This window comes from Caballeronia temeraria (genome assembly GCF_001544795.2).
GTDB classification, from domain to species: domain Bacteria; phylum Pseudomonadota; class Gammaproteobacteria; order Burkholderiales; family Burkholderiaceae; genus Caballeronia; species Caballeronia temeraria.
Window position 1 is genome coordinate 1 of record NZ_FCOI02000013.1, and the last position, 55,458, is coordinate 55,458.

Below are 55,458 nucleotides of genomic sequence, written 5' to 3' on the forward strand. Positions count from 1 at the left end.
TGCGACGTACTTCGATGTGAACGGCGTCATGCAAACCGCAGCGCCGAACGTCGCGCGGTTTGATCACGAACCGGTCAACGGGCAATTGCGCGGGCTGCTGCTGGAGGGCACGCGAAGCAACCTCGTCCCGAGCAGCACGGTCTTCTCGGCGAGTGCGCGCTGCAGTGTGACCGCATCGAGCAGAGCGGCGCCGGACGGCGTGACGATAGCGCGCAAGATTGCGGAAGACAGCACAGCGGGGGCGACGCACTATTCAGCGCAATATCTGAATGTGCCGGCGGGGCAGACCTACGCGCATTCCGTATACGCGGCACCCGATGGGCGCACGCAGTGCGGGCTGATGTTCATCGGTGCGAATGCCTATGCTGCAAATCCGTATGCTGTGTTCGATCTGACGACAGGCACCGTGCTCAACACAACGCGCAGCATCACGGCGTCGGCGCAGAAGTGCGCGAATGGCTTCTGCCGAGTGCAGGCGATTGCCACTACGGCCAATGCCGACACTGCTGCCGGATTCCTCCTCATGCCAGCGAAAGACGGCAAGGTCGCATACGACGGAGATGGTCGAAGTGGCATCGATGTCTTCGGGCGGCAGGTCGAGCAATTCGGATTCCCGTCGAGCTACGTCCCGACTTCGGGGGCATCAGCGACACGCGCGGCGGATCTCACGACGACGACCGATCTGAGCTGGCTCACTGCCAGCGAAGGGACGATCGTGGTCGATGCAGCTTTCGTGGGCGTCCTGGGCGGAGGAATGTTCGCGGTTTCGCTCGACGACGGAACGAATAACGGCATCGGTATTTATAAGGTCAACGGAAACGGGACCATCGCTGCGTTCAGCGGCGGAGCGGAAAGTTCGTCGCTCGGCTCCGTGAAAGATCGAGAACGCTTTCGTGCGGGGATCGGATGGAGCGCGCGGGGCGCGTCGGCATCGGCAAGTCTCGATGGCGCGCGCTCCATCACGATCGCCCAGACGGCAGCGGTGAACCCGGTCGCGCTGTCGCTGGGATCGGGACGCGGCGGCGCCTTCGCGTCGAGCATCTGGATCCGCTCGCTTCAGTACTGGCCGCGACGCCTGAGCGATGCCGAGCTCTCCGATGCCACAACGCTCACATGACGCCGGACACATAACACACCAGCCAGCCGCCTTCGGGCGGCTTTTTTACTTTGGAGATCGCCCGAATGACGTTGGACGAAGTTGTAAATACTGCAATCGGGCCCGCACTCGACATTCTGCCGCGCGCGATGGACTCGGCACCCGCGCGCGTGATGCTGCTTTCGATCGGGCAACAGGAGTCGGGCTTTGTCGCGCGTCGTCAGATGGGCGGCGGTCCTGCCCGGGGGCTTTGGCAGTTCGAGCAGGGCACGCAGGTGTCGCGCGGTGGCGTATGGGGCGTGTTTCTTCATGACGCTTCTCGATACTGGTTGAGCGTGTTGTGCGGCGCGCGTCGCGTCGCCTTCGATCCGGTCGTCATCTATTCTGCTCTTGAGCGCGATGACGTGCTTGCGGCTGGCGTTGCCCGCCTCATGCTGTTCACGGATCCTGGCAAACTGCCTGCCGTCGATGATGCGGCCGGCGCGTGGGCTTTGTATCTGCGCACCTGGCGACCCGGGAAGCCTCGGCCGGAGACGTGGAGCGCCTATCACTTGCGAGCCGTGGCTGTTGCGTCGAAGGCGGATGCGGGGGCAAATTGACCTTTACCGAATTTCTCGCGAGTCCGCAGTCAGTTATCGCTGCTGGCGTATCGGGTTCCATTGCACGGATGACGTTTAGACCGCCGAAAGGCACGGTACTGATTGTCACGCACGTTCTGATCGGCGCGCTTGTCGCGATCTTCGCAGTGCCGGCTGCGGTCGAATTCTGGGGCTCGGGGCGAAGCCTCGATTGGCAGCGCGGTATCGCGTTCGCCGTTGGTTTCGTCGGACCAAACATTGCCGAGATTCTCCTGCGTCTCGTCGATAGCCGCGGCGAAGAAGTCGGCGACGGCTTGATCGACCGGTTTTTCCCAACACGAAAGAAGGACACGCAATGACCATCCCTGCATCGGTGTATTGCATCTGGAATGTCGCGATTCTCGTGGCGTGTGCCTGGCTGATGAGTCGGCGCAACCAAGCGCGGGCGTGGATCGTACTACTGTCTCCGCTTCTCGCGGGCGTTATCTGGAACATCGCCGCGCTGCGCTGGCTCGGCTACGACAAAGTCGCGACGTCCGAGCAACTCGTCATGGTGGGTATTACGATCGTTCTGGGCGGCCTGATCTTTCTGCGCCGGCCGCTGGTCACGCGGTGAGGCGAACGAGGACATTCGGGCGAAGCCGCTCGACACGGTAGCGCGTTGCCTCAGGGCTTCGATGAACACGGGTGGCCGGCGGAGTGGCTGACATTCCGTGCGCCCGGACCGCCGCGCGCAGGGCGGACGCGACTTGGTCATTGTGGACGGGTACGGCGGCGCCGTGCGGGGGATTCTTTGCGGCCAACGGTGTTGGAGTCGTCCAAAACTCGCTTGTAACCTATTGATTAAACGAGTGCGTCGCTGTGCGGCAGTGTGCAGCGCCGGAGAGGGGCAAACGAGGCGCAAAGTCTTTTGGTGTAAGGCTCTCAGCGATTTCCCGCGATATTCTCCGACCAGACGTCGATATAAAAAAGCGAACGGCGCGAGTGCGCCGTTTTGACTGAACCGGGCGGACGTCGCGTTCGGGCGAAATCCGCAAAACCGGTATGTTAGCGCGTGCGGGCAGCCGGCGCGCGTCTGCCCGACACATCAGAAGCCGCCGTCGATCTCGATCTTGCTGCCGTCGAAAAAGCGCGACAGCCGGAATGCGCGCGGATCGACGAGCGGCGCGTCGTTCGCGACGAGATCCGCCATCAGTTGGCCCGCGCCCGGCCCGATGCCGAAGCCGTGCCCCGAAAAACCCGTCGCGACGAAGAGCCCGGGTTTGCCATCGACATCGGAGATGACCGGCACGGCATCCGGCGTCACGTCGATATAACCGGCCCACGCCTGTTCGATGCGCACGTGTGACAGCGCCGGAAAGAGCTTGCGAAACTCCGTGACCGCCGCCTCGTTGAACGATTCGACGGGCGCCGGATCGAGCGTGCGCGCGGTCTCGAAGACGGTCGGCCGATCGAGCGGCCAGCGGCGCGGCCGGCGCCATTCCTCGACGAAGCGCGCGTTGAGCCCGAGCTTGATCGAGCCGATCTGACTCTTGAGCGCAGGCAGAAACTTGGCAAACAGACGAAAGCTGTCGGGCGTGATGTCGTGATAGCTGTGAAACGCGTTGGCGATGGTGTAGCCGCCATCCAGACGTTTTCGATAGCCCATTTCCTGATTGCACGCGCTCACGTCCGGGCCGCCTTCGAGCGGCGCGGTGCGCATGACCGACGAGCGCACCATGAGTTGCGGCACGTCGACGCCGAGACTGCCCGCGAAATAGCGCGTCCACGCGCCGCCCGCGACGACCACGCTCGAACACCGGATGCGCCCGTATTCGGTGACCACGCCGCGGATCGCGCCGCCGCTCGTTTCGATGCCGCGCACCGCGCAGGGCGTGAGCACTTTCACGCCGCGTTCGCGCAACGCGGCGGCCATCGCGGGCACAGCGCGTTGCGGTTCGGCGCGGCCATCGCCCGGTGTGTAGATGCCGCCCGCGAAACGTCGCGACGTGCCCGACATCAACGCGCCGGTTTCCTCCGGCGAAACGATGCGCGAATCGAGCGCGTCGCGGCCCGCGAGCGAGACGGCGCGCGCGAGCCACGCTGCGTGATCGGCGAGGGCGTCGGCGTCGTCGGCGGCGTAGAGGATGCCGCATTCGCGAAAGCCCGTGTCGATGCCCAGTTCCGCATCGATGCGCCGCCAGAGCTTCAGACTTTCCAGGCTCAGTTCGAGCTCGCGCAAGTCGCGATGCGTCGCGCGGCACCAGCCCCAGTTGCGGCTCGACTGCTCGCCGGCGATATAACCCTTCTCGCACACGGCGACCGACAGCCCCTTGTCGGCGAGCGCGCGCGCCGTGCTGATGCCGATCACGCCGCCGCCCACGATGACGATATCGACGTAATCGGGAATCGCGCGGTCTTCGGTAATGCGTTCTGTAGGTGGACCCATGTGACGTGTCGTTGTGTTTTGTTATCGCGAACGGGCGATGATAGTCCAATGCGCGGCCTTCCTGCACCCGCTGGCCCGATCGGCTACGATGCAAGCGCTCAGGCTATCGAAGGGCGCCGGACCGGGCACGGCGCATGCGAATCGTCAGTTCCAATTCCATCTCTGGAGAACTCTCGTGCAAAAGACAGCATCGGCAAAATGGAGCGGCGGCATCAAGGACGGCAAGGGTTTCATCTCGACGCAAACCGGCGTGCTGAACGAAGCGCCGTACGGCTTCAAGTCGCGCTTCGAGGAAGGTCCGGGCACGAATCCGGAAGAGCTGATCGGCGCGGCGCACGCGGGCTGTTTCACGATGGCGCTCTCGCTGCAGCTCGAAATGGCCGGCATGAAGGCCGAAAGCCTCGAAACGAAATCGACGGTCACGCTCGACAAGGACGGCGACGGCTTCACGATCACCGCGTGCCAGCTCGATCTGAAGGCGAAGATTCCCGGCGCCGACAAAGCCGCATTCGACAAGGCCGCGCAGGCCGCGAAAGAGGGCTGTCCGGTGTCGAAGCTCTTCGCGGGCAATGCAAAAATCACGTTGAACGCCGAACTGGTTTCGTAAGCGGCTCAGCAGTTCAAACAGAAACGCGGACGGGCACCTCACCCGTCCGCGTTTTTTTCGCGCGTGAGTTCCTCGATGATGAGCCTTGCAGGCGCCGGCAACGCCGCGCCTTTTCGCGTCACGACGCCATACGGCTCCGTGCGCGAACGCACCGCGAGGGCGAGCCGCTTCGCGAGTCCGTGTCCGGCGAGAAACGTCGCCATGTCGAGCGGCATCATCGCGACGAGTGTCGGATCGCGTTGCAGCAGCAGGACGGTCGTGATCGTCGACGCCGTTTCGATCGGATGCAGCGGCAACGGCAGGCCCGCTTCCTTGAACTCGCGCTCGTAGAGGCTGCGGATCGGCATGATGGCCGGATAGACGATCCAGCGGCTCGACGCGAGTTCGCTCAGCTCGACGCGCGGCGCATCGACGAGCGCATGCGCGACGCCCGCGACGATCGCGAGCGGCTCGTCGCGCAATTCGACGTAGTGGTAGTGATCCGGCTGGCGCGCGACGCTCGCCCGGCAGATCGCGACATCGAGCCGGCCCTGATCGAGCAGCGAGAGAAGCCGCGCGCTCGTGTCTTCGACGACTTCGATGGTCAGCGCCGGCTGCCGCTCGCGCAGGCGCGCGAGTGCATCGACGAGCACGCCCGATACCGCGCCCGTGATCGCGCCGATCGCGAGCCGCCCGCCCGTGCCTTGCAGAATCCCCGCCATTTCCTCGCGCAAATGCGCGACGTCCATGTGAATCAGCCGCGCATAGCGGATCACGCAGCGCCCGAGCTCGTTCGGCTGGATGCCTTGCGCCGAGCGCGTGAAGAGCGTGGCGCCGAGCGTCGCTTCGATCTCGCGCAGCGCCTTGGTTGCGCCGGGCTGCGTGAGCGCCATTTCATCGGCGGCGCGATGCAGCGAGCCGTGATCGTCGAGCGCGATCAGAAGGCGCAGTTGCTTGAGCCGCAGGCGCGCGGCGATGGAATCGGCATTCGGCAGCATGGTTTCGGGCGGCATCAGGGACAACGAGAAGATAACGGAAAGTTATTGCCCCGGCAGCAGCTTTCATTATCCAAGCCGTGCAGCGTTCTCTACATTGTGGGTTCCGTTCACCCGTATAAGGAAACACCGACTCATGAAGCTGCTGCGATACGGCGCTCCCGGCCGCGAAAAGCCCGGCCTTCTCGATTCCAGCGGCGCGATCCGCGATCTGTCCGGCGTCATCGGCGACATTGCGGGCGATGCGCTGCTGCCCGAATCGTTCGCACGTCTCGCGAAGCTCGATCCGTCGACGCTGCCGGTCGTGCCTTCGGGCGAGCGCATCGGGCCGTGTGTTGGGCGCATCGGCAAGTTCATCTGCATCGGGCTGAATTATGCCGATCACGCGGCGGAATCGAATCTGCCCGTGCCGTCGGAGCCGGTCGTGTTCAACAAGTGGCTCTCGGCGGTCGTCGGCCCGAACGACGATGTGCGCATTCCGCGCGGCTCGAAGAAAACCGATTGGGAAGTGGAACTGGGCGTCGTGATCGGCAAGGGCGGCGCGTATATCGACGAAGCCGATGCGATGAGCCACGTCGCCGGTTACTGCGTCATCAACGACGTGTCCGAGCGCGAGTATCAGATCGAGCGCGGCGGCACGTGGGACAAGGGCAAGGGCTGCGATACGTTCGGCCCGATCGGCCCGTGGCTCGTCACCGCCGACGAAGTGCCCGATCCGCACAAGCTGCCGCTCTGGCTCGAAGTCGACGGCAAGCGCTATCAGAACGGCAACACCAGCACGATGATCTTCAAGGTCGGCGAGATCGTCGCGTATCTTTCGCGCTTCATGAGCCTGCAACCGGGCGATGTCATCTCGACGGGCACGCCGCCGGGCGTCGGCATGGGACAGAAGCCGGAAGCGGTCTATCTGCGTGCGGGTCAGACGATGCGACTCGGCATCGAAGGCCTGGGCGTTCAACAGCAACGCACGGTGGACGCATGAACCGATACGACTTCACGAAGCGGGGGGCGGTCGTGACCGGCGGCGCGCAGGGCATCGGCTATGCGGTGGCGGAGCGGCTCATCGAAGGCGGCGCGCGCGTCGCGCTTTGGGATCGCGATGAAGGCGCGTTGTCGGAAGCGCGTGCGCGTCTGGGCGACGTGCAAACCGTGCTCGTCGATCTGACCAATCGCGAGGCCGTGATCAAAGCGACATCGCGCACGCTGGAAAACTTCGGCCAGATCGACGTCCTCGTGCACAGCGCGGGCATCGCGGGCGCGAACGCGACGGTCGCCGACTACGCGCCGGAAGAATGGTCGCGCGTGATCGACGTCGATCTCAACGCCGCGTTCCATGTCAACCAGGCTGTCGTCAAAACGATGATCGCGCGCGGCTATGGGCGCATCGTCAATATCGCGTCGATCGCGGGCAAGGAAGGCAATCCGAACGCATCGGCGTACAGCGCGGCGAAGGCGGGCGTGATCGCGCTCACCAAGAGTCTCGGCAAGGAAACGGCGGGCCTCGATATCGCGGTGAACGCCGTGACGCCCGCCGCCGCGCGCACGAAGATCTTCGACCAGATGAAGCAGGAACACATCGACTACATGCTGTCGAAAATTCCGCGCGGACGCTTCGTCGAAGTGAACGAGATCGCGGCGATGGTCGCCTTCCTCGCTTCGTCGGAGAACTCGTTCACGACGGGCGCGGTGTTCGATCTCTCCGGAGGACGCGCGACTTACTGATACCCGCAGCACGTACATAACAAAGCACAGCAAGGAGACAAGCATCGTGGATTCCATCGCCGCCCCGCGCGCCGCCGCGCACGACGACGCACAGATTTACCGCAAGGTGTTCTGGCGCTTCGTGCCGCTGTTCGTCGCGTGCTTCGTGTTTTCGTATCTCGACCGCATCAACATCAGCTTCGCGAAGCTGCAGATGCAAAGCGAACTCGGCTTCTCCGACGCCATGTACGGCTTCGGCGCGAGCGTGTTCTTCGTCGGATACTTTTTGTTCGAAGTGCCAAGCAATATCGTGTTGCATCGTGTCGGGGCGAAGCGCTGGATCGCGCGCATCATGATCACGTGGGGCATCGCGTCGGCGTGCATGATGTTCGTGCGCACCGACACGTGGTTCTATGTGCTGCGGTTTCTGATCGGCGCGCTCGAAGCGGGCTTCGTGCCGGGCGCGCTGTACTTCTTCACGAAGTGGTTTCCATCGTCGCGGCGCGGGCGCATCAACTCGTTCTTCATGGCGTCGATCGCGCTGTGCGGGATCATCGGCAGTCCGCTGTCCGGCGCGATCATGAAATTCTGCGACGGCCTGAACGGCATGCCCGGCTGGCAATGGCTCTTTTTGCTCGAAGGCATTCCGTCGGTGCTGCTCGGCTTCGTCGTCCTCGCCTTCGTCGATGACGACGTCGACCACGCGAAATGGCTCGACGCCGACGAAAAGCGCGCGCTGAAGGCGCAGCTCGCGAGCGATCCGAAAGTGGGCGAAGTGCATTCGCTCAAGGCGGCCTTCAGCGAGCCCGTCACGCTCGTGATGGCGCTCATCTATCTGTTTCTCGCGATGGGCATCTACGGTCTCGTCTTCTGGATGCCGCAGCTCGTCAAGACGGCGGGCACGAGCGATCCGTTCATGATCGGCCTGATTTCGATGCTGCCTTACGCGGTCGCGGGCATCGGCATGATTCTGATCGGCAAGCACTCGGACCGCACCGGCGAGCGGCGCTGGCACCTCGGCGCGTGCGCGCTCGCGGGCACCGTCGGTTACGTGCTGTGCGGCTTTTTTCCGGGCAATACCGTGATGCTCGTGGTCGGACTGACCGTCGCGGCGACGGGCATCATCACGTCGCTCGGGCTGTTCTGGATCTTGCCGACGCGTTTTCTCACCGGCATCGCGGCGGCGAGCGGCATCGCGTTGATCAATTCCGTCGGGCAGTTCGGCGGCATCATCAGCCCGTACATGGTCGGCAAGGTGAAGACGATGACCGGCAGCGCGACGCCCGGCCTCTACGCGATCGCGTTCGCGTGTCTGCTCGGCGCGATGCTGATCGTGTGGGGCTTGCCGCGCCGCCTCTATTTCCGCGAGAACGGCAGCGAGTGAGGCGTTTTCGACCGCACGTCAGTGAGGCGCATTGACGACGACGTATTGCACCGACGTACCCGAGTATTGCGGCTGATACCACGTCGAGCCGCATTGCTGATACGTCACGCCGTTGACGCTCATCGCGGAGCAACTGGGCGGCAGCGTATGAACCATCGATCCGACGACGGCTGCGGTCGCGACCGCGGTTGTCGTCACGGCGGCAGCGGTCGCCACGGGATGATCGTTGTAATAGCCGCCGTTGTGATAACAGCAGCCGTGGTCATTGCTGATGTTCTGCGCGGCAGTCGTCCGGTTGCTGCTGATGTTTTGCGCGGCAGTCGTCCGATTCGAACTGACCTGCTGAGCGGTGTCCTGGCGATTGCTTTCGCGCGTGGTCCGGTTGGATTGCCGCGTCGCGACATTGGCTTCGTGCGAGCTCTGCCAGGCGCCGCTGTTCACCGAGGTCTGAGCGCCGCCACGGACCTGATACGCGCTTGCCGTCGACGCAATTCCCGCCACGATCAGCCCCGCGCCTGCCGTCGTCCGGAAGTTTTTCACATTCATCATGATTGTCTCCGCATCCGTGGATTATTGCGCGCCCTTCACTTGAACGATCTTTATTTCATGTGCATTTTCAGGAGCGGAAAAAGAGAATGTGTTTTTGCTGATGTCCGGATTGAGATTCCAGTGATATACCGCCGTGTATTGCGGGCGATCCTTGTCCGCCAATGTCACGATATTCAACTTGCACGGAAGCGGCTGATCGCCTTTTTGAATCCAGATTTGCCAGTCCACCGCGCGTTCGTGATAGGCATAATGCGAACATGTGACGCCATTGACGACTTCATCGCCGATATAGGCGGCGGAAATCACTCTTTTCATGTCGCTCGGATTCGCGCCGAGCGTGAAAATATCGCTCAGCGGCAGTTCGATTCCGTACTTATCGCTCAGATCGTTGATCAGTTCCTTGATGGTCGCCGGCGCCGCGACCGTCGCATAGTATTTACCGGGTTCTGTATATAACGTGAAGGACTTGCCGTCGAAAAAGACGTGACGGCTGCTTCCCAGCGCGCCTCCGGATATATCCGCCTTGAGATGGTCAGGGCGATTCACGGTCAACTTCGTATTGTGCGCCAACTGGATCAACTGCTCGGTTTTGCCGTCCACCATGATCTGATCGGTCGTCGAATCGACATCCAGAACGAAGTGCTTCACGGTTTCCATATAGGCGCTCATTTTCGTCAATGCATCCATCGCATTGGCGTCGGGTTTCTGCGTAGCCGCCGTTTCTTTCGCCGATGCATTTCCCGCACTAGATAACGCTCCTGCAACAACCGCGCAAAACGCCATGTTCGCGAAGATGGCCTTCATTTGCGTTCTCCTTCAATCGACGGTTGGCCGCTACCGATGTTCGAATGTCGAGAATATCGTCTATAAGATGGAAGCCGGTCGATTCAACTGAAACAGTGATTTTCAATTTTAGTTTTTATGCGTCACTTGAATGCGAGGCGCAAAGCACTTGCTTAAGGATGTAGAAATGCCCGCCAGTGTTTCGGCTTCGGCATGAATATTCATTTGATCCCGGCGCCGATCGAAATAATCGCCGCCTGCGACGCCGGGTATGTGAAACAATGCAATCTCTTTAATTCAAATGCGGAGATTGCAGCGCTCATTCGATCTTGTGAGCGCCCTGGCCAGTTTTCCGTGCGGCCTTGTGCGCGTACATCTTGTTGTCGCTGGCCGCGAGCAGGTCGATCACCGACGTATGCCGACCGGCGTCGAACTGCGTCTGTCCGACGCTGAAGCGAATCCGGTAGTCGCGCTCCAATGTCGCGTTGCTCGCGGCGAGCGCTCCGCGCAGGCGTTCGAGCGCGCGGTGCGTGTCATCTTCGCGGGCATCGGTCAGCAGCGCGACGAACTCGTCGCCACCCAGACGGCCGATGACATCGCTTTCCCGCAGCGACTCGCGCAACGCGGCCGCGAAGGTCACGAGCGCGCGATCGCCTTCCGCGTGGCCGAACGCGTCGTTGATGCGTTTGAAATCGTCGAGATCGAAGAACAGCAGCGACGCGTCGCGGCCCAGGCGCTTGCAGACGTTCAGCGCGTGCTGCGCGAGCGCCTCGAAGCCACGGCGGTTGGCGACCAGCGTCAGTTCGTCGACGGTCGCGAGTTCGATCGCCGCGATTTCCTGCTCGGCGATATGCGCGAGATCGCGCAGCAGGCCGCACTCTTCGGCGTCGAGCTCGCGCGGGCGCTGATCGATGAGACAGAGCGTGCCGAGCTTGCTGCCGTTGGGCACCGTGAGCGGCTGGCCCGCGTAGAAGCGGATGCCGGGTTCGCCCGTGACGAGCGGATTGTCGTGGAACCGCATGTCGGCGCGGGCGTCGGGAATCATGAAGACGTCATCGTGCAGGATCGCGTGTCCGCAAAAGGAAATGTCGCGCGACGTCTCCTGTACGCCGAGGCCCGCGCAGGACTTGAACCACTGCCGGTTTTCATCGATGAGCGAGACCAGCGCGATCGGCACATCGAAAAGGCGGCGCGCGAGGCGCGTCAATCGGTCGAAGCGTTCTTCGGCGGGCGTGTCGAGAATCGCTAGCGTGCGCAGGGTAGCGAGGCGGGCGGATTCGTTCTCGGGTATCGGTGCGGCGAGCATGAGTCTCCGTGCTTTGGGGTGACGATCGAAGTCACTATTTTCTGATAATTGCGCAATTAATACACCCGCCCGTGCGAAACGCACGAGTGACGCACATGACCCCGTTTTCGCTATCATGCCGATGGTCTGCGTCCCTTTGTCACGGCAATTTCCTCGCACGCGCCGCGCTTGCGCAGGTCCGACGGATTCGGCGCGTTTTTGCCTGACCTTGCGGCCACATCGCATGAGCCGACGATCCCATTCACCCGATCTGCCCGGAGCGCCGATGAAACTCAAGCTGGACTGGACCCTCATTACCCCGATTCTCGCGCTCGTCGTGCTGGCCGCGAGCGCGCTCATCCATAGCACCGCGCTGATCGTGGTCGCCGCCATCGCGCTCGCGTTCGCCGTGTTCGCGGCCGTGCATCACGCGGAAGTGGTCGCGCATCGCGTCGGCGAGCCGTTCGGCACGCTGGTGCTGGCGGTCGCCGTCACGGTGATCGAGGTTGCGCTGATCGTCTCCGTGATGCTGTCCGGCGGCCCCGACAAAGCCGGCCTGCCGCGCGACACCGTGTTCGCCGCGATCATGATCTGCGGCTGCGGCATCGTCGGGCTGTGTCTGCTCGTCGGCGGCTTGCGGCATCACGTGCAGGATTTTCAACTGCAAGGCGCGAGCGCCGCGCTCGCGATTCTGTGCGCGCTGTCCGTGCTCACGATGGTTTTGCCGAATTTCACGAGCACGGTCGTCGGCCCGGCGCTGTCGACGTCGCAACTGATTTTCGTCGGCGTGATCTCGCTCGTCTTGTATGTGACTTTCGTCTTTGTGCAGACGATCCGCCATCGCGATTATTTCCTGCCATACGCGCCGCCGGCCGCCGCCAACACGCAGGACGAAGACGAAGCGCCGCACGCGCCGCCGCCCAGCACGCGCGAGGCGTGGGTCGCGCTCATCTTTCTGATGCTCTCGCTGGTGTCGGTGGTCGGACTGGCGAAGCTGCTGTCGCCGGCGGTGGAAGCAGGCGTCGCGGCGGCGGGCGCGCCCGAGGCGGTCGTGGGCATCGTGATCGCCGCGCTCGTGCTGCTGCCCGAAGGCCTCGCCGCCTTGCGCGCGGCACGCCTGAACCGCCTGCAAACGAGCCTGAATCTCGCGCTCGGCTCGGCGCTCGCGAGCATCGGGCTGACGATTCCGACCGTCGCCGTCGTGTCGATCTTCATGGGCCAGCCGATTTCGCTCGGGCTCGCGCCCAAGGAAATCGTGATGCTGGCGCTGACGCTGATCGTGTCCGTCATCACGCTCGGCACCGGCCGCTCGACGGTGCTGCAAGGCGTCGTGCATCTCGTGATCTTCGCGGCGTTTCTGTTTCTTTCGGTCGTGCCTTGATACCTGTCGACTGACCAATCGTGCGGTTTTGTTACCATTCACGGTTTTCGCGCGTCCGCGCGCGAGGTTTTTCGGTCTCATCGCAAGTCCTGAAGGAAAAGCATGTCATTCAAGAAGTCCGCATCGTTCGCGATGCTCGCTGCACTCGCCGCCGTGTCGTTCTCGGCGCAAGCCAAGGAAATCACGCAGATCCGTTTCGCCGTCGACCCGTCCTATCCGCCGTTCGAATCCAAGCAGGCCGACGGCAAGCTCGCCGGTTTCGATATCGATCTCGGCAATGCGCTGTGCGCGCAGATGAAGGTCAAGTGCGTGTGGGTCGAAAACAATTTCGACGGCATGATTCCCGGCCTGAAGGCCCGCAAGTTCGACGCCGTGCTGTCCGACATGGGCATCACCGACGAGCGTCTGAAACAGATCGATTTCACCGATCCGCTCTACGACACGCACGCGCAACTCGTCGCGCGCGCGGGTTCCGGCATCCTGCCGACGCCGCAGTCATTGAAGGGCAAGCGCGTGGGCGTCGAGCAGGGCACGGTGCAGGAACGTTACGCGAAGGTGAAGTGGGAGCCGCAGGGCGTGACCGTCGTGCCTTACGGCGATCAGGAGCAGGTCGAGGCCGATCTCGTCGCGGGCCGTATCGACGCGATGTTCACCGACGCCGCGCAAGCCGCCATCGGCTTTCTGAAGAAGCCGCAGGGCAAGCCGTTCGCGCTCGTCGGCACGATCGTCGAGGATAAGGCGATCATCGGTCCGGGCACGGCCATCGGTCTGCGCAAGGGCGACGCCGATCTGCGCAACGGCCTGAACAACGCGTTCGTCGAGATCAAGGAGAACGGCACGTTCAAGCGCATCATGGCGAAATACTTCGAGACGGATATTTCGATCCAGTAAGCGCCGTCTGACGTCTTCGACCGGAAAGGCATCGTTCGCGATGCCTTTTCCTTTTTCTCTTCGCTTTCGACGCGAGACACACCGAAAATGCAGGTTCATCACCATCCGCTCGCCGGGGCGTCGCTCGGCACCGGGCGCGCGATCACGAGCTATGGCTTCGGCCCGCAGGACGGCGATGCATCGTCCAAGGTCTACATCCAGGCGTCGCTGCACGCGGACGAATTGCCTGGCATGGTCGTCGCGTGGTATCTGAAGCGGCGCTTCGCCGAGCTTGAAGCGGCCGGGAAGCTGAACGCGCGTATCGTGCTCCTGCCGGTCGCGAATCCGGCGGGATTGAATCAGCACTGGTTCGGCGCGCAGATGGGCCGCTTCGACATGCGCTCGGGGCAGGACTTCAACCGGCGCTTTCCCGAGTTCGGGCCGGAACTGGCGCTCGAACTCGAGCACCATCTGACGAGCGATGCCGCGCAGAACGCGCGAATCATCCGGGCCGCGCTGCGCGAGCATCTGGCGGGGCTGAAAGCGGCAACTGAACTGGAATCGCAACGCATTGAGCTGATGAAGCTGGCGTGCGACGCGAATCTCGTCATCGATCTGCATTGCGACTGGGAAGCCGTCGCGCATCTCTACACGACGCCCGGCGCGTGGCCCGCGATCGAGCCGCTCGCGCGCTATCTCGGCAGCGAGGCGCAATTGCTCGCGGATGTGTCGGGCGGCGAGCCGTTCGACGAGGCGTGCACCGCGGCATGGCGCTATCTGCGCGGCGCGCTCGCGGACCGTTTTCCGATTCCGATGGGCACGCAATCCGTCACGCTCGAACTGCGCGGCGTGCGCGACGTGTCGCACGAGATGGCCGCGCGCGATGCGCAGGCGATCGTCGATTACCTGACGCACACCGGCGCGATCGCGGGCGACGCGCCGGAGCCGCCGCCGCTGCGCAATCCCGCTACGCCGCTCGCCGGCTGCGAATACGTGCAGGCGCCGCTATCGGGCGTGATTCTGCATCGGCGGGAAATCGGCGAGCGGATTCGCGCGGGCGATGTCATCGCCGACGTGCTCGATCCGCTCGACGACCGGCTCGTGCCGCTCGTCGCCCAGACCGATGGCGTGCTGTACGCGCGCCACTGGACGCGTTTCGCGACGGCCGGAATGCTGGTCGCGCGCATCGCGGGCGAGGATGCGGCGCGGCAGGGCGACCTGCTCGTGCCCTAGTGCGCGCGGCGGCGGGTACCATAGCCTTCGGCCGACCTTACGTCATGGAGAACAAGAAACATGCTGAAGAACATCGATCCGCTGCTCAACGCCGACATCCTGCACGCCCTCTGCGCGATGGGCCACGGCGACGAAGTCGTGATCTGCGACGCCAACTTTCCCGCTGATTCCGTCGCGCGCCAGACCGTGCTCGGCCGCGTGCTGCGCCTCGACGGCGTGAATTCGCCGCGCGCGGTGCAAGCGGTGCTGTCGGTGTTGCCGCTCGATACGTTCGTCGATCATCCTGCGCAGCGCATGGAAGTCGTCGGCGATGCGGCCGCGCTGCCCGCCGTGCAACGCGAAGCCCAGCAAGCGGTCGATGCCGCCGAAGGGCGCGCGTTGCCGTTCGCATCGGTCGAGCGTTTCGCGTTTTACGAGCGCGCGAAGACTGCATACTGCGTGATCGCGACCGGCGAATCGCGGGGATACGGCTGCTTCATTTTCAAGAAGGGCGTGCAACTGGCCCCGGACGCGCCTGCGCAAAAATGACCGACGACCTAGGGAATACCCTGTTGCTTTTTTGAAAACGTGTTGCGGTGCAGCGAGAAAGGCGTATAGTTAGGGTTATTCCCTAGCTACTTTCCCTGAGAGACGCACATGAAAACCTCCGCTCAACAATCCCTGGTCGTTTCGTTCGGTTCCTGGCTGCGTGCAGCAAAGGCTGCGGTGGGTCGTGAGTGGAACCGTGCGCTTCAACTGCATCTGCAAAACTGCGAGATTCTTGTCGAATCGTATCGCCGCAAGTAAGCAGCGCGAGACAGAATCCCGGTCAGAGCATCATCGACAACGCCCCGGAAGCGTCAGGCTTCCGGGGCGTTGTCGCTTCTGCGCGCCCAAAACATCGGCGAGCGGCTTGACATGCAACCAAATGGTTGCATAATGCGTTCATGGATGACGATTCGGTTTTTCGTGCGCTCGCCGACGCAAGCCGCAGGCAACTGCTCGACCGTCTGCGCGAAGCGAACGGCCAGACGCTCGGCGAGCTATGCGACGGCTTGCGCATGACGCGGCAGGCGGTGTCGAAGCATCTTGCGATACTCGAAGACGCGAATCTCGTGTCGACGCAGCGCCACGGCCGCGAGAAGCGTCATTTCCTCAATCCGGTGCCGATCCACGAGATCGCGCAGCGCTGGATCAGCAAGTTCGAGCGTCCGCGCCTGGACGCTTTGTCCGACCTGAAACGCACGCTTGAAGGAGACGATCATGAGTAGCGACACGTTCGTGTATGTCACGTATATCCGCACGGCGCCGGGAAAGCTGTGGGAAGCGCTGACGACGCCGGAATTCGTCAGGCAATACTGGTTCGGCATGCATCAGGAATCCGACTGGAAAGCGGGTTCCGCGTGGAAGATGCTTTTCTCCGACGGACGCGTCGCGGATGCGGGCGAAGTGCTCGAAGCCGAGCCGGGCAAGCGCCTCGTGCTGAAATGGCGCAACGAGTTTCGCGAAGACCTGAAGGACGCGGGCTGGTCGCGCTGCACTTACGAGATCGAAGCGCTCGGCGAAGCGGTCAAGCTCACCGTCACGCATGTGAGCGAGAGCAAGCCGTTCATCGAGGCCGTGTCGGGCGGATGGCCGAAGATTCTGTCGAATCTCAAGTCGTTGCTGGAGACGGGTTCGGTCGCGCTCGTCACGAAGTAACGCGACGATGAAAAACGGCGCGCTGTCCTTGGCAGGCAGCGCGCCGTTTCGTTTTACGCGATACGACCGTCGATCAGATCGCCCAGCCGCCGAGATAGAACACGGCGAGCACGACCGCGATCGCCACCGTGCCGACATTCAGCTTGCGCCATTCGCCCGCCACGATGCGGCCGATCACGAGCGTCGAGAAGCCGAGCATGATGCCCGTCACGATATTCGCCGACAGCACGATATACACCGCGCATACGAGGCCGGACATCGTGTCGACGGTATCTTCGAAATGCAGCTTGCTCACGTTGCCGAGCATCAGCAGGCCGACGTACATCAGCGCGGGCGCCGTTGCGTAGGAAGGCACGAGCGCGGCGAGCGGCGAGAGGAACATCACGACGAGGAACAGCACGCCGACGACGCTTGCCGCGAGGCCCGTCTTCGCGCCCGCCGCCACGCCCACCGACGATTCGATATACGCCGCAGCCGGCGCGCCGCCGAAGCAGGCCGAGAAGATCGAGCTGAGCGAATCGGCGGTCAGCGCGCGGCCGCCGTTGACGATGCGCCCGTTCTTGTCGATCTGGCCGGCTTGTCCGGCGACGGCGCGGATCGTGCCGGTCGCGTCGAACACGGCGGTCATCACCAGGGCGAGCACGCTAGGCAGCACGGCCATCGAGAGCGCGCCCTTGATGTCCATCGCGCCGATCAGCGAAGCATGACCCGGCGCCGACAACGCCGGCAATGCGAACACGCCGTGAAAGCGCACGGACGGATCGAAGATCAAACCGATTGCCGACAGACCGACCACGACGAGCAGGATGCCGCCCGGCACGCGCCGGCGCTCCAGGCCGAAGATCGCGGCGAGGCCCGCCACCGACATCAGCACCGGGAAAGCCGTGATATGCCCGAGCGACACCGGCATGCCAGGCGCGGGATTCTTGATGATGAGGCCGACATCGTTCGATGCGATCAGCAGCAGGAACAAGCCGATGCCGATGCCCGTGCCGTGCGCGACGCCCGTCGGCAGATTGCGCAGGATCCACGAGCGCACGCCGGTGACGGAGATCGCGGTGAACACGACGCCCATCAGGAACACGGCGCCGAGCGCGATGGCCGGCGTCAGTCCCTTGCCGAGCACGAGGCCGAAGGCGGTGAACGCCGTCAACGAAATTGCGCAGCCGATTGCGATCGGCAGGCGCGCCCACACGCCCATCAGCAGGGAGCCGAACGCGGTGGTGAGACACACGGCGACGAACACCGCGCTCGTGTCGAAGCCTGCCTTGCCGAGCATGCCCGGCACGACGAACACGGAGTAGACCATCGCGAGGAAGGTCGTGACGCCCGCCACGATTTCGCGTTTTTCCGTGCTGCCGGTTTTCGAAATGCCGAAATAGCGATCGAGAAAGCCGCCGCCGGCGGTCTGAACCGTTTCCTCTCGTTCTGTGGGGGTGATGTCGATGTCGCCAAGCTGCTGGGCGGAGGATTCCAACATGAGCTGCTCCTTTATCAGCACGCTGAAACGGAACACCGTGCGCCGCGCATCCTGCACGCCGGGCACTGCGGGTCCATCGTCAGGGTCGTCTCGTCTGTAGTTCTGGATGATTGCCGAGTGACGGGCTCTCATGGCTGCACTCGGTCAGGACAGAGACTAGGGGAACAGAACGCGGGGTCCAATCCCATGAAAAACATGCCGCTCATGCCGAGCGGCTTATATGCCGCGAATCCCGCGCGGGGCGGGGCTCTCGCATGAGCGAAAAAAGGCCGGACTAGGGGAAACGCCTAGTCCGGTTCGGGCCGCTATTTTACTCGCTCGCCGTTGTGCGGCGCATTACTCGATCACGCGCGACACGCCGCGTCCGCGCGGATCGGACATCGGTTCGGGCTTGTCGCCGTCGATGCGGATCACCTGGATGTCGCCGTTGAAGCCCTGCATCGTGAATTTGTAGCCCTTGTCCTCGAGCTGCTTCACGACATCAGGCTCGAGCTGATGAAACGGCTCCTGGAAGATCGTGTTCGGCGGCAGCAACTGATGATGGAAGCGCGTCGCGCCGACGGCCTCGGGCAGCGTCATGTTGAAGTCGTACACGTTCGTGATGACCTGGAAGATCGACGTGAAGATGCGCGAGCCGCCCGGCGTGCCGATCACCATCGCGACCTTGTCGTCCTTCGTGAGGATGGTCGGCGTCATCGACGAAAGCGGACGCTTTTTCGGCGCGATGGCGTTCGCATCGCTGCCGACGACGCCGAACATGTTCGGCACGCCCGGCTTCGACGCGAAGTCGTCCATTTCGTCGTTGAGCACGATGCCCGTGCCTTCCGCGATCACGCCCGAGCCGAAGTAGCCATTGATCGTGTACGTGTTCGACACCGCGTTGCCCCACTTGTCGACGACGGAGAAGTGCGTGGTTTCCGCCTTCTCGGGCATCGACGTGCCGAGTCCCGGCTGCACGCTCTTCGTGTCCGAAGGCGTATCCGGATTGACTTCCTGCGCGCGCTTCAGGATGTAGTCGTCGTTGGTGAGCTGCGCGACCGGCACCTTGTAGAAGTCCGGATCGCCGAGATACTGCGCGCGATCCGCGAACACGCGTTTCTCGATTTCGGACACGAGATGGATGTACTGCGCGGAATCGAGCGGCACGTCCTGGAACTTGTCCTTGAGGTCGGCCTTCATCTTCAGCAACTGCACGAGGCCGACGCCGCCCGAGCTCGGCGGCGGCGCGGTGATTACGCGATAGCCGTTCCAGCTCGCCGTGATCGGCTGACGCCATACCGCCTTGTAGTCCTTCAGATCGCGCGTGGTGATGAGGCCGTGGCCTTCCATCGATTTGGCGATGAGCTGGGCCGTTTCGCCTTCGTAGAAGCCTTTCGCGCCCTTGTCGGAGATGCGCTGAAGGGTCTTCGCGAGATCAGGCTGCTTGAACACCTGACCCGCCTTCATGCCGCCGAAGTACAGGTCGAAGTTGGTCTTGCCGGCGAAGTCCTTCGCCGCGTTGTCGCGCCGCTGGATCAGTTGATCGTCGACTTCGAAGCCGTCGTTCGCGTACTTGATGGCCGGCGCGAGCACCTGCTTCCACTTCAGCTTGCCGAAGCGCTTCTGCGCTTCCCACATGCCTTCGACCGTGCCCGGCACGCCCACCGCGCGATGCCCGTAAAGGCTCATGCCCTTGATGACTTCGCCCTTGTCGTCGAGATACATGTTGCGCGTGGCGGAAAGCGGCGCGCGCTCACGATAGTCGAGGAAGTACGGACGATGATCCACGTACAGCGTCATGAAGCCGCCGCCGCCGATATTGCCCGCTTCCGGATACGTGACCGCGAGCGTGAAGGCGATCGCGACGGCCGCATCGACGGCATTGCCGCCTTGCTTGAATATCTGTTCCGCGGTGTCGGCGGCGTATTTGTCGGCGACCGCCACGGCCGATGCGGTGAGGACCGCGGGCTGATTGTCGGCGGTTTTTGCGTAAGCCGGCGCTGTCTCGACGAATCCCGCCGTCATGAGCGCCGATGCGAGCACGGCGCCGAGTGCGACGGACCGGATGCGCGGTTCTTTTTTCAAAAGCATCTCCTGCATTCTCCTTTATTGCGTCTCACAAAATATCTACGCTTATATACCACGTCTCGCGCGACGATCACGGCATCAGCTGGCCGCCGTTCACGTCGATGATCTGGCCCGTCACGTAGCGCGACATCGCCTCCGATGCGAGATAGAGGAACGCGCCGCTGCAATCGTCGGGCTCGCCGATATAACCCATCGGAATCATTTTGCGGAACGATTCGAGCTGCTCGGGCGACGTGAAACGCTCCTGAAACGGCGTCTGGATGACGCCGGGTGCGACCGCGTTCACCCGTATGCGATCCGGCATCAGTTCCTTCGCCATGCCTTTGGTGATGGTGCTGACGAAGCCTTTCGACGCAGCGTAGAGCAGCGCGCCCGGGCCGCCGCCGTTGCGCGCCGCCACCGATGTCACGTTGATGATCGAGCCGCCGCCGCCGTCCTTCAGCGACGGCAGCGCCGCGCGCGTGAACGCGACGACCGAGCGTGCGTTGATATGCATGATCTCGTCGAAGAGCTCGTCGCTCGCGGAGGCGATCGGTTCGCGCCGCACGAGGCTGCCCGCGTTGTTGATGAGCACGTCGATCTTGCCGAAGGCTTCGACGGTCTGCGCGACGGCGGCGTCGATGGCCTTCGAATCGCGCACGTCGGCGCCGACCGTGATCGCCGTGACGCCGAGCGCGCGCACGTCCTTCGCGACTTCTTCGGCCTTGTCTTTCGAGCTGTTGTAGTGCACCGCGACGTTGGCGCCATATAGCGCGAACGCTCGCGCCGCCGCCGCGCCGATGCCAGTGCTCGCGCCGGTGATAAGGATCGATTTGCCTTTCAGATCGTGCATGAATGCTCCGTTTGGATAGGGTTTGAAGCGAGCGCAACAAACGAGAGTATGAAACGAAGCGCGAAACCGTGTACGGCGGCGATGCCGGAACGGGCACCATCCACGGCGCGCGCGTGTCGAAAGAGGCGCGGGCAGGGCGCTCGCACCCTCACCAGGAGACAGACATGGCTTCGCAAGTCGATCCGATTCCGCATGACCGTCGCGGCGTGATTCCGTACATGGCGGTGGCGGGCTGCGCCAGCGCCATCGAGTTCTATACGAAAGTGTTCGGCGCGACCGAAACGTTCAGGATCGAGCAGCCGGACGGGCGTATCGGTCACGCGGAGTTGTCGATCGGCGGAAACGTCGTCTATCTGTGCGACGAATTTCCCGATTACGGCACCATCGGCCCGCTTTCCGTGGGCGGCACGCCGGTGATGCTGCATCTCTACGTCACGGATGTCGATGCAGTCGCGCAACGCGCCGCCGACGAAGGCGCGACGATCCTGCGCCCCGTCGAAGATCAGTTCTATGGCGATCGCGGCGGGAAGCTGCGCGATCCTTTCGGACATGTGTGGTGGGTCGCGACGCACATCGAGGATGTGTCGGCCGAGCAGATGCGCGAGCGCGCGAAAAAGCTGTTCGGCGGTTGAGCCGCGCGTGCTGCGTCAGTCCGCGGTGAGCGGCGCGTCTTCGTCGGCTTCGAACGAATAATGCTCGACGACGCGCTTCACCGAACTCCGGAACGACGCGACGAGATCCGAGCGGATGCCGCTGCTCGGATACGACAGCACGTACTCGTATTCGATATCGGTCTCGAACGGCCGCACGACGACGCCGTGCGCGCGCCAGACCTTCGCCGCGAACGGCTCGACGATCGAGATGCCGAGCCCGCCTGCGACCATCGCGTAGCGGGTGTGCGCAGTATCGGTGAAGACGGTGTAGCGCGGCCGGTCTTCCGTCGATGAAATGAGCGTCTGCTCCGCCTCATACGGCTGGCGCGCATTCGGCAGCCAGCCGATGAGCCTTTCTCCGCGCAAGTCGGCCGGGCGCACGATCTTCTTTTTCGCGAGCTTGTGCGTGGCCGGCATCGCGCACGACGCGCGCGCCTTCAGCAGCGTTTCCACCTCGATGCCCGCGACAGCCGGAAACGCCAGACTCAACGCGACATCGGCCTTGTGGTTCTGGAGGTTCACCAGCACTTCGGGCACTTTCACGGAGTCGACCTTGATCGGCACGCCGGGATGACGCTCGGTGAAATCGGCGAGCACGGGCGGCAGGAGCGTCGTCGCGAGCACGGGCATGCAGGCGACCGTGAGACTGTCGGAGGCTTCCTCGCGGATCATCGCGGCGACCTGTTTCAGACGCTCCAGCCCGAGGAAGTTCTCTTCGACGGACTTGTAGAAACGCAAGCCGGCCGTCGTCGGATTCAGACGGCCGCCGATGCGGGAAAACAGGCTGAAGCCGAGATCGGCTTCGAGATCGGCGATCAGGCGGCTGATCGCGGGCTGGGTCACGTGAAGCTTTTTTGCTGCGCCGACACTGGTGCCGGTCATGATGAGGCTGCGAAATGCCTCGATCTGGCGGAAACGGATCATCTTTCGGACGGCTCTGGAGCGGCGGTTATACGGCGACGCAATCTTATAGGAAACAAGCACTTGCTGCCTTAGCCCTGTCGAGCCGCTGAAAGCCGCAAGTGCGTTTATCCAACGAATTGAACGAGTATTCGAAAAATTTAGTGACTATAAGCACATGTGAGTGGCATCCGTCTTATTGATGCGAAATACTCGCCGCCAGCCTGAAGCGAGAATGAAAGCGTCCACGTAAGCAATCCGCGCTCGGACCGAAGCGCCGACGCACAAAAGACGCAGCACGCCGACAGCATCAAGAAAGCTTTTCGTTAGATTTGCTCATTTCGGAGCCGGCTGTTTATCTCGAACGCGATAAACACGCCGATCCGTGAAGGACTACGAAGGTCTACAAGCAAAACGAAAGGCAACAACCGACAATCGAGACGAAGAGAAGGATTCCCCATGACGTTTTTTGCCGTCCACCACGCATCGATCCGACGCACGAAGCTCGCCGCCGCCGCGGCGCTGCTCGCTTTCTCCACACTGAACGCGACGGCCGCCCTCGTGCCTTCGGGCATCACGCTCGCCGCGAAGCAGGAACTCGTGCGCAATAACGGATCCGAAACCGAGACGCTGGACCCGGCGATGGTGGAATCCGTAGGTGCGTACAACCTCACGACCGATCTGTTCGAAAGCCTGACGGCCACAAACAACGATGGCGCCGTCGTGCCGGGCGTGGCCGAGAAGTGGGAGCAGAAGGACGCGACGACCTGGATTTTCCACTTGCGCAAGAACGCCCGCTGGTCCAACGGCGACGCCGTCACCGCAAACGATTTCGTCTACGGCATCCAGCGTTTCGTCGATCCGAAAACGGCGTCGTCGTATGCGAACGTTTTCGGCGTGTTCCTCGCGAACGGCAACGAAGTCGCCGCCGGCAAGAAGCCGGTCAGCACGCTCGGCGTGCGCGCGGTCGATGCGTCTACGGTCGAGATCAAGACATCCGGCCCGGTTCCGTTTCTGCCCGAACTGATGTCGAACCCGAACTTCGCGCCGGCGCATCGCGCGAGCGTCGAGAAGTTCGGGAAGGACTGGACGAAGCCCGGCAATCTCGTGAGCAACGGCCCGTTCCAGCTGAAGGACTGGCAGGTCAACAGCAAGATCGTGATGGTGAAGAACCCGAACTACTGGGACAAGGCGAACGTGCAGCTGACGCAGGTCACCTATCTGCCGGTGGAAGACGAGAACACGGACGTCAAGCTGTTTCAGTCCGGCGAAAACGACATGACGTACCAGATGCCGACCGGCACCTACGCCAAATACGTCAAGCAGTTCCCGGGCGATGCGCGCAATTCGCTGATTCTCGGCACGCGCTACTACAGCTTCAATAATCGCGATCCGCTGATGAAGGACGTGCGCGTGCGCAAGGCGCTTTCGATGGTCGTCGACCGCGATCTGCTCGCGCAGCGCGTCACCGCCGATGGTCAGGTCCCGCTTTACTCGGTGCTGCCGAAGGGCGTGGTCGGCGCGGACGTCACGACTTACGACTGGGCGTCGTGGCCGATGGCCAAGCGCGTAGAGGAAGCCAAGAAGCTGCTCGAGCAGGCGGGCGTGAAGCCCGGCACGAAGCTGCGTTTCGCGATGAACACGAGCGACTACAACAAGAAGATGGCCATTTTCGTGGCGTCGGAGTGGAAATCGAAGCTCGGCCTCGACACGCAGATCGAGTCGATGGAGTTCAAGGTGCTGCTCAAGAAGCGCCATGACGGCGACTACCAGATCGCCCGCAACGGCTGGGTCGCGGACTACAACGACGCGACCACGTTCCTGCAACTCGTCCAATGCGGCTCGAACCAGAACGACAACTTCAACTGCAATCCGAAGGCCGACGCGCTCGTCAAGGAAGCGAATCAGACCACGGATCAGGCGAAACGCGCTCAGTTGCAGACGCAGGCCGCGAAACTCGCGATGGACGACTATCCGATGCTGCCGCTGCTGCAATACGGCCTGCCGCGCCTCGTGAAGAGCTACGTCGGCGGCTATTCGCTGAAGAATCCGATGGACCGCTATCACAGCAAGGATCTCTACATCGTCAAGCACTGACATCGCAGGCTCTGCTGACCTAAGCGAAGGGGAACGCTCATGTGGTCTTATACGTTGCGGCGCGTGTTGCTCACGCTGCCGACGCTCCTGATCGTCGTGACGATCTGCTATCTGCTGTTGCACGCGACACCGGGCGGTCCGTTCGACGGCGAGCGCAAGATTCCGGCGGAAGTGCTTGCGAATCTGCAAGCGAAGTATCACCTCGACGAGCCGTTGTGGAAGCAGTATCTGCTCTATCTCGACGGCCTCCTGCACGGCGACCTCGGCGCGTCGTTCCGCTATGCCGACTGGAGCGTGAACGATCTCGTGCTGCGCGCGCTGCCGGTGTCGCTGACGATCGGCGGCGTGTCGATGCTGCTCGCCATCGTGATCGGCGTCGGGCTCGGCATCGCGGCGGCGCTGCGTCGCAACAGCATGGCGGATTACGTGCTCATGCTCGCCAGTAACGCGGGCAATGCGTTCCCGTCGTTCGTGCTCGGGCCAGTGCTGATCCTCGTGTTCGCCATCCTGCTGAAGTGGCTGCCCGCCGGCGGCTGGAACGACTTCCAGTTGCGTTACATGGCGTTGCCCATCGCGTTGCTCGTGATGATCAACGTCGCAACCGTCGGCCGCGTGACGCGCGCGAGCCTGATCGAAGTGCTGAACACGAACTACATCCGCACGGCTCGTGCAAAGGGCCTGCCGATGCGCACCATCGTGCTGCGCCATGCGCTCAAGCCGACGCTGATTCCGGTCGTATCGGTGATCGGGCCGCTCGCGATCTCGTCGATCACGGCGGCGGTCGTCACGGAATCGGTGTTCTCGCTGCCGGGCATCGGCAAGCTGATCGTGAACGGCGCGGCCAATCGCGATTACACGCTCGTGCTCGGACTCGTCGTGCTCGTCACGGTGGTGGCCGTGCTGCTCAACCTGCTGGTCGACCTCGCGTATGCGTGGCTCGATCCGAAGATCCGTTACTGAGAAGGCGCGCGATGAAATCTGCATCTCTTGCACCGATGCTCGAAAAAGCGGTCGCGGGCCGCAGCCCGTGGCAGGACGCGCGTGCGCGTTTCCTGCGCAACAAGGCGGCGGTCGTGAGTCTCGCGCTGCTCGTGCTGATCACGCTCGCGTGCATCATCGGGCCGTGGCTTCTGCCGAACGACTTCGAATCGACCGACTGGAACGCGACGAGCGTCGCGCCCACGCTCGCCAACTGGCATCTCTTCGGCACCGACGATACCGGCCGCGATCTGCTCGTACGCTGTCTGATCGGTGGCCGCGTGTCGCTGATGATCGGCGCGCTCGCCACGCTGACGTCGGTGACGCTCGGCATCGTGTGGGGCGCGATCGCGGGCTTCGTCGGCGGGCGCGTCGATAACGCGATGATGCGTATCGTCGACATGATGTACGCCATTCCGTATCTGCTCATCGCGATCCTGATGGTGACGCTGCTCGGCCGCGAGTTCTATCTCGTCGTCATCACCATCACGATCTTCTCGTGGATGGACATGGCGCGCGTCGTGCGCGGCCAGACGCTCTCGATCCGCTCGAAGGAATATGTCGAGGCGGCGCGTGCGATCGGCGTGCCGACGCGACGCATCATCGCGCGGCATGTGGTGCCGAATCTGCTCGGCATCGTCGCGATCTATACGACGGTCACCGTGCCCGGCGTGATTCTCACGGAATCGGTGCTGTCGTTCCTCGGACTCGGCGTGCAGGAACCGATGACGAGCTGGGGCGTGTTGATTCAGGACGGCGTCGGCGTGATGGAGGCGTCGCCGTGGATTCTGCTGTTCCCGGCGGCGCTGCTTTCGGTCACGCTTTACTGCATCAACTTTGTCGGCGACGGGCTGCGCGACGCGCTCGATCCGAAGGACAGGTGAGCCATGCCGCTACTCGAAGTCAACGATCTGCAAGTCGAATTCCGGACGCACGACGCCTCCGTGCGCGCCGTGAACGGCGTGAATTTCACGCTGGAAGAGGGCGAGACGCTCGGCATCGTCGGCGAGTCGGGCTCGGGCAAGAGCCAGAGCGTCCTCGCCATGATGGGGCTGCTCGCATCGAACGGGCGCGCGAGCGGTCGCGCGATGTATCGCGGCGAGAATCTCATCGGCATGCCGCACAAGACGATGAACCGCATTCGCGGCAATCGCCTGTCGATGATCTTCCAGGACCCGATGAGCTCGCTCAATCCGTATCTCACGATCGAGCGGCAAATGACGGAAGTGCTGGAACTGCACAAGAACGTCACGCGACGTGAAGCGAAGAAACGCGCGATTTCGATGCTCGAAGCCGTGCGTATTCCGGAGGCCGCGCATCGCATCGGGCAGTACCCGCACGAGCTGTCTGGCGGCATGCGCCAGCGCGTGATGATCGCAATGGCGCTCTTGTGCGAGCCCGAAGTGCTCTTCGCCGACGAGCCGACCACCGCGCTCGATGTCACCGTGCAGGCGCAGATTCTCCAACTGCTGCGCAATCTGCAACGCGACTTCGGCACGTCGATCGTCTTGATCACGCACGACCTCGGCGTGGTCGCCGGCTTGTGCGAAAAAGTGATGGTGATGTACGGCGGCCGCGTGATGGAACAGTGCGATGCGAACACGCTGTTCGCGAAGCCTTCGCATCCATACACCGTCGGTCTGTTGCGCGCGTTGCCGCGTCTGGATCATGACGGCGGCGAACTGACCGGCATTCCCGGCAATCCGCCGAACATGGCGCATCCGCCGGCGGGCTGTCCATTCCACGAACGCTGCGCCGATGCCAGCGACGAATGCGCCATCGATGCGCCCGCGCTGAAGGCCATCGGATCGGGCTGGCTGCGGGCGTGCCATCGTCCGGTTCACATGATCAAGAAGGAAGCGAGCCATGTCTGACGCGACGATTCTCTCCGTGCGCGACATGCGCGTGCATTTCCAGGTGAAGTCGAAGAACCGTCTGCCGTGGGCGGCGCGCCGCACGCTGAAGGCCGTCGACGGCGTGAGCTTCGACCTTAAAGCAGGCGAGACGCTTGGCGTCGTCGGCGAATCGGGCTGCGGCAAGTCCACGTTGTCGCGCGCGATCCTGAACCTCATTCCCGCGACGGGCGGCGATATCGTGTGGATGGGATCGCCGCTGTCGGGCGCTTCGGCGCGCGAATGGCATCGCGTGCGCGGCGACGTGCAGATGATCTTTCAGGACCCGCTCGCATCGCTCGATCCGCGCATGACGATCGGGCAGATCATCGCGGAGCCGCTCGTCGAGCATCGGCCCGGCATGAGCAAGCGGGAAATCGACGACCGCGTGCGCGCGATGATGGCGAAAGTCGGCCTGCGCGAGCAGATGATCAACCGCTATCCGCACGAGTTTTCGGGCGGGCAGTGTCAGCGTATCGGCATTGCGCGGGCGTTGATCGTCGAGCCGAAGCTGGTTATTTGCGATGAGCCGGTGTCCGCGCTTGATGTTTCGATTCAGGCGCAGATCGTCAATCTGCTGAAGTCGCTGCAAACGGAGATGAAGCTGGCGCTCATCTTCATCGCGCACGATCTGGCCGTGGTGCGTCACATTTCCGACCGCGTGATGGTGATGTATCTCGGTCGCGTGATGGAACTGGCGGACAAGCACGCGCTTTATGACACGCCGCGTCATCCGTACACGCGCGCGCTGCTGTCGGCGGTGCCGGTGCCCGATCCCGCAGTCGAACGCGCGAAGACCGTGCAGATTCTGTCGGGCGACATTCCAAGTCCGATCGATCCGCCTTCGGGCTGCGTCTTCCATACGCGCTGTCCGATGGCCGACGCCCGTTGCGCACGCGAAGTGCCTGCATTGCGCACGCTTGGCGCGGGCTCGTCGGCGGCGTGCCTGTTTGCGTGACGCAACGTTCAACGGTTTTAAGAAAACGACGATATTCGAGGTGACTGCATACCCGGCATAAAAGAGCGTTAAGGCGTTTCGCATTCTTCGGCAGCACTTTCCCGAACGAACCGTTCGTGCCGATCCCTGGTGATCGACGGCACGCTCCATTTCATGGAACCGTTCGTAATCCTATTTAGTGGTAGTCCGCAGGTCGAGTCAGTTGGAGATACTTTTCATGAAAAAACAAAAAACGTCAGCCGCATTATCCATTTTGCTTTTCGGCGCTTATATCGCCGCAGCCGCTCCGGTCCACGCGCAACAGGCGCCGGTGCAGACCGCGCAAGCACAGCAGCCATCCGCCGACGATAATCTGCTCACGCGCCAGAAAGAGATGGTGCCCGATTCGCCGCCCAACACGGAAGCCGATGCGCCCGTGAGCAGTCAGGCGAAAGCGAAGGGTTTTATCGAGGATTCGCATTTGAATCTGCTGTTCCGCTCGTTCACGGAGCATGACGAATTCAAGGGCGCGGGCAAAAAGGATGCGTGGGTGCTCGGCGCGCAGGCGGTATTCGAATCGGGCTATACGAAGGGATTGATCGGGCTGGGCGGCGACGTGTCGCTCTTCGGCGCGTTCAAGCTTAACGGCGGGCAGGGTGCGGGCAATCGCGTGCATGTGTCGTCGAGCGGCGACCCGAGTGGCGCGAATCAGCTCGCATGGGCCTATCCCGGCGTGTGGGACGTGAAGGCGCGCGTGTCGAATACGGTGCTGAAATACGGTCAGCAGCTCTTCGATAACCCGTTCCTCGTGCCGCACGACAACCGCGCATTGCCGCCGACGTATCGCGGCTTCTCGCTCGCGAGCGACGAGATCAAGAATCTGACGCTGAAGGCAGGCACGGTCGATGGTGTCATCGCCCGTGGCATGACCACCGTCACCGGCCTCACGACGGAATACGGCGGCACGCACGTGTCGCAGTTCACCTACTTCGGGGGCGACTGGACGCGCGGCGACGATACGGCCGTGACGCTCTACGGCAGCGTCGCGAACAACGTGTGGCAACAGTACTACCTGACGGCGACGCAGAGCATCGGCGATCCGAAGAGCATCCGCTGGACGGGATCGTTGAACTACTACTACACCGGCGCGATCGGCGACAAGCGTCAGGGCGCGATCAACAACAACGCGTATTCGCTCGCGCTTGCCGGCACGCACGGCGCGCACACCGTGCAGTTCGCGTTCCAGCAGATCGTCAGCGATCAGACGTTCGACTACATGGGTCAGTCGGCGGGCGACTATCTCTCGAATTCGCTCGACGTCGACTACAACCAGCCGCATGAAAAATCCGTGAGCCTGTCCTATTCGCTCAACATGAAGGAGTACGGCGTTCCTGGTCTCAAAGTCTCGTTGTGGGGCGCATACGGCTGGGGCGCCGATGGCAGCGCGATGGCGAATGGCGGCAGCGCCCAGGCAGCAAACTATCTGGTGAACGGCAAGCCGATCAGCGGCACGCACTACGAAATCGGCATCATCCCGGGCTACACGGTGCCGGACGGCAAGTTCAAGAACACGTCGGTCAAGTTCTACTACATGCACCATCACAGCAACAGCGCGTACTATCCGGACGGCACGAGCAACGTGTATCGCCTGATGGTGAACGTGCCTGTCAACGTCTTCTAAACGGCGGCAGACGCCGCAGGCGTAAACCCTACAAAGATATCCGTTTACATTACGTTGAACTTTCAATTATAAAGAGAGGGCGTGCTGCGGATTGCCATGTCTCGCCCACGCTCGTCGCCCGGCAGGTCTCCCTCTGCCGGGCTTTTTTTCGTCTGCGCAATCCGCGCGCACTGCAGCTTTCATGCGCTTACGAAGGCTGCAATTCTTAGTGAAAACCCCGTCATTTCTTTCGCTTGACTTACTTGATATATCACATACTGTGTATATGCGACGCAGCATGAAATTGCGTCGCAGGAGGCGCCGTTCGGCGTCCGCATACACAAGGCAGATTTGCCAAGGAGACAGGCATGGGAATGAGCCAGATGGACCGCGAAGACAACGCGTCGCGCCTCGCGTCGCCGTGGGTGCAGTTGGTTTTCGGCGTGATTTGCATGGCGATGATCGCGAACATGCAGTATGGCTGGACGCTCTTCGTCAATCCGATCGACGAGAAGTATCACTGGGGCCGCGCGGCTATTCAGGTGGCGTTCACGATCTTCGTCGTGACCGAGACATGGCTCGTGCCCGTCGAAGGCTATCTCGTCGACAAATACGGGCCGCGTCCCGTCGTGGTCGGCGGCGGCCTGCTATGTGCGATTGCCTGGGCGATCAACTCGGTGGCGTCGTCGCTGCCGCTGCTGTACTTCGCGGCCGCTGTCGGCGGCGTGGGCGCGGGCGCGGTCTACGGCACGTGCGTCGGCAATGCGCTCAAGTGGTTTCCGGCGCGGCGCGGACTGGCCGCGGGCATCACGGCGGCGGGCTTCGGCATGGGGTCCGCTGCGACCGTCGTGCCGATCGCCCACATGATCAAGTCGAGCGGCTACGAAGCGACGTTCCTGTGGTTCGGTCTCGGTCAGGGACTTGTCGTGTTCCTGCTCGGCATGGCGCTCTATGCGCCGCCCGCGCAATTGCTCGCGAACGTGAAGAACACGGTCAAGGCCGCCGTCTACAACGCGAGTCCGAAGCAGGTGCTGCAGTCGCCGATCTTCTGGGTCATGTACCTGATGTTCGTGATGATGGCCGCCGGCGGCCTGATGGCGACCGCGCAGCTCGGACCGATCGCCAAGGACTTCGGCCTGCACGATTCGCCCGTCTCGATACTCGGCCTGACCTTGCCCGCGCTGACCTTCGCGCTCACGATCGACCGCGTGCTCAACGGCCTGACGCGGCCGTTCTTCGGCTGGGTATCGGATCGTATCGGACGGGAGAACACGATGTTCGTCGCGTTCGCGATCGAAGCGGTGGGCATCGTCGCGTTGTCGAAATATGGGCATAACCCGGTGGCGTTCGTCGTGCTGACGGGCATCGTGTTCTTCGCGTGGGGCGAAATCTACAGTCTCTTCCCGGCCACATGCGGCGATACCTTCGGTCCGAAATTCGCCGCGACTAATGCGGGCCTGCTCTACACGGCGAAGGGCACGGCGGCGTTGCTCGTGCCGTTCTCCAGCGTCATCACGACGATGACCGGAAGCTGGCATGCCGTGTTCATGCTCGCGGCAGGGATGGCGGCGATATCGGCGCTGCTCGCGCTCTTCGTGCTCAAGCCGATGCGTAATGCGCACTCGCAGAAGCACGCGCGCGCCGCGTCGCTTGACATGTCGTACACGCCAGTGAAGGAGTGACGCAGGCAGGGCGGGCGACCCGGCGTGTCGCCCGTTTCCGGTTTTCGAACTGACGCTTTGCGGATGCGCGTTTTCCTGTGTCGCCGGTGGGTGGTCTCCTCGCTCCTTATCCCGTCATTCGTTCCCGTGGACATAGTGTCCTCGTGCACGACGCGTGGACCAACCCCGCAGGCGCGGGTAGGGCGCGATTATTCAGGAGATGGCGCAAGCGAGCCCCGCATCGGGAGGGGCCGCCACTCAGAAACGCGTGCCGACGCTGCAGCCGCCGAAACCACCGCCGTTGGTGGCAAAGCCGGCGCATCCGAAAATGCCGCAGCCGGAAAGGGCGAGGGACGCGACGATGAGCGCCGTTGCGGCGCAAAGAAAACGAAGGTGCTTCATGGTGACATCGGAATCGGGAAAGGCGGATGCGATTCTCGCTGAAGCGGCGCACGCCGATGTCAAAAAACGTCGCGGTCTCAGCCCGGCTTGCCGTCCTCGCGTGGCCTGACAAGCGGCGCCGCATAAGCCGCGACATACAGCGCGAACGCGAGCACCCAGCAGATACCCGCGGCGAGAATCCACGTCGAAAGCCAGGAAAATGCGACGAGCGGACCGAGCACGCGCAGCGCGCCCGCCGCCATGACGAGCGCGTAGCACGCGACATCGCGTTTGTCCGCGACGAGCGGCCGCCCCGTATGCCCGCGCGCGGTGCGCGTGATCATCGCGATGATCGCGCCGCCGATGGCGCCCGCCGCGAACGCATGCATCGCGAGGCTGTGCGGCACGCGCATCCATCCGGTGGACGCGAGCGCAAGCAGCGCGAAGCCGAGCGGCAACCATGCATAGGCGAGATGCAGGATTGCGAGAATGGGCCGTCCGCGCACGGAATAAGAGCGCCAGCCGATCATCCGCGCGAGATGCGCGCCGCAGGCCAGACAAGCGAGCGTCGCGACGAACGCGCGATCGAGCGCGAAGGCATCCGCGAAGAACGCGGCGAGCGTAAGCGGCGCGACGCTCAGTTCGACGAAACGCCAGCGCCGCGCGACGAAGCCGGGCATGGCGTTGGCGGTGAACATCGGAATGACGCGTCCGCCGATCACGCTGACCAGCAACACGACGATGCCCGCCGATGCGTACACGGCGCGCATCGCGAGATCGGGGCGCGCGTCGATCGCGAAGCCGTGGAAGGCTGCGTTCAGCGCGCCGAACGCGAGCAGCACGACCGCGATGAAGTAATTGCGCCGGTTGCCTGCCTTGACGAGCACGCGCAACAGCAGCGTCGCCGCGACGGGCAGGAACGCGCTATCGACGATCGCGGCCGGCAGCACGGGTCCGCTCCACACGAGCACGCGCCCGGCGAGCCACAACAGCACGAGCGACGCGAGCGCCGCGCCGTTGGCCGTGTCGCGCCCGGTCCACGCGCGCACGGCGGTCAGCAGAAAGCCGACGATGATCGCCGCCGCAAACCCGAACACCATCTCGTGCGCGTGCCAGCCGATCGGATCCGCTCGCGGCAGATAGCCGCCGGACAACGGCACGCCGGAGAGCACGAGCAGCCACACCGTCAGCGCGAGCGCGCCGAATGCCGCGCCGCACACATAAAACGGCCGGAAGCCGAGATCGAAGAGCGCAAAACGCGGCCGATGCTCCGGTGAGCGCCTTTGCGGCGTCGCGACGAAAACGGTGTCGGGCTCTGCGATCTTCATGATGTCCTCGGGATCAGTGTGGAATCGGCTGCTTGACCGGGTCGTTGTCGCCGACGATCGCGAACACGAGCAGCTTCGCCGGCTTCGTCGCGCTCGCATTCTTCGACACGATGTGATGTGCGCCCGGCGGCTCGTACCACGATTCGCCGGGGCCATACGTCTTCGCGCTCGCGCCTTCGAGTTGCGATGTCACATGGCCTTCCAGCACATAAGCGAAGATCGACCCCGGATGCATATGCGCCTCCGACGCCTGTCCCGGCTTGTACGAGACGGTCGCCATCAGCACGTTCTTGCCGGGCGCCTCGGGCACGGGCTGCTTCATCACCGGCGCGACGGCTTCCGCGCCTTGTGTGTCGTGCGCGCCGGCGTTCGCCGCGCCGAACATCAGCGCGGCAGCCAGCACGAAAATGTCGCGCTTCTTCATGTCGATGTCCTCACGCCGGCAGCTTGCGGAACGCGATCGCGAAGCGGTTCCAGCTGTTGATCGCGGACACGAGCAGCGTCAGGTCCACGATTTCCTCGTCGCTGAAATGCGGCTTCACGGCTTCCCACACGGCATCGGGCACATGGTCTTGCGACACCAGCGTCAATGCTTCGGTCCACTCGAGCGCGGCGCGTTCGCGGTCAGTGAAGAACGGCGTTTCGCGCCACACGACGACCGTCGCGAGACGCCGGTCCGTTTCGCCGCCCTTGCGCGCATCGGACGTGTGCATGTCGACGCAGAATGCACAGCCGTTGATCTGCGACGCGCGCAGCCGCACCAGCTCGGTGAGCGACTTTTCGAGCGCCGACTTGGCGATGCGCTCTTCGACGCCGACGAGCGCCTTGATTGCTGCGGGACTGGCTTTGTAGAAGTCGAGACGGGGTTCCATTGCAGTATCCTCTTTGCCTGGGTTCGGAAGGTGCGCCAGATCGGCGCGGCAAGAGTAGATTAGGCGTCGTAGTGGCTTTTTGAAATGACCGGTTTTATGGAAATTCGGGTGACCACTAAAGTGATCTTCCGGTGAGGTAAAGCGCAAAAAAACCCGCGGCAACACGCGCCGCGGGCCGAGAGGCGCAGTGTCACGCGCGCAATCAGTCGAGCGCCGCGGCCGGGCCGAAAAACTCGTAGCGGCTCTGTGCTTCGGGCACGCCGAGCGTCTTCAGATGCTTCTTCACCGCCTTCATGAACGCCTTCGGTCCGAGGAAGTAAGCGTCGACGTCGCGGTTCTTCGGCAGCCACGTGTCGAGCAGTTTTTCATCGACGAAACCGATGCCATGCGCTTCGTGATCGCCGTCGCGCTGGTGCTCGTAGCAATAGAAGCGCTCGAGCTGCGGATGGCGCGCCGCCAGTTCCTCGATTGCCGCACGGAACGCGTGCACGCCGCCGTGCCGCGCCGAATGGATGAAGTGCACCGGGCGTTTCGTTTCGAGCGCGGCTTGCAGCATCGCGAGCGTCGGCGTGATGCCGACACCGCCGCTGATCAGCACGAGCGGCTTGTCGCTGGCTTCGAGCTTGAAGTCGCCGGCGGGCGGATACAGATCGAGCACGTCGTTTTCGTGAACGGCTTCATGCAGGAAATTCGACACCTTGCCGTTCGCCTCGCGCTTCACGCTGATGCGATAGTCGCGGCCATTCGGCGCGGCGGACAGCGAGTAGTTGCGGCGCAGTTCCTCGCCGTCGATGAACACGCGCAAACCGATGTACTGCCCCGGATGAAAGTCGAGCAGCGCGCCGCCGTCTTCCGGCGCGAGATAGAAAGACGTGATCTCGTCGCTTTCCCGGACCTTGCGCGCGACGACGAAACGCCGCGTGCCGCGCCATCCGCCCGGCGCCTTTTCGCGCTCGCTGTACATGCCTTCCTCGAGTCCGATCAGCAGATCGGCCAGTTGGCCATAGGCGGCGGCCCACGCGTCGATGACGGCGTCGGTGGCGATCTCCTCGCCGAGCACTTCCCGGATCGATTGCAACAGGCACGTTCCGACGATCGGATAATGCTCAGGCTGAATGTTCAGCGCGACATGCTTGTTGATGATCTGCCCGACGAGGCCACCGAGCTTTTCCAGTTCATCGATATGCCGCGCGTACATCAGCACGCCGTTGGCGAGCGCACGCTGCTGCGCGCCGCTTGCCTGATGCGCCTGATTGAACATCGGGCGCACTTCGGGATACTCGGTGAGCATCTTGTTATAGAAGTGCGTGGTGAGCGCCTCGCCGCCGCTTTCCAGAAGCGGGACGGTTGCCTTGACGATGGCACGGTGTTCTGCTGACAGCATTCTTCGGTTCCTCGCGTGTTGAAGGCGAAAGCGGGGCGCTTTCGCGTGGAAATTCTTCGTCACTATCCAATACACGATCCGTGCCAGAGTAGAATCATCGATAAATCAATCGCTTAATACTTACTATGGTCGATTCGACTCTAGTCAAAAAGACTGCAGATGTAGTCGCAATGACTTCGCGCGTGCTGCTCGATGCGCTCGTACCGCTGATCGAAGACCTGTCGAGCGAGATGCCGGACACCGAGCGCTACCGGCGTCTGCTGCATACATCGCGCGCGCTGTTTCCGAGCGATGCCACCGCGCTCTTGCGGCTCGATGGCGAAACGCTCGTGCCGCTCGCCATCGACGGCCTGTCGGGCGATACGCTCGGCCGGCGCTTTCGCGTGAGCGAGCATCCGCGATTCGCGCGCATTCTCGCGCGCGAGGAACCGACGCGTTTCGCCGCCAGCTCCGATCTCCCCGATCCCTACGACGGGCTCGTCAAGGGCGTGAGCGGTCATCTGGAAGTGCACGATTGCCTCGGCTGCCCGCTCGTCATCAACGGGCGCGCGTGGGGCCTGCTGACGCTCGACGCGCTCGATCCCGCGCGCTTCGACGGCATCGACATGGCGTCGCTGCAGGCGTTTCTCAGTCTCGCGGCAGCGACCGTGAGCGTCGCTGAACGCATCGACAGGCTCGCGAGAACGGGCGAAGCGGAGCGCCAGCGCGCGGAGGTGTATCGGCAGGCGAGCGGGCCGCGCCGCCGCGAGATGATCGGCAGCAGCGCGCCGCATAACCGTCTGCAGGAAGAGATCGCGATCGTCGCATCGAGTGATCTGACCGTGCTCGTCACCGGCGAGACGGGCGTCGGCAAGGAACTCGTCGCGAGCGAGATTCACGCGCTGTCGCCGCGCGCCGACAAACCGCTCGTCAGCCTGAATTGCGCGGCGCTGCCCGATACGCTCGTCGAAAGCGAACTCTTCGGGCACGTGCGGGGCGCGTTTTCGGGGGCATCGTCGGACCGGCGCGGCAAGTTCGAACTCGCCGACGGCGGCACGCTCTTTCTCGACGAGGTCGGCGAACTGCCGCTGCCGGTGCAGGCGAAGCTGCTGCGCGTGTTGCAGAACGGCCAGTTGCAGCGGATCGGCTCGGACAGCGAGCACAAGGTCGACGTGCGGCTCATCGCCGCGACCAATCGCGATCTCGCCGAGGAAGTGCGCGAAGGGCGCTTTCGCGCGGACTTTTATCATCGGCTGTCGGTGTATCCGCTCGTCGTGCCGCCGCTGCGCGAGCGCGGACGCGATGTATTGCTGCTCGCGGGCTACTTTCTCGAAGAGAACCGCTCGCGTCTCGGTCTGCTGAGCCTGCGTCTTTCCGCCGATGCGCAAGCCGCGCTGCTCGCGTATCGCTGGCCCGGCAATGTGCGCGAGCTGGAGCATCTGATCGGACGCAGCGCGTTGAAGGCGCTCGCGGCACATCGGGAACGACCGCGCATCCTCACGCTCACCGCCGCCGATCTCACGCTTTCGGGCGACGGCGGATTGCCCGCTGCCAGCGCGACGCCCGTGGAAGGCTCGACGCCGCCCACGCCGGGCGCCGACTTCCGCGACGCGGTGACGGCCTACGAGCGCACGCTCATCCTCGACGCGCTCAAGCGTCACGAGCAGAACTGGGCGTCGGCGGCGCGCGAGCTCGGTCTGGATCGCGCGAATCTGAACCGGCTCGCGAAGCGCCTCGGGCTCAAGTGATCGGCGTGGTGCGTATCTCGAAATGATGGACAGGGCGGCTCAAAGCGACTATCTACATTCGATAGAGGCGCGAGTGACATCGTTGCGTATCTCAAAAAGATGCGGTTTATTGTTCAAACGCAAAAAACGCTCAGCGATGTCATGCGCATCGATGCGACAGATTGAGACAATCTCGGAGTTGGGAAAAACGGGCGATCTCTTCTAAGATCGGAAAAGCCAGGCGCAACCCATCTGCAGCAAGAACATCGCAGTGCTTTGAAGAAGCGTGCCGGACGAGCAGCATCCGTCCGGCAAATCGAACACGGCAAATCGACAACGGGGGTTACGTGCGAAACGTGGCAAAGCTCGGCACTTTCTTTTGGTCCGCGCTCTTCGCGTTTTTCAGCATCGGAGCGTTCGCGGCCGACAACGCGCCGCTCGAGCGCGCGCCCGACACGATGCAGGCCCGCGTGATGGGCTGCGCCACGTGCCACGGCTCGCAAGGCCAGGGCACCGACAACGATTACTTTCCGCGCCTGTCCGGCAAACCCGCCGGCTATCTGTACAACCAGCTTCTCGCGTTTCGCGACGGCCGGCGCAAATATCCGCCGATGAACTACCTGCTCGCGTATCTGCCCGACGCGTATCTGAAGCAGATCGCGGAGTACTTCGCGAGCGAACATCCGCCGTTCCCGCCGCCATCGCCCGTCACCGCGGATGCGAATACGCTCGATCTCGGCAAGACGCTCGTCACGAAGGGCAATGCATCGCGCAACGTGCCGGCCTGCGTGAGCTGCCACGGCGCGTCGATGACCGGCATGGAGCCGGCGATTCCCGGTCTCCTCGGCCTGCATGCCGACTACCTCAGCGCGCAGCTCGGCGCATGGCGTTACGGCACGCGCTCGACCGTCGCGCCCGATTGCATGGGGCAGGTCGCGAAGCTGCTGTCCGACCGCGACATCACCGCGATCGCGGCCTATCTCGCGTCGCTGCCCGCGCCGGCCAATCCGTCGCCGGTCGCCGCAGGTTCGCTGAAGATGCCGCTCGCGTGCGGCAGCGTCCACAACTAACCGAGGACCCGACGTGCTCCGTTTTCGACAACTCCGAGCGCTGACCGTCGCGGTCTTCATGGCGGCGTGCGCCGCGCCGATTCAACACGCGCTGGCGCAAAGCGCCGACGCCGGCACCGTCAAGCGCGGCGAATATCTCGCGCGCGCGGGCGACTGCATCGCGTGCCATACGCTGCCCGCGGGCAAGACCTTCGGCGGCGGCCGCCCGATGGACACACCCTTCGGCACGCTCTATACGCCCAACATCTCGTCGGACAAGGAGACGGGGATCGGCAAATGGAGCGCCGACGAGTTCTACGCGATGATGCACACGGGCAAGTCGCGCGACGGCTCGGTGCTCTATCCGGCGATGCCCTATACGTCCTATACAAAAGTCACGCGCGCCGACTCCGACGCAATCTACGCATTCCTGATGTCCACGCCGGCGGTGCATCAGCCGAACCGGCCGCACGAGCTGCGCTTCCCGTTCAATCGGCGCGAACTCCTGTACGGCTGGCGTTCGCTGTTCTTTCGCGAAGGCACGTATCAGCCCGATGCGACGCAATCGGTCGAATGGAACCGTGGTGCATATCTGGTCGAAGGGCTGGGGCATTGCTCGATGTGCCACACCGCAATCAACGCGCTCGGCGGCAACGTGAAGTCGAAGGCGTTCGAGGGCGGGCTGATCCCGATTCAGAACTGGTACGCACCGTCGCTCACGTCGAACAAGGAAGCGGGTCTCGGCGACTGGAGCATGGACGACATCGTCGGCCTGCTGCATGCGGGAGTGTCGAATCGCGGCGCGGTCTATGGACCGATGGCCGAAGTTGTCTACGACAGCCTGCAATATCTGAGCGAAGAGGATGTGCGCGCGATGGCCGTCTATCTGAAGGCGTTGCCTGCGCGTTCCGGCGACAAACCGGAGCCGCCGAGCCAGGCGGCGGTCGAGGCGCGCTCGGATCTCGCGCCGCTCGGCAAGAAGGTCTACGACCAGCATTGCGCCGAATGTCACGCGACGCAAGGCCAGGGCAAGCCGCCCGATTTCCCGCCGCTCGCGAACAACCAGTCGATCGTGATGAACTCGTCCGTGAATCCGATCCGCATGGTGTTGAACGGCGGCTATCCGCCCGGCACGTTCAAGAATCCGAAGCCGTACGGCATGCCGCCGTTCGCGCAGTCGCTCTCGGATGTCGAGGTCGCGGCGGTTGTCACGTATATCCGCTCCGCGTGGGGCAATCACGGCACGCCGGTCTCCGTGAAGGAAGTGAACGAGCTGCGTTCGGCGCCACTTTATTGAGCATCGACATGAACGAAGACCCGAATGAACTCGCGAAGGAAGATGCGAAGCTCGACGAGATCGTGAGGCGCGGCCCGTCCGGTGCGATCGCGCTCGCGGGCATTTCGACCGCGATCGTGATCGGCCTGTGGTTCGTCTTCTACTTCGCCGTGTTCCTGCCGCGCGGCGTGCTCCAGTGATTCGACAAGCTTAATCAAGGCATCGCATATGGCCATCAATCCAAGCTCGCACGACGTCGCCGAACGGGTCGAACGGCGCTGGGCGATCCTCGTGCTCGCGATCGTCGTCGTGCTGGTGGGCATGGTCGTCTATACCGGCTTGCATTGGGCGATGATGCCGCCCTCGCGCGTCGAGACGATCCGCCCGGAAACGCTGCACGTGTCGGGCGAATTCATCGAAAGCAATCTCGGCAGCGCGCCCGAGACCGATGGCTCCGTGACAGTGCGCATCGTCGCGCAGCAGTATTCGTTCACGCCGCAATGCCTCGTCGTGCCGGCGGGCGTGCCGGTCACGTTCCGCGCGACGAGCTCGGATGTCGTGCACGGCTTTCTGATCACCGACACCAACATCAATTCGATGCTGGAGCCGGGCTACGTCTCGACCTTCAAGACGACCTTCGACAAGCCCGGCGAGCACCTGATGCCTTGCCACGAGTACTGCGGCACCGGGCATCAGAACATGTGGGCGCATGTGAAGGTGGTGGATCGCGCCGAATTCATGCAGATGGCCGACAAGATGCCGGCCAATTCGCGGAGAGTGTCCTGTGTTCAATAGCAAGCGCCTCGTCCTCGCGCATTTCTGGCTGGCTTTCATCGCCTTCGGCGTCGCGCTTCTGCTCGGCGCGTGGCAGATGTTCGTGCGCAGCCCGCTGCATCCGTGGCTGCAGAATCCGGAGCTCTACTATCGCTCGGTGACGGAGCACGGCACGGTGATGGGTTATGCGTTCCCGACGCTCATCGCGATGGGTTTCGGCTATGCGGTCAGCGAACTGGCGCTGAAGCGTCCGCTCGTCGGTCTGCGCTTCGCGTGGCTCGGCTTCTGGCTCGTCGCGATCGGCGCGGTCACGGCGACGGTGCCTGTCGCGATGGGCCTCGCGTCGGTGCTCTACACCTTCTATCCGCCGATGATCGGCAACGTGTTCTATTACGTCGGCGTCGTGTTCGTGGTGGTCGGATCGTGGGTGTGGGTCGCGTTGATGTCGGTGAATCTCGCGTCGTGGAAGCGCGAGAACCGCGGCAAGCCGGTGCCGCTCGCGATGTTCGCGACCGTCGCGGGTGCGTATTTGTGGGGCTGGACGGCGGTCGGCGCAGCGATCGAAGTGCTGTTCATGATCCTGCCTGTCGCGATCGGCTGGAAGACGACGATCGACGCGGGCCTCGCGCGCGTGTTCTTCTCGTGGACGCTGCACGCGATCGTCTACTTCTGGCTGATGCCCGCGTATATCGCGTACTACACGATCATTCCGCGCGCGATCGGCGGCCGTCTCTACAGCGATGCGATGGCGCGCATCTCGTTCATCCTGTTCCTGGTGGTGTCGATGCCCATCGGCATTCATCACTTGTTCGCCGATCCGCAAGTCGGCTCGGGCTTCAAATTCATGCATTCGGTGTTCACCGCGCTCGTCGCCGTGCCGACGCTGCTGACGGTGTTCACGATCAGCGCATCGGTGGAGATCGCGGCGCGGCTGCGTGGCGGACGCGGCCCGCTCGGATGGATCAAGGTGTTGCCGTGGGACAACCCGATGATGCTCGCCGTCGCGTTTTCGTTCGTGATGCTGGGCTTCGGCGGCGCGGGCGGGCTCATCAACATGAGCTATCAGCTCGACTCGACGGTGCACAACACGCAGTGGGTAACGGGGCATTTTCATCTGATCTTCGGCGGCGCGATCGTCATCATGTACTTCGTGATCGCCTACGATCTGTGGCCGCATCTGACGGGCCGTGCGCTGCAAAGCGTGAAGCTGATGCGCTGGCAGTTGTGGCTGTGGTTCATCGGCATGATCGTACTGACGTTCCCGTGGCATTTCGTGGGCATTCTGGGAATGCCGCGGCGCATGGCCTTCTACGACTACAACGATCCGGCGATTGCCGCGCAGGCGTTATCCGTGGTGATTTCGGTACTGGGCGGGCTGATTCTGGTCGTGTCGGCGGTGCTGTTTTTCATCGTGCTGATCAAGGGACATCGTGCGCCGCAGGTGCAGCCGGAAGCGTTCCGGTTCAGCCGCGCGGTGCATGAGCCGCGCACGATTCCGGTGGCGTTGAACAGCTTCGCGCTGTGGATCGTGCTGATGATCGGGCTGACGCTCGTCAACTACGGCTATCCGATTGCGCAACTGCTCGCGCGATCGGACACGGCGGTGCCTGCGGTGCCGATCGGAGCGCAGCGATGAGCGACGAACGCCTCTTCACATTCCGCAATCGCTGGTTCACGGTCAGCGTGTTGGGGACGATCGTCATCGCGGTGGTATCGGCGTTGATTGGTTTCGTGTGGCTGCCATCGGTGCATCGCGATGCGCAGTTCGCGGGCATCTGGAATGCGATCTGCAGCGCGGCGGGCGTGCCGCGGGAGTGGTATGCGGGAGGCGCGACTGTTGAGCCGAAGGAGAAGCTGACGAGCGTGGAGATGACGCCGCAACTGCTCGACAAGGTGAGTGCGAATTCGATCGGGCGCGGCGCGACGCTGGCGTTGCGGTGCACGATGTGTCATGGCGAGCGCGGTATGAGCGAGGCCAATTCGCCGAATCTCGCGGGGCAATATGCGTCGGTGATCTACAAGCAGCTGATCGATTTTCAGAAGGGCGCGCGGAACAATGCGGTGATGTCGCCGATGGCGATGAACCTGAGCGATCAGGATATGCGGGATCTCGCAGCGTATTACTCGAATTTGCCGCGGCCGCCGGCGCAGCGGAAGGTGAGTGATTCACTCGCGCCGCCGATTGTGGCGCATGGTGCGCCGATGCGTAATATCGCGCCTTGCGCGGTGTGTCATGGTGGTATCGATAGCAAAGCGGGAAGTCCTTGGCTCGATGGTTTGCCGGGGGCCTATACCAAAGCGCAGTTGGTCGCGTTTGCGAATGGGTCTCGGACCAATGATATCGATGGGGTTATGCGCAATGTTGCGCGTAATATGACTTCCGAGGAGATCGATGCTGCTGCGATGTATTATGCGCGGGAGTTGAATAAGGGGCAGTGAGGGTTTTTTCTGCTCGCGCTTTTTTTTTCTATGGAATCCTGATTTCGCGGCGGTCTATTAGCACTGCCCCTGTGCGGGGCGGCAGTCACTTTCTTTGCTGCTGCAAAGAAAGTAACCAAAGAAAGCAGCTCGATACGCCCGCGGTCACACGTAGTTTGGGTAGTTTTCTCATCCACCGTGGCACTCGCCTAAAGGGTGCCCTCGAAGGACTAACCGGGCTTGGATCGCGCACGGTCTGCCGTCCGAAAACGTCAAGCACACTGGTTCAGCACAAAAGAGTTCCGGCACAGCGCTACGCGCTGCCGCAGGGTATGCGAGGGAAACCAACGTGCGGGAAGCGCGGTGAGATGGAAGCGTCAGCAAAGAAGCACGCGCGGACCCGATTGACCGGTCGGCCGCGAAGCGGGGCCGGAACCTTTTCGTGCTGAACCAGTTTGTTATGCGGCGCGGATCGACAGACCGTGCGCGAGCCAAGCCCGGTTAGTCCTTCGAGGGCACTCTTTAGGCGAGTGCCACCTCGAACGAGAGAACTACCCAAACTACGTGTGACCGCGGGCCTTAAAAGCTGCTTTCTTTGGTTACTTTCTTTGCAGCAGCAAAGAAAGTGACTGCCGCCCCGCACAGGGGCAGTGCTAATAGACCAAAAAGAAATCGGGATCCGGCGAAAAAAAAGCGCTTGAGCCAACAGGGGCATGATTGCCGTAGAAGAACCCTTTCTGTATCGTGGCCCGAAGAATGCTGAAAAATGAATCAGCAAGCCAAGGAAAGCGAACTGAAAATGGACCCTCAACAAGTAGCAATAAAAACCGATGTATTGATCATAGGCGCAGGCCCGGTAGGGCTATTCGCCGCTTTCGAAGCCGGCGTGATCGGCCTCACGTGTCAGATCGTCGACACGCTCGGCCGCATCGGCGGGCAATGCATCGAGCTGTACCCCGATAAACCCATCTACGACATCCCCGCGATCCCTTCCTGCACTGCGCGCGAGCTCGTCGATCGCCTGCTGGAGCAAATCCGCCCCTTCGATGTGCCGATCCACCTCGATCAGCGCGTGCAGTCCGTCACGCAACGCGACGACGATCATCGCTGGACGGTGACGACCGAAAACGGCATGACCTTCGACTGCGCCGCGATCCTCATCGCCGCGGGGAACGGTGCCTTCGTTCCGCAGCGTCTGCAGTTGCCCGAAGCGGCCGCGCTAGAAGACAAGGACGTGCACTACAGCGTGTCACGCGCGGCGGATTTCGTGGACAAGGAGATCATCGTCGCGGGCGGCGGCGACTCCGCGCTCGACTGGGCGCTGGCGCTGAAGGGCATCGCGAAGAAGCTCACGCTCGTGCATCGGCGAAACGGCTTTTCCGCAGCCGCGAATTCCGTCGCGACGATGAAGCGCGCAGTCGAAGCCGGCGAAATGGCGTTCATCGTCGGCATGATCGAATCGCTCGATGCGCCCGATGGCAAACTGCGCGGCGCGCGCATCAAGCAAGTGGAAGGCTCGACCGATATCGCCGCCGACAAGATCGTCGCGCTCTATGGTCTCGTCTCCGAACTCGGGCCGATCGCGACATGGAATCTCGATGTGCGCGGCGGACGTATCGAAGTGGATACGTCGAACTATGAATCGTCGCGGCCGGGCATTTTCGCGGTCGGCGATATCGCCAACTATCCAAACAAGCAGAAGCTCATCCTGTCGGGCTTTCATGAAGCCTCGCTCGCGCTGCGCAAGGCGTATTCATACGCGTATCCCGAGAAAAAACGCGTGCATGTGCATTCGAGCTACGACGCCAGGCTCGCCGAACGCGTGAACGCCGCGCATACGGCAGACAGCGCGTGATCGTGCGCATCGTCGCGTGGCTGCTGCTGGCGTCGCTGATCGGCGCGGCGATTCTCGGCTACGCGGTGTATTCGAAGCGCATCGCGATTCCCGAACAATACGATCCGTTCGCGCCGCTCGACGTGCAAGCGCCGCAAGGTCCGCTCACGCGCTTCAAGCTATGGCGCGCAATGCACGACGCGCCACTCTGCGACGCCGCGCTCGCGCGCTCCGGTCTCGTCTATCGCGAGATGGCCGATGCGACCGGACAGGGCGGTTGCGCACTCAAGGACGTTGTGCGCGTCACGCAAACCGAAGACCTGCGGTTCAGCGCGCCGTTTCTCGCGACATGTCCGCTCGCGCTCGGCCTCGCGTATTTCGAGCATCAGTATCTTCAGCAGGCCGCGCTCGATACCTACGGCGAGCGCGTCGCGCGTATCGAGCATGTCGGCAGTTATGCGTGCCGCAACGTGAATCATCAGCAGGACACGGCACTGAGCCAGCACGCGAGCGCGAACGCCATCGACCTGACGGGTTTCGTGCTCGACGACGGACGCCGCATCACGCTCGCACGATGGGACGACGCAGCGTCGCTCGACGGCCAGTTCCTGCGACGCGTCCACGAAGGCGCATGTCACGCCTTCGATACCACGTTAGGCCCCGGCTACAACGCCTTGCACAAGACGCACCTTCACGTCGACATGGGTCCGTATCGGGTCTGCCGCTGAATCATGCATGCTGATGCGCCGGATTTCGGCACGTCGCTTGATCGTGCGGCTGATCGTTCCACGCCGAGCCGAGAATGATGCTGCAGAAGTTCAGGCGCCTGTAGCTCGGGTCCTTCAGCGCGAGCACATCGGCCTTGACGTTGCCGAAAGTCGATTCGGGCTTTCTGATCGTGCCTTGGGCGAACGCATCGATAATGCCTTCCTTGAAATTCGCCTCACGCGGATGCGCCGCGACCACGAGCCGCCGTTGATCGGCGCTGAACGCGTCGTAGGCGAGGCCGAGCACATCCATTTCCACGCCCGCCGTGACGAGCGCGACAACCGGCTTCTTGTGCTGCGGAATGCCGGGCGTCGTATGCAGCGCGATCGCGTCCCACACCTGTTCGACCTCGTTTTCGCCGATGCCATGCCCGCGCAGAAAATCGCGCGCCGCATTCGCGCCATCGACTTCGAAGCGATCGTGCGGGCTGCTGTATGCCTCGACGAGGCCCATGTCATGGAACATCGCGCCGATATAAAGCAGTTCGGGATCGTACTTCAACTGCTTGCGTTCGCCCGCGAGCGCGCCGAAGAGAAACACGCGGCGCGAGTGATGGTAGAGCAGGTCAGGCTCGGTATCGCGTACGAGTTGCGTGGCTTCGCGCGCCATCCGGCTGTCGGGAATCTTGATGCCTGCGATGATTTCGCTCATGGTCATGGCTCCGTCGATATGGGTCGATGAAAGACGCGATCGCCTGCGCGTTGCTAAAATCGCGCAGCGCGTCCGATGGCTCTTAGTCTCGCCAAATCGCCTGCGCGTCTCAATCGGAACGACGCGTCGAACCCTGCCAGGCGCACGCCGTCTTCTGCCATGCGTGCTCATCACGGACCTTCTTCCCGATGCGGACAGTCGCGATCGCAATCTTCCAGGGCGTGCAGGCGCTCGATGTAGCCGGTCCCGTCGATGTCTTCGCGGAAGCGAACGGCTTTATCGACGCATCGAGCGCGTACGAGATCACGCTCGTCGGTCCGGAGGAGCGCATCGTGCGTGCATCGAACGGCACGCGGCTCGTCGCGGATCTGCCGTTCGATGAAGCGGATCGGCGCTACGGCACCGCGCTCGTCGCGGGCGGCCCGAGTCTTCCCGTCGATGATCCCGATTCCCGCCTCACTGCCTGGCTCACCGATACCGCTTCGCGCTGCGCGCGCTACGGCTCGATCTGCACGGGCGCGTTCGCGCTCGGTCACGCGGGCCTGCTCGACGGCCGCAATGTCACGACGCACTGGCAAAACGCGCCGCGCCTGGCCGAGCGTTTTCCGCGCGCACGCGTCGAGCTGGATCGCATCTATATGCGGGACGGCAATCTCGTGACGTCGGCGGGCGTGACGGCGGGCATCGATGTCGCGCTCGCGCTCGTCGCCGAGGATCACGGCGCGCAGGTCGCGCTCGCGGTCGCGAAGCGCCTCGTCGTGTTCGCGCAGCGGCGCGGCGGGCAGTCGCAATTCAGCCCGTACCTGAGCGCGCCCGCCGACGACACCTCGCCCGTCGCGAAAGTGCAGGCGTATGTGATGGAGCACATCGGCGAACGGTTGTCCGTCGCGCAACTGGCGCGCGTCGCGGGCATGAGCGAGCGCAACTTCGCGCGCGCCTTCGTGCAGCTCGCGCAGATGACGCCGCACGAGTTCGTCGAACGGGCGCGCGTCGATGCGGCCCGGAACGTGCTCGAAAGCAGTGACGCGCCGCTGAAAACCGTCGCGTACGACTGCGGCTTCCGCACGGCGGATCGCATGCGGCTCGTGTTCGCGCGGCGGCTCGGTGTGTCGCCGAACGACTATCGACTGAGCTTTCGCACGCGTTTTAGCGAGTAATCGGCGTGTTCGCGCGCCAACGTGTCACGCAGGGTTCGCTAGAATTCAAGATGAACGCGGCACGTGCGGCAGTGCGCGCGCCGCAGAATCCACCCTCGACATATCGGAACAACGAATGACGAAACAACAGACCGCCATGCAAGATCCCTACGAACGACGCGCGCTGCTGCTGCATCTCGGCGATGTGCTGGAGTCGGTGTTTTGCCTGAGCCAATGCGCCGACGACTACGCGAGCATCGGCGATGCGGTGAAGGGCAACGAAGCGCTCGCGGGCTTCACGCTGCTCGGCTTCATCGACGAGAAAATGACGCCGCGCGATTTCGTTCGCTGCGCTTCGGGCGCGTTTTTCGTCTGGCCGAAAGCGCTGCTCGACGAGACGCTGAATCGCCCGATGCTCGCCAACACGGTCAAGCACGATCTCTTCGCGGAGAACGCGAAAGGCTGGGACGCCTACGTGGACGAGCGGCGCAAGGACGTGCCGTGGTTCGGCGAGGATCTGCCGGAGGTCGCCACGAGCGCAGAACCGGCGCACGAAGCAAAGCCGGCGCCGCAGAAACAGAAGGGCAAGGCGACGTCGCGCTATTCGACGTGGCCGTGGCCCGACAAAGCCGCCGACGCCTGACTTACGGCGTCTTGCCCATGCCGCTCGCGCCCGCGTCGAAGCCGAGTCCGTTAGGCCGATCGGGCGCTGCGCCCTTGCCCGATGACGTCTTGCCCGGCCGCGTCTTCAATGCGTCGCTGGCGTTCGCGGCGGCGGCCGCCGGCGGCGTGACGTTTTTTTCCTGATACGCGGGCGTGCTGTCGTATTCGAGCTTGCTGGGTTTTTGCGGCGCCTGTTGAGCGTTCGCCACGACGGCCAGCGTGCCGCCGAGCAAAATCCCCGTCATGCGTCCGAGTGCGCCGAGTGTGGGTCTCATCTGCTGCCTCCCTTTGTTCTGCACTTTCCCTTTTTCAGCAAGGCGCGGACCCGCCCGCAAGTGGCGGCCGGTCGCATGTTCGTCGATGCGCGCAGCATGCTTGTCCGCGCGCAAGCCTTGCCGCGATGCCCCGCATGCGTCCGGCGCGCGTTGATGACCGTCAAGGGCGCGGCGCACCCTCGCTCGGACAATTCTCGTTTTAACGTGAAAGGGCGAAAAAATGAGAAAAGGTCTCGGGGCAATGGTCATGGCGTTGGCGGCGCTGTTCGCGGGCGCGGCGCAAGCGGCGGGCGATGCATCGTCGAACGATTCGATGGGCGGCATTCACGCAGGCGACATCCTGGTGCGTCTGCGCGCGATCAGCATCCAGCCCGAAGTAACCGCGGGCGGCGCGCTCGGCACGCTCGGCGTCGACGTGAACAACGCGATCGTCCCCGAGCTCGACTTCACCTACATGATTCGCGATCAGATCGGCGTGGAGCTGATCCTCGCGACGTCGCGGCATCAGGTGACGTCGAGCATCGGCGGGCTGGGCGGCGTGGGCGTGCTGCCGCCGACGGTGCTGCTGCAATACCACTTCAATCACGCGGGCCGCGTGCGTCCGTATGTCGGCGCGGGGCTGAACTACACGTACTTCTACAACGACAAGCTCAAGGCGGGCGACACGCCGGTGTCGATCAAGCACAATAGCTTCGGCCCGGCGTTGCAGGCGGGCGTCGACGTTCAGGTGGCGAAGAATCTCTTCGTCAACGCCGATGTGAAGAAGATCTGGATGCGCACGAGCGCGTCGGCGGGCGGGACGGATCTCGGCTCGCTCAAGATCGATCCGTGGGTGATCGGCCTCGGCGTCGGCATGAAGTTCTGATGTGTGTGCGCCGCGCCGCGCTTCGCCTGAAGAATGGCGGAAGATGCCAGTGCTTCTGGCGTGGACGGTGCGGCGGTCGCGGTATCCTTGGCAGCAGGCCCGGCGCAGACTCGCGCCGCTCGCGCATGGGCGAGCGGTGCAAGGCCTGCAACGACTAATAAAACCGCATCGGGGAACTGCAAGCCAATGAGACCTTCCACTTACGCGGGAATCGCGCTGCTCGCGGCGTGTGGCGCCGCCCTCGCACAACAGCCGCTCGCCGTGCCCGGACGCAGCCAGAGCGCGTGGCAGCAATCGATCGATAACGCCGCCTGCTACGGCTACGCCAATCAGACGACCAAGGTGAACATGGCGCGCGAGCCGCAGACGCAGCCGCGCGATGCGCAGGCCCAGCGCGACACGCGCACGCTCACGCCGCCGCGTCCGCTCGAGCCGCCGCTGCCGCAGGGCGCATCGGGCGCGCTCGCGGCTTCGGCGGCGGTGCCTGCATCGGGTGCATCGGCGGCGATTGCCGCGTCGGGCGCATCGGGGGCGATGGGCGTGGCCGCCTTGCCGCATCCCGCATCCGGCGCGATGCCGGGCATGCCGGCCGTGCCCGCATCGATGGCGGCGGGTGCATCGGGCGCATCCGATGCGATCTACGGCGGCGACATGAAGATGCCGCCGCTGCCGCCGCCCGAACCGCCGATGACGCGCTACTGGCGCGCGTACAGCGAATGCATGCAGAACCGCGGCTACTTCACGCGATGAATCCCTGAAGCGCATCCGTCGACATGAACGCCCAGCCGATCCACGAAGGCGGATGCGCATGCGGCGCGGTGCGCGTGCGTGTCGCGGGCGCGCCGAAGGAAGTGAATTTGTGCCATTGCATGACGTGCCGCCGCATTCACGGCGCGCCGTTCGGTGTCTACGCGATTTTTCCGCGTTCGGCGTTTCAGGTGTCGGGCGACACGGTCGCGTGGGAAAGTTCGGCTGCGGGCAAGCGGCATCATTGCCCGGTGTGCGGCTCGCCGGTCTATCTGGCGTTCGACGGCGTCGATGAAATCGAAGTGCCGGCCGGCATTTTCGATGAAACCGGTCTTTATCGGCCGCAGTATGAAATCTGGTGCGAGAGCGCCGAGCCGTGGCACGACGCGCAAGGCCGGCCGCGCTTTCCACGCGGCGCGCCCTGATTCAAACCCTCAGCATTCGACGATCGCCTTCACGACGCCTGCCTTCGGATCGAGCAGCGACGAGAACTGCTCGGGCACATCGCTCAGGTTCAGGCGATGCGTGTTGAGCGCATCGGTCGGCACTTCGCCTTGGCGCATGGCCGCGAGCACGGTTTCGAAGTCCTCGGGCGTCGCGTTGCGGCTCGCGAGCAGCGTCGCTTCGCGCTTGTGGAACTCGGGATCGGCGAACGAAATGCGATCCGGCACGATCGATACCAGCACGTACTTGCCGCCGTGCGCGATGAACTCGAAGCCGCGTTCCATCGCGCGGGAATTGCCGGTGGCGTCGAAGACCACATCGAAGAATTCGCCGTTCGTGAGCGTCGACAGTTCTTCCTTGTCGCGTTCGCCGATCTGCACGGTCGCATCCACCTTCAGTTCGCGCTTGCAGAACGCGAGGCGGTCTTCGCGGGTGTCGAGCGCGGTGACGTTCGCGCCGCGCAGCCGCGAAAACGTGATGGCCGCCATGCCGATCGGACCCGTGCCCACGACCAGCACGCGCTGTCCCGGCTGCACGTCCGCGCGACGCACGGCGTGCGCGCCGATCGCGAGAAATTCGATCATCGCGGCCTGATCGAGCGTGACGCCTTCGGCCTTATGGACGAATTGCGCGGGCAGATTCAGATATTCGGTGAACGCGCCGTCGCGATGCACGCCGAGCACCTGGATGTTCACGCAGCAGTTGGTCTTGCCCTGACGGCACGCGATGCACTTGCCGCACGACAGATACGGCATCACGTAGACGGTGTCGCCGGCTTTCAGGCCGCTCGACGCGTCCGCTTCCTCGATCACGCCCGACAGCTCATGGCCCATCACGCGCGGATACGAGAGATAAGGCTGATTGCCGGTGAAGATGTGCAGATCGGTGCCGCACACGCCGACGCGCTTCACGCGCAGCAGCACTTCGTTGTCGCCCCGTTGCGGCTTCTCGCGTTGTTCGGCTTTCAGGGTTCCGGGCGTTTCGCAGATGACGGTCAGCATGCTGGATGTCTCGATATGTCGTTGGAGTGGGGCGTTCGACAATCTAACGACGCGCGCCGATTTGGTCAAGCCAATTTCAATATCAAAAAAGTGGTAAGGCCAGAATCGCGGCCAGCGGCGCATCCGGTTTCGCCTTATATTTCCACAGAGCGCATCGCTCGGACACGCGAAAAAGGTGGCATGTGCAGCAGCTTCATGAATTCGTCGAACGGCATCCGCGGCTTTTCGTGCTGTCGGGTGCGGGCATCAGCACGGAATCGGGGATTCCGTGTTATCGCGATCGCGAGGGCCAGCGCACGGGCCGCGCGCCCATTCTGCTGAAGGATTTCCTCGGCTCCGATTACGCGCGCCGGCGCTACTGGGCGCGCAGTCTGATCGGCTGGCCGGTCGTGCAGAACGCCCAGCCGAACGCCGCGCATCACGCGTTGCGGGCGCTGGCCGCACGTTCGCGGGTGCATCGGCTCGTCACGCAAAATGTCGACGGCCTGCACACGCGCGCCGGCAATCCCGATGTGATCGAGCTGCACGGCAATATCGGGCGGGTGCGTTGCATCGAATGCGGCGAGCGGCATGCGCGCGCGGCGGTGCAGCGCATGCTGGAAGCGGCGAATCCGGATTTCGCCGGCTATACGGCGCCCGCGGTGCCGGACGGCGATGCGCACATCGAAGATCTCGATTTCGCCTCGTTCGACGTGCCCGGCTGCACGCGCTGCGGCGGCGTGCTCAAGCCCGACGTGGTGTTCTTCGGCGAGAGCGTGCCGCGCGCACTCGTCGACGACGCCGCGCGCTCGCTCGAAGCCGCCGACGCGATGCTCGTCGTCGGCTCGTCGCTGATGGTGTATTCGGGCTATCGCTTTTGCGAGTGGGCGGCGAAGAGCGGCAAGCCGATCGCGGCGATCAATATCGGCAAGACACGCGCCGATGCGCTCCTCGCGCTCAAAGTCGAAGCGCCGTGCTCGGACGCGCTCGAACGCCTGATCGAGCGTCTCGACGCGCGGCCGGTGGCGAACTAGCGCTCAAACCGCCTCGCGCGACAACGCCGCGATGCCTTCGAGCAGGCGCTCGGCATCCGACATGCGCGAAAACAGCGCGGGCGTCACGCGCACGACTTCGCCCGCGTCGGGGCCGGGCCGCGTCACCGTGAACACGCCGAAGCGATCGCGCAACGCCGCGACGATCGCATCGCAGCCTTCTTTCGTCGCGCGCCCGTTCAGGCGGAATGCGGTGATGCCGGCGGTCATCGACGGATCGTCCGGCGTCATGATCTGCACGCCGCGGAGCTCGCGCGCCGGTTTCGCCCACGCGTCGCGCAACGCACGCAAGCGCGCCTCCTTGGCCTTCGCGCCGATGCGCAGATGCACGTCCAGGGCCGAGGGCAGCGTGAACCACGCGGCGAAGTTCGGCGAGCCGGTGTGCACGCGCGCGCGGATATCGTCGGCGGGCCAGGTGCGGTCGCCGAGATACGGATCGATCGACGCGACATGCCCGCGCCGGATATAGATCGCGCCGCAGCCGAGCGGCGCGCCGATCCACTTGTGCAGATTGAGCGCGGCGAACGGCGCGTTCAGGTCGGGCACGTCGAAATCGAGTTGACCCCAGGAATGCGCGGCATCGACGATCACGTCCGCGCCGGCTTCTTTCGCCATCGCCGAAATCTCCGCGACGGGGATCACGAGTCCCGTCGCGAAGCACACGTGCGAAGTGAGCACGAGGCGGGTGCGCGGATGCGCGCGTAACGCTTCGGCATAGGTTTCCAGGACCGTCTCGCGCGTCGCCGGCTCGGGCATCACGATGCGCACCGGCGTGACGCCGCGCCGCTCGCGCAGCCATTCCATCGCGTCCTTGCCGCACGGATAGTCGAGATCGCTGTACAGCACGGTATCGCCCGGCGTGAGGCGGTTGTATCCGCTGATGAGCGCGAGCAGCGCTTCCGTTGCGTTGCGCGTCAGCTCGATTTCCTCGACCGCGCAGCCCATTTCCTTCGCGACGCGCTCGCGCAAGCCCTGATACAGCGACATCAGATGCGGGCGAATGAGGAGCGTCGTCTCGCGATTCACGCGCTCGGTCCAGTAGTGGAACATCGCCTTGACCGGCTCGGTCATCGCGCCCCAGAAGCCGTTCTCCAGATTGATCAGCGCGTCGGACTGACGCCACAGGCCGCGCACCGCGTCCCAGTAGGTTTTGTTCGTGGCGAGAGCGGTCGTGGGCGTCGGCGGAAGCGTCGAGAGTGCGGCTTCGAATTCGGGCGTGCGGTGATCGAGCATGTCGGGCATCGAGAATTGGAAGTTCGTTGAAAGAAAGTGAAATGTCGTTCTAATTTCGGCCATCTGCATGGTAACGGGATTACCGGGCGAGATAGACAAAACTCAGACTATTTGCGTCGTGCGCCCTTCAGACGAAACACGGCGGGCCGTAATCTGCAGGAAGAGCGCCGCGCACACAGTGCGATCAAACGTTAGCGCGCGCGGTGAAGTATGCCGCGCGAAGCGATCGGATGGCGCCGTATGTCCCCCGAACGGACCCTGAGAGAACCCAAAAAATGAATCTCAAAAACATCACGATCAAGAACCGGTTGATCACAGGCTTCGGCATTCTGGCGCTGCTGGTCGTGCTGGTGGCGGGCATGTCGCTGCATGCGCTGTCCGCCGCGACGGACGGCTTCGCGAACTACGTGAACGGTATTAACGCGCGGGCCGATGTGGCCAGTCAGATCCGCACCGCCGTCGACCGCCGCGCGATCGCCGCGCGCAATCTCGTGCTCGTCACGAAGCCTCAGGACATTGAACTCGAAAAAGCCGATGTCACGCGCGCGCACGAAGACGTGCAGGCGCGTCTGAAGCGACTCAACGACATGCTCGCCGCCGCGACCGACACGAGCGAGAAGGCGAAAAACCTCGCCGCCGAGATGATGCGCGTGGAGGCGCTGTACGGGCCGGTCGCGACGAACATCGTCGGGCTGGCGCTCGCGGGCAAGCACGAGGAGGCGGTGCAGGCGCTCGATGAACAGTGCCGTCCGCTGCTCGCGCAACTCGTCAAGGCCACCGACGACTACGCGACCTACACCGCGACGCGCCGCGACGCAATCGTGCGCGCCGATCAGGCGAGCTACGAGACGCAGCGCAACGTGCTGATCGCGCTGTGCGCGGCGGCGGCGCTCTTCGCGGTGATTGGCGGCGTGATGGTCACGCGTTCGATCACGACGCCGATCGGCGAGGCGGTGGGCATCGCGCAGACGGTGGCGCGCGGCGATCTGACGAGCCGCATCGTCGCAAATACGAAGGACGAAACCGGCGATCTGCTGCGCGCGCTCGCGACGATGAACGCGCGCCTCACGGAAGTCGTGAGCCGCGTGCGCGAAAGCAGCGGCGCGGTCGGCGGCGCGGCGAAGGAGCTCGCGACCGGCAACGCCGATCTGAGCCAGCGCACCGAAGAGCAGGCCGCTTCGCTGCAGGAAACGGCGGCGAGCATGGAGGAGCTGACGTCGACCGTGCGTCAGAACGCAGAGAATGCGCAGCAGGCGAGCTCGCTGGCATCGAATGCGTCGGATATCGCGAAGAAGGGCAGCGATGTCGTCGGCCGCGTGGTCGGCACGATGAACGGCATCAGCGACAGCTCGGACAAGATCGCGGAGATCACGGGGATCATCGAGGGCATCGCGTTCCAGACCAACATTCTCGCGCTCAACGCGGCGGTGGAAGCGGCGCGCGCGGGCGAGCAGGGCCGCGGCTTCGCGGTCGTCGCGAGCGAAGTGCGCAGCCTCGCGCAGCGCTCGTCGACGGCGGCGAAGGAAATCAAGGAACTGATCGCGGATTCCACCGCCAAGGTGCGCGACGGTTCGCTGCTGGCGGGCGAAGCAGGCACGACGATGGCCGAAGTGACCCAGGCCGTCGCGCGCGTGACGGACATCATGCAGGAGATCGCGGCGGCGTCGACGGAACAGGGACGCGGCATCGAGCAGGTGAATCTCGCGATCACGCAGATGGACGAAGTCACGCAACAGAACGCCGCGCTCGTGGAAGAAGCGGCGGCCGCGGCGACATCGCTCGAGGAGCAGGGCCGCAGGCTCAACGAAGCCGTCGCGTTCTTCACGACGGAAGGCGCGCCGGCTACGTTCACGCAGGCCGCGCCGCGCGTCGCGCGCGCGCCGGTTGCGAAGCCAGCGGCGCGCATCGCTCAGGCG

At 63.5% G+C, this 55,458-nt stretch carries 56 protein-coding genes (1 of these 56 only partly in view); 38 read left to right on the forward strand and 18 right to left on the reverse strand.

The features are described 5' to 3' along the window. A partial coding sequence (locus AWB76_RS19185; RefSeq protein WP_061161736.1) for a phage head spike fiber domain-containing protein occupies positions 1-1,117 on the forward strand: 1,117 nt, incomplete at its 5' end. Positions 1,118-1,182: 65 nt separating this feature from the next. Continuing rightward, positions 1,183-1,695 (forward strand): hypothetical protein, encoded by a 513-nt coding sequence (locus AWB76_RS19190; RefSeq protein ID WP_061161737.1) that lies wholly within the window; start codon positions 1,183-1,185, stop codon positions 1,693-1,695. Positions 1,696-1,724: 29 nt separating this feature from the next. Here the strand turns inward: AWB76_RS19190 and AWB76_RS40995 are convergent, their stop codons facing one another. Then, a complete protein-coding gene (locus AWB76_RS40995; RefSeq protein ID WP_157696163.1) occupies positions 1,725-2,030 on the reverse strand; it encodes a hypothetical protein in 306 nt (101 codons plus the stop codon). On the opposite strand from AWB76_RS40995, the gene AWB76_RS19200 reads away from it, so the two are divergent. Then, a complete protein-coding gene (locus tag AWB76_RS19200) occupies positions 2,030-2,290 on the forward strand; it encodes a hypothetical protein (protein WP_061161739.1) in 261 nt (86 codons plus the stop codon). The genes AWB76_RS40995 and AWB76_RS19200 overlap by 1 nt on opposite strands. Before the next feature lie 471 nt (positions 2,291-2,761). Here the strand turns inward: AWB76_RS19200 and AWB76_RS19205 are convergent, their stop codons facing one another. Beyond that, entirely contained in the window at positions 2,762-4,102 is a 1,341-nt protein-coding gene (locus tag AWB76_RS19205; protein WP_061161740.1) for an NAD(P)/FAD-dependent oxidoreductase, read from the reverse strand. Between the two features lie 175 nt (positions 4,103-4,277). Between AWB76_RS19205 and AWB76_RS19210 the strand changes: the two genes are divergently transcribed. Further along, positions 4,278-4,709 (forward strand): OsmC family protein, encoded by a 432-nt coding sequence (locus AWB76_RS19210; RefSeq protein ID WP_061137104.1) that lies wholly within the window; start codon positions 4,278-4,280, stop codon positions 4,707-4,709. Positions 4,710-4,747: 38 nt separating this feature from the next. Here the strand turns inward: AWB76_RS19210 and AWB76_RS19215 are convergent, their stop codons facing one another. Beyond that, complete coding sequence (locus tag AWB76_RS19215) at positions 4,748-5,686, reverse strand: LysR family transcriptional regulator (protein WP_061161919.1); 939 nt, start codon at positions 5,684-5,686, stop codon at positions 4,748-4,750. Positions 5,687-5,819: 133 nt separating this feature from the next. Here AWB76_RS19215 and AWB76_RS19220 point away from each other — a divergent pair, with 133 nt between their 5' ends. From AWB76_RS19220 to AWB76_RS19230, 3 genes are read left to right on the forward strand one after another with little or no spacing between them, the layout of a single operon-like run. After that, a complete protein-coding gene (locus AWB76_RS19220) occupies positions 5,820-6,665 on the forward strand; it encodes a fumarylacetoacetate hydrolase family protein (protein ID WP_061161741.1) in 846 nt (281 codons plus the stop codon). Then, positions 6,662-7,405, forward strand: coding sequence for an SDR family oxidoreductase (locus AWB76_RS19225; RefSeq protein ID WP_061161742.1), 744 nt, complete (start codon positions 6,662-6,664; stop codon positions 7,403-7,405). Before AWB76_RS19220 ends, AWB76_RS19225 begins: the two co-directional genes overlap by 4 nt. Positions 7,406-7,451: 46 nt before the next feature. Beyond that, on the forward strand, positions 7,452-8,768 hold the full coding sequence (locus AWB76_RS19230; protein ID WP_061161743.1) for an MFS transporter: 1,317 nt from the start codon (positions 7,452-7,454) through the stop codon (positions 8,766-8,768). Between the two features lie 18 nt (positions 8,769-8,786). Here the strand turns inward: AWB76_RS19230 and AWB76_RS19235 are convergent, their stop codons facing one another. From AWB76_RS19235 to AWB76_RS19245, 3 genes are all read right to left on the reverse strand, one after another. Beyond that, entirely contained in the window at positions 8,787-9,317 is a 531-nt protein-coding gene (locus tag AWB76_RS19235) for a DUF6515 family protein (protein WP_244173403.1), read from the reverse strand. 21 nt (positions 9,318-9,338) lie between these two features. Next, positions 9,339-10,121: a DUF2092 domain-containing protein gene (locus AWB76_RS19240; RefSeq protein WP_061161744.1), complete on the reverse strand. Its 783-nt coding sequence runs from the start codon at positions 10,119-10,121 to the stop codon at positions 9,339-9,341. A 298-nt stretch (positions 10,122-10,419) separates the two neighbouring features. Further along, complete coding sequence (locus AWB76_RS19245; RefSeq protein ID WP_061161745.1) at positions 10,420-11,406, reverse strand: GGDEF domain-containing protein; 987 nt, start codon at positions 11,404-11,406, stop codon at positions 10,420-10,422. 265 nt (positions 11,407-11,671) lie between these two features. Between AWB76_RS19245 and AWB76_RS19250 the strand changes: the two genes are divergently transcribed. The 7 genes from AWB76_RS19250 to AWB76_RS19275 all read left to right on the forward strand — a co-directional run bounded on the left by AWB76_RS19250 (position 11,672) and on the right by AWB76_RS19275 (position 16,549). After that, positions 11,672-12,766, forward strand: a complete 1,095-nt coding sequence (locus AWB76_RS19250) for a calcium:cation antiporter (protein WP_061161746.1) — start codon at positions 11,672-11,674, stop codon at positions 12,764-12,766. Positions 12,767-12,868: 102 nt separating this feature from the next. After that, entirely contained in the window at positions 12,869-13,657 is a 789-nt protein-coding gene (locus AWB76_RS19255; RefSeq protein ID WP_061161747.1) for an ABC transporter substrate-binding protein, read from the forward strand. 87 nt (positions 13,658-13,744) lie between these two features. After that, positions 13,745-14,869 carry a succinylglutamate desuccinylase/aspartoacylase family protein gene (locus tag AWB76_RS19260; protein ID WP_061161748.1) on the forward strand — a complete coding sequence of 375 codons (1,125 nt, stop codon included), beginning with the start codon at positions 13,745-13,747 and terminating at the stop codon, positions 14,867-14,869. 60 nt (positions 14,870-14,929) lie between these two features. Next, the gene (locus AWB76_RS19265) at positions 14,930-15,397 is read left to right on the forward strand and encodes an RbsD/FucU family protein (protein ID WP_061161749.1); all 468 of its coding nucleotides are present in this window, start codon (positions 14,930-14,932) and stop codon (positions 15,395-15,397) included. Between the two features lie 108 nt (positions 15,398-15,505). Continuing rightward, positions 15,506-15,655, forward strand: coding sequence for a hypothetical protein (locus AWB76_RS41000; RefSeq protein WP_157696164.1), 150 nt, complete (start codon positions 15,506-15,508; stop codon positions 15,653-15,655). Positions 15,656-15,795: 140 nt separating this feature from the next. Further along, positions 15,796-16,119: an ArsR/SmtB family transcription factor gene (locus tag AWB76_RS19270; RefSeq protein ID WP_061161921.1), complete on the forward strand. Its 324-nt coding sequence runs from the start codon at positions 15,796-15,798 to the stop codon at positions 16,117-16,119. Next, complete coding sequence (locus AWB76_RS19275; protein ID WP_061161750.1) at positions 16,112-16,549, forward strand: SRPBCC family protein; 438 nt, start codon at positions 16,112-16,114, stop codon at positions 16,547-16,549. Before AWB76_RS19270 ends, AWB76_RS19275 begins: the two co-directional genes overlap by 8 nt. A gap of 73 nt (positions 16,550-16,622) precedes the next feature. On the opposite strand, the gene AWB76_RS19280 is transcribed toward AWB76_RS19275, so the two are convergent. From AWB76_RS19280 to AWB76_RS19290, 3 genes are all read right to left on the reverse strand, one after another. Beyond that, positions 16,623-18,029, reverse strand: coding sequence for an NCS2 family permease (locus AWB76_RS19280; RefSeq protein ID WP_061161922.1), 1,407 nt, complete (start codon positions 18,027-18,029; stop codon positions 16,623-16,625). A gap of 336 nt (positions 18,030-18,365) precedes the next feature. Beyond that, entirely contained in the window at positions 18,366-20,099 is a 1,734-nt protein-coding gene (ggt, locus tag AWB76_RS19285) for a gamma-glutamyltransferase (protein WP_061161923.1), read from the reverse strand. Between the two features lie 67 nt (positions 20,100-20,166). Then, the gene (locus AWB76_RS19290; RefSeq protein ID WP_061161751.1) at positions 20,167-20,928 is read right to left on the reverse strand and encodes an SDR family NAD(P)-dependent oxidoreductase; all 762 of its coding nucleotides are present in this window, start codon (positions 20,926-20,928) and stop codon (positions 20,167-20,169) included. A gap of 164 nt (positions 20,929-21,092) precedes the next feature. On the opposite strand from AWB76_RS19290, the gene AWB76_RS19295 reads away from it, so the two are divergent. After that, positions 21,093-21,560, forward strand: a complete 468-nt coding sequence (locus tag AWB76_RS19295; protein ID WP_061161752.1) for a VOC family protein — start codon at positions 21,093-21,095, stop codon at positions 21,558-21,560. A 15-nt stretch (positions 21,561-21,575) separates the two neighbouring features. Here AWB76_RS19295 and AWB76_RS19300 read toward each other — a convergent pair whose 3' ends face one another. After that, positions 21,576-22,505 (reverse strand): LysR substrate-binding domain-containing protein, encoded by a 930-nt coding sequence (locus AWB76_RS19300; RefSeq protein WP_061161753.1) that lies wholly within the window; start codon positions 22,503-22,505, stop codon positions 21,576-21,578. A gap of 435 nt (positions 22,506-22,940) precedes the next feature. On the opposite strand from AWB76_RS19300, the gene AWB76_RS19305 reads away from it, so the two are divergent. From AWB76_RS19305 to oxlT, 7 genes are all read left to right on the forward strand, one after another. Continuing rightward, the gene (locus AWB76_RS19305) at positions 22,941-24,578 is read left to right on the forward strand and encodes a peptide ABC transporter substrate-binding protein (protein WP_063936363.1); all 1,638 of its coding nucleotides are present in this window, start codon (positions 22,941-22,943) and stop codon (positions 24,576-24,578) included. 39 nt (positions 24,579-24,617) lie between these two features. Then, on the forward strand, positions 24,618-25,538 hold the full coding sequence (oppB, locus tag AWB76_RS19310) for an oligopeptide ABC transporter permease OppB (protein ID WP_061161754.1): 921 nt from the start codon (positions 24,618-24,620) through the stop codon (positions 25,536-25,538). Positions 25,539-25,549: 11 nt separating this feature from the next. Beyond that, positions 25,550-26,440: an ABC transporter permease gene (locus AWB76_RS19315; RefSeq protein WP_061161755.1), complete on the forward strand. Its 891-nt coding sequence runs from the start codon at positions 25,550-25,552 to the stop codon at positions 26,438-26,440. A gap of 3 nt (positions 26,441-26,443) precedes the next feature. After that, positions 26,444-27,430: an ABC transporter ATP-binding protein gene (locus AWB76_RS19320; RefSeq protein ID WP_061161756.1), complete on the forward strand. Its 987-nt coding sequence runs from the start codon at positions 26,444-26,446 to the stop codon at positions 27,428-27,430. Then, positions 27,423-28,406: a murein tripeptide/oligopeptide ABC transporter ATP binding protein OppF gene (oppF, locus tag AWB76_RS19325; protein WP_061161757.1), complete on the forward strand. Its 984-nt coding sequence runs from the start codon at positions 27,423-27,425 to the stop codon at positions 28,404-28,406. Before AWB76_RS19320 ends, oppF begins: the two co-directional genes overlap by 8 nt. Before the next feature lie 217 nt (positions 28,407-28,623). Then, a complete protein-coding gene (locus AWB76_RS19330) occupies positions 28,624-30,066 on the forward strand; it encodes an OprD family outer membrane porin (protein WP_061161925.1) in 1,443 nt (480 codons plus the stop codon). Between the two features lie 347 nt (positions 30,067-30,413). Beyond that, positions 30,414-31,727: an oxalate/formate MFS antiporter gene (oxlT, locus tag AWB76_RS19335; RefSeq protein ID WP_096031330.1), complete on the forward strand. Its 1,314-nt coding sequence runs from the start codon at positions 30,414-30,416 to the stop codon at positions 31,725-31,727. Between the two features lie 458 nt (positions 31,728-32,185). Here the strand turns inward: oxlT and AWB76_RS19340 are convergent, their stop codons facing one another. The 4 genes from AWB76_RS19340 to hmpA all read right to left on the reverse strand — a co-directional run bounded on the left by AWB76_RS19340 (position 32,186) and on the right by hmpA (position 35,671). Next, complete coding sequence (locus tag AWB76_RS19340) at positions 32,186-33,415, reverse strand: NnrS family protein (protein ID WP_061161759.1); 1,230 nt, start codon at positions 33,413-33,415, stop codon at positions 32,186-32,188. Positions 33,416-33,428: 13 nt separating this feature from the next. Next, positions 33,429-33,839 carry a cupin domain-containing protein gene (locus AWB76_RS19345; protein WP_061161760.1) on the reverse strand — a complete coding sequence of 137 codons (411 nt, stop codon included), beginning with the start codon at positions 33,837-33,839 and terminating at the stop codon, positions 33,429-33,431. 10 nt (positions 33,840-33,849) lie between these two features. Further along, on the reverse strand, positions 33,850-34,287 hold the full coding sequence (locus tag AWB76_RS19350) for a carboxymuconolactone decarboxylase family protein (protein WP_061161761.1): 438 nt from the start codon (positions 34,285-34,287) through the stop codon (positions 33,850-33,852). Between the two features lie 202 nt (positions 34,288-34,489). Then, positions 34,490-35,671, reverse strand: coding sequence for an NO-inducible flavohemoprotein (gene hmpA / locus AWB76_RS19355; RefSeq protein WP_061161762.1), 1,182 nt, complete (start codon positions 35,669-35,671; stop codon positions 34,490-34,492). 125 nt (positions 35,672-35,796) lie between these two features. On the opposite strand from hmpA, the gene norR reads away from it, so the two are divergent. From norR to AWB76_RS19395, 9 genes are all read left to right on the forward strand, one after another. Then, positions 35,797-37,398 carry a nitric oxide reductase transcriptional regulator NorR gene (gene norR / locus AWB76_RS19360; protein WP_061161763.1) on the forward strand — a complete coding sequence of 534 codons (1,602 nt, stop codon included), beginning with the start codon at positions 35,797-35,799 and terminating at the stop codon, positions 37,396-37,398. Positions 37,399-37,784: 386 nt separating this feature from the next. Beyond that, entirely contained in the window at positions 37,785-38,447 is a 663-nt protein-coding gene (locus AWB76_RS19365) for a c-type cytochrome (RefSeq protein ID WP_061161926.1), read from the forward strand. A gap of 58 nt (positions 38,448-38,505) precedes the next feature. Then, a complete protein-coding gene (locus AWB76_RS19370) occupies positions 38,506-39,723 on the forward strand; it encodes a c-type cytochrome (RefSeq protein ID WP_096031331.1) in 1,218 nt (405 codons plus the stop codon). A gap of 8 nt (positions 39,724-39,731) precedes the next feature. Continuing rightward, a complete protein-coding gene (locus tag AWB76_RS41640) occupies positions 39,732-39,902 on the forward strand; it encodes a hypothetical protein (RefSeq protein WP_096031332.1) in 171 nt (56 codons plus the stop codon). Between the two features lie 28 nt (positions 39,903-39,930). Further along, positions 39,931-40,497 carry a cupredoxin domain-containing protein gene (locus AWB76_RS19375; RefSeq protein WP_061161765.1) on the forward strand — a complete coding sequence of 189 codons (567 nt, stop codon included), beginning with the start codon at positions 39,931-39,933 and terminating at the stop codon, positions 40,495-40,497. Further along, positions 40,487-42,112, forward strand: a complete 1,626-nt coding sequence (locus AWB76_RS19380; protein WP_061161766.1) for a cbb3-type cytochrome c oxidase subunit I — start codon at positions 40,487-40,489, stop codon at positions 42,110-42,112. Before AWB76_RS19375 ends, AWB76_RS19380 begins: the two co-directional genes overlap by 11 nt. After that, entirely contained in the window at positions 42,109-42,915 is an 807-nt protein-coding gene (locus AWB76_RS19385; protein WP_061161767.1) for a c-type cytochrome, read from the forward strand. Before AWB76_RS19380 ends, AWB76_RS19385 begins: the two co-directional genes overlap by 4 nt. A gap of 778 nt (positions 42,916-43,693) precedes the next feature. Next, positions 43,694-44,749: an NAD(P)/FAD-dependent oxidoreductase gene (locus AWB76_RS19390; protein ID WP_061161928.1), complete on the forward strand. Its 1,056-nt coding sequence runs from the start codon at positions 43,694-43,696 to the stop codon at positions 44,747-44,749. After that, positions 44,746-45,456 (forward strand): extensin-like domain-containing protein, encoded by a 711-nt coding sequence (locus AWB76_RS19395; protein WP_082864472.1) that lies wholly within the window; start codon positions 44,746-44,748, stop codon positions 45,454-45,456. The genes AWB76_RS19390 and AWB76_RS19395 overlap by 4 nt, the downstream gene beginning before the upstream one ends. Before the next feature lies 1 nt (position 45,457). Here AWB76_RS19395 and AWB76_RS19400 read toward each other — a convergent pair whose 3' ends face one another. After that, a complete protein-coding gene (locus tag AWB76_RS19400) occupies positions 45,458-46,147 on the reverse strand; it encodes an HD domain-containing protein (protein ID WP_061161929.1) in 690 nt (229 codons plus the stop codon). Positions 46,148-46,335: 188 nt separating this feature from the next. On the opposite strand from AWB76_RS19400, the gene AWB76_RS19405 reads away from it, so the two are divergent. Both AWB76_RS19405 and AWB76_RS19410 read left to right on the forward strand, forming a co-directional pair. After that, positions 46,336-47,304, forward strand: coding sequence for a GlxA family transcriptional regulator (locus tag AWB76_RS19405; RefSeq protein WP_061161768.1), 969 nt, complete (start codon positions 46,336-46,338; stop codon positions 47,302-47,304). 115 nt (positions 47,305-47,419) lie between these two features. Then, positions 47,420-47,926 carry a hypothetical protein gene (locus AWB76_RS19410; RefSeq protein WP_061161769.1) on the forward strand — a complete coding sequence of 169 codons (507 nt, stop codon included), beginning with the start codon at positions 47,420-47,422 and terminating at the stop codon, positions 47,924-47,926. 1 nt (position 47,927) lies between these two features. On the opposite strand, the gene AWB76_RS41005 is transcribed toward AWB76_RS19410, so the two are convergent. Continuing rightward, positions 47,928-48,221, reverse strand: coding sequence for a hypothetical protein (locus AWB76_RS41005; RefSeq protein ID WP_157696165.1), 294 nt, complete (start codon positions 48,219-48,221; stop codon positions 47,928-47,930). 247 nt (positions 48,222-48,468) lie between these two features. On the opposite strand from AWB76_RS41005, the gene AWB76_RS19420 reads away from it, so the two are divergent. The 3 genes from AWB76_RS19420 to AWB76_RS19430 all read left to right on the forward strand — a co-directional run bounded on the left by AWB76_RS19420 (position 48,469) and on the right by AWB76_RS19430 (position 50,258). Beyond that, the gene (locus AWB76_RS19420) at positions 48,469-49,086 is read left to right on the forward strand and encodes an OmpW/AlkL family protein (protein ID WP_061161930.1); all 618 of its coding nucleotides are present in this window, start codon (positions 48,469-48,471) and stop codon (positions 49,084-49,086) included. A gap of 186 nt (positions 49,087-49,272) precedes the next feature. Continuing rightward, on the forward strand, positions 49,273-49,836 hold the full coding sequence (locus AWB76_RS19425; protein ID WP_061161771.1) for a hypothetical protein: 564 nt from the start codon (positions 49,273-49,275) through the stop codon (positions 49,834-49,836). 23 nt (positions 49,837-49,859) lie between these two features. Next, a complete protein-coding gene (locus AWB76_RS19430; RefSeq protein ID WP_061161772.1) occupies positions 49,860-50,258 on the forward strand; it encodes a GFA family protein in 399 nt (132 codons plus the stop codon). 9 nt (positions 50,259-50,267) lie between these two features. Here the strand turns inward: AWB76_RS19430 and AWB76_RS19435 are convergent, their stop codons facing one another. Next, positions 50,268-51,278 (reverse strand): zinc-binding alcohol dehydrogenase family protein, encoded by a 1,011-nt coding sequence (locus tag AWB76_RS19435; protein ID WP_061161773.1) that lies wholly within the window; start codon positions 51,276-51,278, stop codon positions 50,268-50,270. A 182-nt stretch (positions 51,279-51,460) separates the two neighbouring features. On the opposite strand from AWB76_RS19435, the gene AWB76_RS19440 reads away from it, so the two are divergent. Further along, entirely contained in the window at positions 51,461-52,291 is an 831-nt protein-coding gene (locus AWB76_RS19440) for an NAD-dependent protein deacetylase (protein ID WP_061161774.1), read from the forward strand. Positions 52,292-52,294: 3 nt separating this feature from the next. On the opposite strand, the gene AWB76_RS19445 is transcribed toward AWB76_RS19440, so the two are convergent. Continuing rightward, on the reverse strand, positions 52,295-53,542 hold the full coding sequence (locus AWB76_RS19445; protein ID WP_244173404.1) for an aminotransferase class V-fold PLP-dependent enzyme: 1,248 nt from the start codon (positions 53,540-53,542) through the stop codon (positions 52,295-52,297). A 275-nt stretch (positions 53,543-53,817) separates the two neighbouring features. Between AWB76_RS19445 and AWB76_RS19450 the strand changes: the two genes are divergently transcribed. Then, positions 53,818-55,458, forward strand: the 5' portion of a protein-coding gene (locus tag AWB76_RS19450; protein WP_061161776.1) for a methyl-accepting chemotaxis protein. The gene runs 45 nt beyond the window's last position; 1,641 of the gene's 1,686 nt are visible here — the first part of the coding sequence; its start codon is at positions 53,818-53,820; its stop codon lies off the right edge, out of view.

What these genes read in the sequence shown, in the direction of transcription:
- AWB76_RS19190 (WP_061161737.1), top strand. Translation starts at nt 1,183, where the DNA reads ATGACGTTGGACGAAGTTGTAAATACTGCAATCGGGCCCGCACTCGAC.
- AWB76_RS19200 (WP_061161739.1), top strand. Translation starts at nt 2,030, where the DNA reads ATGACCATCCCTGCATCGGTGTATTGCATCTGGAATGTCGCGATTCTC.
- AWB76_RS19205 (WP_061161740.1), bottom strand. Translation starts at nt 4,102, where the DNA reads ATGGGTCCACCTACAGAACGCATTACCGAAGACCGCGCGATTCCCGAT.
- AWB76_RS19215 (WP_061161919.1), bottom strand. Translation starts at nt 5,686, where the DNA reads ATGCTGCCGAATGCCGATTCCATCGCCGCGCGCCTGCGGCTCAAGCAA.
- AWB76_RS19220 (WP_061161741.1), top strand. Translation starts at nt 5,820, where the DNA reads ATGAAGCTGCTGCGATACGGCGCTCCCGGCCGCGAAAAGCCCGGCCTT.
- AWB76_RS19225 (WP_061161742.1), top strand. Translation starts at nt 6,662, where the DNA reads ATGAACCGATACGACTTCACGAAGCGGGGGGCGGTCGTGACCGGCGGC.
- AWB76_RS19235 (WP_244173403.1), bottom strand. Translation starts at nt 9,317, where the DNA reads ATGATGAATGTGAAAAACTTCCGGACGACGGCAGGCGCGGGGCTGATC.
- AWB76_RS19240 (WP_061161744.1), bottom strand. Translation starts at nt 10,121, where the DNA reads ATGAAGGCCATCTTCGCGAACATGGCGTTTTGCGCGGTTGTTGCAGGA.
- AWB76_RS19245 (WP_061161745.1), bottom strand. Translation starts at nt 11,406, where the DNA reads ATGCTCGCCGCACCGATACCCGAGAACGAATCCGCCCGCCTCGCTACC.
- AWB76_RS19250 (WP_061161746.1), top strand. Translation starts at nt 11,672, where the DNA reads ATGAAACTCAAGCTGGACTGGACCCTCATTACCCCGATTCTCGCGCTC.
- AWB76_RS19255 (WP_061161747.1), top strand. Translation starts at nt 12,869, where the DNA reads ATGTCATTCAAGAAGTCCGCATCGTTCGCGATGCTCGCTGCACTCGCC.
- AWB76_RS19260 (WP_061161748.1), top strand. Translation starts at nt 13,745, where the DNA reads ATGCAGGTTCATCACCATCCGCTCGCCGGGGCGTCGCTCGGCACCGGG.
- AWB76_RS19265 (WP_061161749.1), top strand. Translation starts at nt 14,930, where the DNA reads ATGCTGAAGAACATCGATCCGCTGCTCAACGCCGACATCCTGCACGCC.
- AWB76_RS41000 (WP_157696164.1), top strand. Translation starts at nt 15,506, where the DNA reads ATGAAAACCTCCGCTCAACAATCCCTGGTCGTTTCGTTCGGTTCCTGG.
- AWB76_RS19270 (WP_061161921.1), top strand. Translation starts at nt 15,796, where the DNA reads ATGGATGACGATTCGGTTTTTCGTGCGCTCGCCGACGCAAGCCGCAGG.
- AWB76_RS19275 (WP_061161750.1), top strand. Translation starts at nt 16,112, where the DNA reads ATGAGTAGCGACACGTTCGTGTATGTCACGTATATCCGCACGGCGCCG.
- AWB76_RS19280 (WP_061161922.1), bottom strand. Translation starts at nt 18,029, where the DNA reads ATGTTGGAATCCTCCGCCCAGCAGCTTGGCGACATCGACATCACCCCC.
- ggt (WP_061161923.1), bottom strand. Translation starts at nt 20,099, where the DNA reads ATGCTTTTGAAAAAAGAACCGCGCATCCGGTCCGTCGCACTCGGCGCC.
- AWB76_RS19290 (WP_061161751.1), bottom strand. Translation starts at nt 20,928, where the DNA reads ATGCACGATCTGAAAGGCAAATCGATCCTTATCACCGGCGCGAGCACT.
- AWB76_RS19295 (WP_061161752.1), top strand. Translation starts at nt 21,093, where the DNA reads ATGGCTTCGCAAGTCGATCCGATTCCGCATGACCGTCGCGGCGTGATT.
- AWB76_RS19300 (WP_061161753.1), bottom strand. Translation starts at nt 22,505, where the DNA reads ATGATCCGTTTCCGCCAGATCGAGGCATTTCGCAGCCTCATCATGACC.
- AWB76_RS19305 (WP_063936363.1), top strand. Translation starts at nt 22,941, where the DNA reads ATGACGTTTTTTGCCGTCCACCACGCATCGATCCGACGCACGAAGCTC.
- oppB (WP_061161754.1), top strand. Translation starts at nt 24,618, where the DNA reads ATGTGGTCTTATACGTTGCGGCGCGTGTTGCTCACGCTGCCGACGCTC.
- AWB76_RS19315 (WP_061161755.1), top strand. Translation starts at nt 25,550, where the DNA reads ATGAAATCTGCATCTCTTGCACCGATGCTCGAAAAAGCGGTCGCGGGC.
- AWB76_RS19320 (WP_061161756.1), top strand. Translation starts at nt 26,444, where the DNA reads ATGCCGCTACTCGAAGTCAACGATCTGCAAGTCGAATTCCGGACGCAC.
- oppF (WP_061161757.1), top strand. Translation starts at nt 27,423, where the DNA reads ATGTCTGACGCGACGATTCTCTCCGTGCGCGACATGCGCGTGCATTTC.
- AWB76_RS19330 (WP_061161925.1), top strand. Translation starts at nt 28,624, where the DNA reads ATGAAAAAACAAAAAACGTCAGCCGCATTATCCATTTTGCTTTTCGGC.
- oxlT (WP_096031330.1), top strand. Translation starts at nt 30,414, where the DNA reads ATGGGAATGAGCCAGATGGACCGCGAAGACAACGCGTCGCGCCTCGCG.
- AWB76_RS19340 (WP_061161759.1), bottom strand. Translation starts at nt 33,415, where the DNA reads ATGAAGATCGCAGAGCCCGACACCGTTTTCGTCGCGACGCCGCAAAGG.
- AWB76_RS19345 (WP_061161760.1), bottom strand. Translation starts at nt 33,839, where the DNA reads ATGAAGAAGCGCGACATTTTCGTGCTGGCTGCCGCGCTGATGTTCGGC.
- AWB76_RS19350 (WP_061161761.1), bottom strand. Translation starts at nt 34,287, where the DNA reads ATGGAACCCCGTCTCGACTTCTACAAAGCCAGTCCCGCAGCAATCAAG.
- hmpA (WP_061161762.1), bottom strand. Translation starts at nt 35,671, where the DNA reads ATGCTGTCAGCAGAACACCGTGCCATCGTCAAGGCAACCGTCCCGCTT.
- norR (WP_061161763.1), top strand. Translation starts at nt 35,797, where the DNA reads ATGGTCGATTCGACTCTAGTCAAAAAGACTGCAGATGTAGTCGCAATG.
- AWB76_RS19370 (WP_096031331.1), top strand. Translation starts at nt 38,506, where the DNA reads ATGGCGGCGTGCGCCGCGCCGATTCAACACGCGCTGGCGCAAAGCGCC.
- AWB76_RS41640 (WP_096031332.1), top strand. Translation starts at nt 39,732, where the DNA reads ATGAACGAAGACCCGAATGAACTCGCGAAGGAAGATGCGAAGCTCGAC.
- AWB76_RS19375 (WP_061161765.1), top strand. Translation starts at nt 39,931, where the DNA reads ATGGCCATCAATCCAAGCTCGCACGACGTCGCCGAACGGGTCGAACGG.
- AWB76_RS19385 (WP_061161767.1), top strand. Translation starts at nt 42,109, where the DNA reads ATGAGCGACGAACGCCTCTTCACATTCCGCAATCGCTGGTTCACGGTC.
- AWB76_RS19390 (WP_061161928.1), top strand. Translation starts at nt 43,694, where the DNA reads ATGGACCCTCAACAAGTAGCAATAAAAACCGATGTATTGATCATAGGC.
- AWB76_RS19400 (WP_061161929.1), bottom strand. Translation starts at nt 46,147, where the DNA reads ATGAGCGAAATCATCGCAGGCATCAAGATTCCCGACAGCCGGATGGCG.
- AWB76_RS19405 (WP_061161768.1), top strand. Translation starts at nt 46,336, where the DNA reads ATGCGGACAGTCGCGATCGCAATCTTCCAGGGCGTGCAGGCGCTCGAT.
- AWB76_RS19410 (WP_061161769.1), top strand. Translation starts at nt 47,420, where the DNA reads ATGACGAAACAACAGACCGCCATGCAAGATCCCTACGAACGACGCGCG.
- AWB76_RS41005 (WP_157696165.1), bottom strand. Translation starts at nt 48,221, where the DNA reads ATGAGACCCACACTCGGCGCACTCGGACGCATGACGGGGATTTTGCTC.
- AWB76_RS19420 (WP_061161930.1), top strand. Translation starts at nt 48,469, where the DNA reads ATGGCGTTGGCGGCGCTGTTCGCGGGCGCGGCGCAAGCGGCGGGCGAT.
- AWB76_RS19425 (WP_061161771.1), top strand. Translation starts at nt 49,273, where the DNA reads ATGAGACCTTCCACTTACGCGGGAATCGCGCTGCTCGCGGCGTGTGGC.
- AWB76_RS19430 (WP_061161772.1), top strand. Translation starts at nt 49,860, where the DNA reads ATGAACGCCCAGCCGATCCACGAAGGCGGATGCGCATGCGGCGCGGTG.
- AWB76_RS19435 (WP_061161773.1), bottom strand. Translation starts at nt 51,278, where the DNA reads ATGCTGACCGTCATCTGCGAAACGCCCGGAACCCTGAAAGCCGAACAA.
- AWB76_RS19445 (WP_244173404.1), bottom strand. Translation starts at nt 53,542, where the DNA reads ATGCTCGATCACCGCACGCCCGAATTCGAAGCCGCACTCTCGACGCTT.